Consider the following 57,671-nt stretch of genomic DNA (forward strand, 5'->3'; position numbering starts at 1 on the left):
TGCAATTCGCGGAAACTCAAGCAAACAAAGCAATAGGAGGTATCCCATGAATGAAAACAGCTCTATCCAAACCATACCCAAACAAAACACTTTGCAAGACATCCTCATAAATGATGTCCGTAGGAAAATATCCGAAGCAGCCATTGATGCAGAAAATGTATCTAAAGAAAAATATGCGGCAAAAGCAAAAATGATTGAAGCCGCCACTGATATGTCCACAAAAGAAAAACTGGATGCAATGGACAAAAACTATGATCGTAGAAATCAAGAGCGTTGGCAGAATGTACTCTACTTCGCTGTAGTATCTCTTAGCGCAGTCGGGCTTACTGTCGGAAGTCCTGTAGCTGTAAAGAATATCCGCAAGCACCTTACAGCTGCATAACCTAAGATAAAAACGGCCTCACCACTGGATAATTGACTCCGGTAGCGAGGCTGTTTTTAGTTTGTTTTACTCATTAAGGCAATGTAAAACTTTTTCTGTAAATATGCTATCAAAGGATCTTTGGGATACTCCCGAATCTTATTTACAGACTTTTCTTCTCCGTCTTTCCTTATCAATCCTGAGATTAAAAATTTCAAAGTCTTTCCATGCACTATTTACTTATAGACATTAATATATATTCAACCTTATCCAAAAGATAATCAGAAGGTTCTTCTCCCTTTTCTTTCATTGATAACATTGTAATTAAATCATTATCATTCAAACTGATAATTAATTTCCCACTTTCACGCAAACAGCCTAATGCTGCCTTTTTAGCATTTTGATCAAACCCTTTCCGAGATATAATAAACGCAACATTCTGTAATGCTACAGGAAATAAATACTTTTCTGTATTATAAATCAAATTTTGCGAAATATAATCAGAATAATTTTTGTATTCGAACACCACAAATTTTGTATGATAAAAGGACATAAGGAATTTCCAAAATGCCGTCGTTCCTTTTAGTGAACATAATAAATCTATTTGAAACATCTCATCATTTGTTCTGTGTTGTTCCAATACTCTATAAAATTCTGTTTCAAAAAGAATTTTTACTATTTCTGTGCAAATATGCTCAAATTTTTTATCCGCTTTTCCTAATTTCCCCGGCTTACAACTTTCTAGTATCTCCATATATTTTTTTACCAAGGAGGTCTCTTTCTCGTCTGAAACAATTTCTTTCTGCTCAATTTCTACATTTATTGGTCTCTTTGGATTCAATGCCAGAGATGAATATGGAAGGCAACCTGTTAATAAACTTATAAGTTTCTTATTTTCCTCACACAAATATATCAAATTGTTTATATCCCATACTACTATATGGTATCGTTTATAAATTTCATTTTTGGAATCTTCATCAATTCCACATAGCAAAACAATAATAAAAGAATATTTCTTATCAGGATTTTTCTGTGTCAGAGAGTCCTTATATAACAAAATTTGTTTTATTGCATTGTCAAAATTAAATTTAGAATTGTATAAACTCCGATAAGAGTTAACTTCCATCACTACTGTTTTATTATCCTTTTGCGCTACAATATCTGCTCGCAAATTTTTATCGTCTAATATTTTTTTCTCCTTTTTTATATCTTGATATCCATGTTTTTTTAATAGTGGGATCAAAAATATTTCAACCAGTTGTCGTTCATTAGGATAAATATCATATCCATCATTTATAGCTTCGCGAATAGAATATACGAACAAGCATGCTGCATCACCAAACCAACCTTCTAATGATTCTGTGTTTTGTAATACCCCTAAAAATTTTACATGGCTATCAAGTAAAAAACCAAAACACTCTCCACGCTTTACAAATTGTGCCTCATCACAAATAATTAAATCGAATTGTTGTAATCTGGATTGGTTTCGCATTACATCCTGATACGTCGTAACCAATAATTTTTCTGTTGTCATTTCGCATACATTTGATGCAACATCTAAATTACAATTTTCTCGCAAAAACACAGTTCTAATCTGGTCGCAAATAATGCGCCCTGATGTTAAAATAGCCACTGAAAGATTATCCCCATATTCTTGCTGTAACGCCTGGACTGACGACACAATTATAGTAGTTTTTCCAAGCCCTGGCGATAAACATATTTTAGCTTTGGTCACACTTGAACGAAAAAACTTACATACTTTATTTACTGCATCTTTCTGATAAGATCTCAAATATTCCAATTGTAAGGTAACTCCTCTTCTAGTACCAGGACATACTTGTCGTGGGCACCCATTTATAACATATTAATTGACAGCTTAGTAATATCTAGTACATTCTCAAAAATAAACTCTCGAGTATTCGTTGAAACACCCTATTCCCCCTGGTATTCTTCGAACAAATCCATGTCTAATGTCTTGACTGAAAAAGTCTTCTTTGTACTTACTCCAAAATCATGCTCTATCATGTTATATGCAAGTTTTTCGCCATCCATCAAAATAATATGCTGCCCCTTAGCATATTCAATTGCCTGTTTCGTAAATTTAGACGTTGTAACAAATAAACCTTTTCCTCCTTTTCCGGCAATAGCTCCAACAAATGCCTGCACTTCTGGTCGCCCTACAGAATGATCAAGCCCCCAATGCTTGATCTGCACATAAATCAAACCAAATCCCAATTTATCTTCCATGATAATACCATCAATACCTTCATCATTGGTTCTTGGTGTTGTGCTATATGCATTTTCAAATGTCCCATATCCCATTTTTGCCATAAGATCAAGTACCATTTTTTCAAATACAGTCGGAGATAATTTCATGACTTCAGTTAAAACATCATCCGCCAAACTTTGATTAATTTTTTTGAAAGCAGCTTCAAAAACATCATCCGGGGTATCTGTTTCCTGCACTTCCGTATCTTTTTGATCGCTTTGTTTATTTTCTTCCGTTTTTCCTATAAATTCTCTAAAAGAATCATAGCGAAGCAAATACTTCAAATCAATTACATCTGGAGCATCACGCACAACCTTCATCCCTTCCTCTGTAATCCGAAACACAGCTCTAGCAGGACTATCAATCAAGCCTGCCTTTTTCAAATATGTTCTTGCCCATCCGATGCGATTTGATAAATAAGTCTGCGTTCCACTTGGCACTAATGCGGAAACTTCTTCTTCAGTCAACTGAAAATAATTTATTATGTATACTTTTAGCTCTTTCATTGTATGCGTTTGTCCATCTGAAAGACATTCCAAAATTGGTTTATGCATTTTATAATATTGCGGTACTGTCATATTTTTTCTCCTCTATATTCCATAATCATAATGTAAATAAGTCCTAATTTATTCACCCACTAAAATGTTTGATACCACTCATCAATTTGCATTAATTATACTATTTTAACAGAACATTTACTACACTATTTCTACAAAAAGGCACATTTTGACACTCTCAGGCAAGAAGATAAACCACAAATCTTTACAAAACAAAGCTCTAAAAGTTCAAATAATACATTCCCCCACATACACTAAGCATCGTCCCCGATTCCGCACCCTCTTCCCCCCCACATCCCCACTAGCCTTTTCCCCCGTTATGCGCTATGATGATATCAGCTAAATCTTCCAGGAAAGGACTGAATACTATGAGCAAAAAAGTTGTCGTTATCGGCCTCGGCCATCTGGGCGCTCACGTCTCTCAGATGCTGGCCCTTCGGGGAATCGCCGACGAGATTGTCGGCATCGACTATAACAAGAGAAAGGAATGGGGCGAGATCCAAGACCTCTCGGATATGCTTCCCTATCTGGGCACACAGACTAAGATCCGAAGCGGTAACTATGAGGATCTTGCAGACGCAGACATCGCGGTTCTGACCGCCTGTGGAAAGATCTGCGATGAAGACCGGCTCCAGGAGCTCTCCGGATCCATCGCAGTGATCGACCAGATCCTGCCCGAGGTGCAGAAAAATCATTTCCACGGGACGATGATCGTACTAACCAATCCCTGTGACCTGATCGCATATTATGTCAACCAGAAGATCAATGCGGACGTGATCGGTACAGGAACCGCCCTCGACTCCGCAAGACTCCGGAGCCGCGTGGCCGCCGCGCTGAATCTTGCACCCTCTGATATCCAGGGATACTGTATCGGCGAACACGGCGACAGCCAGACCATCCTCTGGTCGCAGACCCGGGCAGGCGGCGTCCTTGCGGACAATCTTTTAACCCCAGAGCAGATGCGCCAGATCGAACAGGACACCATCTCCGCAGGATGTGAGATCGCCCTTCACAAGGGAAGTACAGAATTTGGGATCGGCATGGCTGCCTGCGAGATCATCCAGGCCATCTTAGGCGACGAGCACCGGATCCTTCCCTGCTCGGTGGATCCCAAAGGCGCCTACGGACAGAGCGGCCTGTTTACCAGTGTTCCCTGCATCATCTCCAGAGAAGGCGCCGTTCCGCTGAAGGAATTGGATCTGACTTCCGATGAGATGGCAAAGTTTACGGCAAGCTGCGACATGTTAAAAGACATGATCCAAAAGATGTCTTAATCCAGGGGCAGCCGATAGGTGACAAAAGTCTCCATCGGCTGTCCTCCGTTATTTTGGTAAAATTTCATAGAAGGCGTGTTCCAGTCCAGGCACAGCCATTCCATCCTGCCTCCGCCCATTCGTCTGGTTTCTTTTTTCAGTTCTTCAAACAAGGCCTTCCCATATCCTTTTCCTCTGTATTCTTCCAGCACGATCAGTGCGTCGATAAAGATACCGGAACGCCCCAGATATCCCGAAAAATTCCGGAAGAACAAGGCGCAGCCCACTTCCCGGCCTTCTGCTATGACAAACAGCGCCCGCGCTCCGTTCTCCCTTCCAAGCTCTTCTGCCAGCATCGAGGCCGTCGAGACCAGATGCTCTTCCGCCTTCTCATATTCCGACAGTCTCTTTAAAAATTCCAGCACCAGGCCGGCATCTTTTTCTTCTGCATAACGAAACGTCATTTTCTTTTCCTCCTGTTTTTGATATCTCCACATTAACAAATTTCATCTATATTGGCAATTAATTATCTGAATTCTCTTTATTATCGTTAAATATTTAATATATTTGTTATTTTTTATTCTGTTGTATTTACTATTTTGTTATGATAAAATAAGTAAAAAATATATTTTGATTATCATTTTCAAAGAAGGGAGAGATGCTAATGAAAGGTTACGCAATGTTAAAGATCGGTGAATCTGGCTGGATTGAAAAGCCAAAACCGGAATTCGGTCCTCTGGACGCCATCTGTAAACCACTGGCTGTCGCAATCTGTACCTCCGACGTCCATACCCTGTGGGAGGGAGCCATCGGCGAGCGCCACAACATGATCCTGGGACACGAGTGCTGTGCCGAGGTTGTGGAAGTTGGTTCTCTGGTCAAAGACTTTAAGCCGGGAGACCGTGTACTGGTACCGGCTATCACACCAGACTGGAACTCCCTGGAAGCACAGGCCGGATATTCCATGCACTCCGGCGGCATGCTGGCAGGCTGGAAATTCTCCAACTTTAAGGACGGCGTATTCTCCGAATATTTCCATGTCAACGACGCAGACGGAAACCTGGCGCTGCTCCCCGAAAATATTACTCCTGTGGACGCATGCATGCTTTCCGACATGGTTCCTACGGGATTTCACGGCGTAGAGCTTGCTGACGTACAGTTCGGCGACACTGTGCTGGTGATCGGAATCGGCCCGGTTGGCCTGATGGCTGTAGCCGGAGCAAACTTACGCGGAGCCTCCAGGATCATCGCAGTGGGCACCCGTCCGGCCTGCGTAGAGGCAGCGAAGGGATATGGAGCCGTAGACTTCATCAGCTATAAATATGGAACCATCGAGGACCAGGTTCTTGCTATGACCGATGGAAAAGGCGTGGATAAGGTAGTGGTAGCCGGAGGCGGCTGCGAGACCTTTGAATCCGCTGTCAAAGCGCTGAAGCCCGGCGGCAAGATCGGCAATGTCAACTACCTGGGAAGCGGAACCTACGTCAACATCCCGCGGGCAGAATGGGGCGTTGGCATGGGCCACAAACAGATCAGCGGCGGCCTGATGCCCGGCGGACGTCTGCGCATGGAAAAGCTTGGTTCCCTGGTATCCGCAGGCAGGTTAGACGTTCATCCTCTGGTGTCCCACGTGTTTAACGGCTGGGATCACCTGGAAGAAGCTTTATTTATGATGAGAGACAAACCAAAGGATCTGATCAAACCAGTGGTAAATCTGGAATAACAGGTAAAGAGAGGGCTCCCGATGAAAATATTGATTATCTCCGGTTTCCTGGGTGCAGGAAAAACCACTTTTATTAAAGAAATGTCCCGGAAAATGCAGCGGGATTTTGTGGTCATGGAAAATGAATACGGTGAGACCAACATGGACAGCGCCTTCCTGAAAGGGCAGGAAAACTTAAATATCTGGGAATTGACAGAAGGTTGTATCTGCTGTTCCACAAAGTCGGACTTCGCCTCTTCCATCCTGACCATAGCTAACACCCTGGACCCGGAATATCTGATCGTGGAGCCCACCGGCGTAGGCGTTCTTAGCAACGTCATCCGCAATATTCAGCAGATTGAATATGAACGGATCACATTATTGAGTCCGATCACTATTGTGGATGCAGACTGCTTCCACCGCTGCATGAACGACTACCCGGATATCTATATGGACCAGCTGCGGTCCGCAGGCACCATCGTCATCTCGAAACGCAGCTTTATTTCCAGGGAAGAAGAAAACCAGTTTGTAAGCCAGCTGAAAGATCTGGCTCCCGGCGTGAAAGTTCAGGCAGAGCATTATTCACATCAGGACATATCCTGGTGGAAGGGCCTCCTGGAAAGGGATCTGAAAGGAAATGTACTGGAAGCCGCAGATCAGACCGCGCCGGATCTGGAAACCTTCGCACTAAAGGATACCTCCTTCTCCGGCGGCACAGATCTTCTGTGCTTTCTGGAGGATCTGGTCCGCGGAGAATTTGGCAGTATCTGCCGCGCAAAAGGAATCGTAAATTCCGACTGTCTTGCAGTCCGCTTTGACGTAGTCGATACCGCCTACAGCATCACAGGTTTTGACGGCGAGGACACTTCTCAAGGCGTGTTTATCGGCAGAAATATAAAAAGGAATACACTGCGGAAGCGTCTGCTCCCACAGTATATTCCCGGTTCTTCCTTACGTCTTCCCAAACGCGGCACAGACAGGCTCTCTACTGCCCGGCCAGCGAATACACCCACATAGCTTTGATCTGGCCCTGGATCTCGGCGTAGCTCCAGGTACGCGCGCTGTTTTCTTCACTAAACGGATCATTGATCCTGATCTGGCCGTTTTCATAGCCGGTCATGACAATAAAGTGACCGTTCTGGGTAAAATATCCCGGCCCCATGCTGCAGATCACCGGATGTCCGGCCGAAAGCTCTGCCGCCAACTGCTGCTCTGTCAGGAAACCACTGTAACAGGACAGCCCCCAATTGGCTCCGGCCTCCTGCATGAACGCCCAATAGGTATTGTTCTCTTCATCCACATAGCTGTTTTCTGTCCCGTAAGCCGCCACCTTGGCCGGTGTGATCGTCGGATCATGGTTAAGCCCGGCGGCCACCATGGCCATACATGTGGGCCCGCAGCCACTGACTGCCACCACGCTGGTTCCATATGGCGCATAGCCCCAGCGTTCATCCCACTGGATCAGCAGCGGGATCTGTCCTTCTACATAATCATCTCCGATATCTTCTGCATAGATCTGTCCCTGCTTTTCTCCATAGGCCTCCACATAATCCACCGTGGCCGGATTCTTGTCCAGAAGCTCTATAACGCCCTTGGGATATCCCTGAACAGTCGCCTGGATCCTCACCTGCTCCAGATGCTCCTCCGGGGTCTCCACCGAAAGCCCCGCCTCCTGCCTTGCCTGATCCCACAGTTCTTTCTGCTGTTTCGTTTGTGTGATGGCCACTGCTTCTTTTTCCTGATTCCCGCCGAGAAAATGATAGCCCAGAATTCCGATGCACAAAACCAACGCCAGTCCGATCATGGCCCAATATCGCCGCACTTGCTGTTTTCTTTTGGATGGATTCTTCTGTCCTGTCAATGTCATCTGCCGCTCACCCTTCCCTTTTCTGGCGTATTTCTATAGTATCATTGTATAACCGTGCACGTTTCAACACGTTCTTCGATGTCCAAACTCAATTTACTTCTATTTTTCTTTTTCTATTTTAGGCAAATTATTTAAACTCACATTTTCCAATGTCTGTAGCTGCTGTACCGCCAATTGTCGAAGCAATTTCATCCTCTCTTTCTGATTCTTACACTGATTTATTAAAACGGCATTATAGCTTTCTAAATTTGCCAGTACCAGTAACTGATTCAATGTTGCTAAGTCCCGCATATTCCTTTTAACAGTCGGATTTTCATCTTTCCATTGCCTAGCCGTCTTTCCAAACAAAACAACATTCAGCATATCTGCTTCATTCGCATAGGTATATGCCACCTGTGCAGGCGTCAATTCTGTTGGAATTAGATTCTCTTTAATTGCATCTGTATGTATCCTGTAATTCAATTTGGAAATCTCTCTATTCAAATTCCAATTCAAAGACAATCGACTGTTTTCATCTGTCTTCAACCGCCTATAGTCTTTCATAATATACAACTGGAACTCTGGAGAAATCCATGTCGCAAAAGACATGGCAATATCGCTATGAGCGTATGTTCCTCCATAGCGTCCTGCTTTTGAAACAATACCAATAGCATCTGTCGCTTCAATCCATTTCTTAGGTGACATTGTAAAAGCATTCGCGCCAGCCTGTTTTCTAAACCCCTCGAATTCGAGGGGTTTAAAATCTGGATTATGCAGCCTTTCCCAGAGACCTAAAAATTCTATCACATCCCGATTCCTCATCCAGTTTTGAATAACTGCTGCCGGATCATCGCTCTTATATCGGGCAATATCCGTCAAGGAAATAAATTCATTTTCAAAATCCTGCGTATAAATTCCAATATCAACTCCGGCCGCATGAATTGTATCTTTAATTATTCTCCCCATTGTACCTCCCATAAGCATACCATATCCCGTATGCGGTCAAACAGCTCTTTCCAGTAGTTACCGCCGCCCAGATTTTTCAGCCGCTCATCATCCAGCGTAAAACCTTTTATCATGTACTCTTTCAATCGTTCGGTAGCCCACCGGCGGAAATTTGTAGCAATTTTTGATTTTACTCTATACCCAAGAGAAATAATCATATCAAGATTATAATGTGTTATATTATATTTTTTCCCGTCAGCAGCAGTTGTTCGGAATTTCCGAACAACTGAATTTTCTTCCAGTTCGCCCTCTTCAAAAATGTGTTTGATATGTTCACTGATATTAGATTTACTCGTTTGATATATGATAATTTCGCTTTCAACGTTTTTAGAAATATCTCTTTTATTCTCCACCTTTTCCCCCTCCTAGTAACCTGCTTGACCTTTTATTGTTGACGCATGTTTCTATCTTTTGTAGTGTTCATTATACAACACTGCCCTTCCAGGACACAACTTAAAGAAATCTTAAATTTCCTCTTGCATTTTCCAAAAAAAGATGATATGATATAATACGTTCACGGGAAATTTCATAACAAATCATCATGCGGGTGTAGTTCAATGGTAGAACACCAGCCTTCCAAGCTGGATACGTGGGTTCGATTCCCATCACCCGCTCTTTTTATATCCAAATTTCTATTTTCAATTACATTAAGACAAGGAGGCTTACTATGAAGATCGTATTTCTGGACGCCAAGACCATCGGAGACGACATTGACCTTTCCGCATACGACACTCTGGGCGAAGTGGTAAAATATTCTTTTTCCCAGCCGGAAGAAGTACCAGAACGCGCAGCGGATGCCGATGTACTCATTGTCAATAAGATCCGGATCGACGAGGCCGCTGTCGGACGTGCCGACCATCTGAAACTGGTCTGTGTCACGGCCACCGGCACCAACAATCTGGATAAGGATTACCTGGAACGCCGGGGCATCGCCTGGCGGAACGTTGCAGACTACTCCACGCAATCCGTGGCCCAGCACACCTTTGCCATGCTGTTTTTCCTGCTGGAAAAGCTGCGCTATTATGATGACTATGTAAAAGAAGGCCGCTATATCAATGATACGGTCTTTACACATTTTGCCGAACACTTTTATGAACTGAAAGGGAAAACCTGGGGAATCATCGGTCTTGGAAATATCGGCAGAAGGGTAGCCGCCATCGCAGAAGCCTTTGGCGCAGAAGTGATCTATACTTCCCCCTCCGGGAGCGCGCCCCAGGAAGGGTATCACCAGGTAGATCTGGACACTCTCCTGGCGGAATCAGACATCATTTCCGTTCATGCACCGCTGAATCAGTATACAGAAAACCTGATCAGCAAAAATGCTTTAAAGAAAATGAAAAAAACCTGCATCTTTCTGAATCTGGGCCGGGGTCCCATCGTAAACGAACAGGATCTGGCCGATGCACTGATGCAGGGTGAAATTGCGGCAGCCGGACTGGACGTACTCTGCCAGGAGCCCATGAGCAGCGACAATCCGCTTATGGCCATAAAGGACAGCCGAAAGCTTTTTATCACACCGCACATCGGCTGGGCCAGCGTAGAATCCAGAACCCGGCTGATGGATATTATTTTTCATCAGATCAAAGAATTTTTCGCACTGCCATAAGAAGCGACCCGGCCGCCAGATACAGGTCGGCCAGGTTTGCAGTCAGCTTGGAAAAGAAGGAAGACCTGGTCCGAAAACCAATATAGTCTACCACTTTTCCGCGAAGCAGCCGGTCCAGCAGGTTCCCGGCTGCTCCTGCGGCTGCAAGGGTACTTCCTGTCTTTTCGATCCAGTGTCCCTTCCTCCATATCAGGCTGAGCCACCATGCAAAAACGGGAACCGCAGCAGCCACAGATACATTTCGCACGATTTTGGGCTGATCCTCTAAGGTCCCAAGCGCAAATCCGGGATTGTGGATCCGCCTCAGAAGAAGTTTTCCTCCGGCGATCCTACGCTCTTCCCCCGGCTCCATATAGTCTTCCACATACTGCTTCATCACTTCGTCCGCCCCCAGGAGTACGGCGAACATTCCCGGCATCCATCTGCGCATTTACATTCCCTCTTTGATCCGGACGATCTCTTCTTCCTGTCTCTCGATGGTCTCTTCCCGTTTCTCAATGGCTTCACAGAATGTGATATAGTCCGTATCACGGATCTCTCCATGCTGAAACTTCTCATATACCATCCGTCCGATATCGATCAGATCTCTTTCGTTCGCTCTTTTCAGAGACCGGATATCACTTTTGATTTTCTGGATTTCCAGCGTGTCTCCAGTCTTTTTCCCAAGTTCCTCAACTACTTCTGAAATTTTCTGCTCTACGTCCTTGAAAAAATCTGCCATCTCTTTCCTCTCCTTTTATCTTTCGCCTGGACCTTCACAGCTGCCGGAGCCGGTCCAGAGACTGGTACACATTCAGCGTCCCGTATCCCCACTCCCGGTTAGGATATTCCATAAAGTCCCGCTTCCCCGCCCCCAAAATGATCGTATTGCGGATCTGTATAGAATTAACGCCCCCGACGCCCGGCTGCTCTTTCAGCCATTCCATCAGCAGGGCCGATGCTCCTGCGGCAATGCCTGCTGCCGCACTGGAACTGGTCCGTGAGACAAACTCTCCTCCAATCCCCGCACCTGTCACCTCTGTTCCCGGCGCTGCATAATCCGGCTTAATGATTTCATTTCTAGTATACCCTCTCCCGGAATGAATATCAACTCCATTGTCCCTTCCGTTGTAATACGCCACCGTCATGGCTGCCCGGGAGCTGCCTGGTTCCGTCACTGTAGTATCCGCATCTGCCTCCAGGAAAAACACCTCGCCTGACAGAAATTCCTGCACCGGCAGCCAGATATGTACATCACCCACCGCCCGCTGCACCGACAGAAGCTCCAGCTTCCACACCCCTTCTGCCGGCTCTGTAAACCTGAGGAAGATCAGCTGGGAATCATTATTCTCCAGCAGCAGACGATACTCCAGCGTCACCTCCGTGCCATCAAAGGTAAAAAACAGATTGTATTTCTGCCCCTGCCTGAGAGAGATCGGACTGGTACGCTCTCCGGAGGGCGAGATCAGAGCCACGGTTACCACATCCGGAAGCCTGGCCCAGATCTCCGCTGAAAATCCGGCCACTCCTTCTCCCACCCGTATCTCCGCCGTCACGCTTTCCTGATTTTCTAAAAAGCGATGGTGAAAATGATGACGGTTCGCCGCCTCATTGCCGCCGCCGATGACTACCACCCGATCCATTGTATAAGCATACGTATCTAAAAGTGCGGAAAGAAGTGTCGATCCGTTATGGCCTCCGAAATTTGTCCCCATGGCAAGGCAGATCACCAGAGGCATCTGTTCCTGTTCCGCCAGCCTGTTTAAATAAGCGAGTCCCAGGATGATATCATTTTCCTGATAGCAAAGCGCATCCGGCCGGATCGCATAAAAAGCTTTCAGATAGTCCTTAGCCGGCTTCAGTTTTACCACCGCGATCTTTGACTCCGGCGCCGCACCGACGAAGCGGTGTACCGGATCGGCGCTTCCGCAGGCTACGCTGGCAAGAAATGTTCCGTGCCCTTCCAAGTCCGTGCTCGGTACCAGTTCCAGCGGATCCTCCTCCCGAAGGGCCTCATTGATCTGTTCCTCGGAAAAGGCGCTTCCGTAATCAAATCCCCGCGGCGGCGTTCCATTCCCCAGTGTCTGATCCCAGATACCTGCTATCCGGGTTCTGCCGTCCAGAGTTCGGAACACCGGATTTGTATAGTCAATGCCCGTATCTACAAATCCGATCATAATCCCCTCTCCCATGGTCATCAGCGTCGGGAAATTCTGCACCGCACTGATCCCTGCCGTATTGACCGCATCCATGTCCAGAGGCGCATAACAGTTTGGAATGGAATGATACCCATATTCATAAAAGGATAACGATCCCCTTCCTTCCGCTTTTAAATACAGCACCCGGTATCCATGATCTCCTTCCTGAAAGCAGTATTCCCCTGCCTCCAATCCTCCGATCTGATTCTCCCTGTAATTGGGAATCAGAAAATCCCAGTATTCCTGAGACATGATCTTCTCCCTGCAAGACTGATCCGCCATAAAAAAACACCTCATATATTTAAGCCGGGAAATCTTTCCCTACGCTCAAATATATGAGGCATCCTGTTCTGTCATGACTACGAAAGCCTTGGCACCTCCTGGCCCCGAAGCTGGATGATCGGGCCGCCTGTTCCTTCTATGTATTCTCTGGTGATGGTCACCTGGCCGATGCTGTCATCTTTTGGAATCTCATACATGATATCCAGCATAAATTCCTCGATGATCGCCCGGAGGGCCCTGGCACCGGTATCTTTTTTCATTGCTTTCTCGGCAATGGCTGTCAGCGCGCCGTCATCGAAGTCCAGCTTGACCTCGTCAAGCGCCAGCAGCTTCTGGTACTGCTTCAGGATCGCATTTTTTGGTTCCTTTAAAATCTTCACCAGCATATCTTCATTCATTCCATCCAGAGTGAATACGATTGGGAGCCTTCCAAGGAACTCCGGGATCATCCCGAAATTCCGCAGATCCTCTGTCGTCACCTTGGAGAGAATCGTCTTGTCATGGTTATATTTATCCTTAAGATCCGCACCGAATCCGATGGAGGACTGTTTTGTCAGCCGTTCCTTTATGATCCCTTCCAGATCCGGGAAGGCTCCTCCGCAGATAAACAGAATATTTTTCGTATTAACTGTGGTCAGCGGCACCATGGCATTTTTGCTGTTGGCGCCCACCGGCACCTCCACGTCGCTTCCCTCCAGGAGCTTTAACATGCCCTGCTGCACGGACTCGCCACTCACATCCCGCTGGCTGGTATTTTTCTTTTTGGCGATCTTATCAATCTCATCAATGAATATGATTCCCTGCTCTGCCTTCTCCACATCGTTATCAGCAGCTGCCAGAAGCTTGGAAACCACGCTCTCGATATCGTCTCCGATATATCCTGCCTCTGTGAGCGAGGTGGCATCTGTGATGGCAAGAGGCACATCCAGGATCCTTGCCAGAGTCTTGACCAGATACGTCTTTCCGGAACCGGTAGGTCCGATCATCAGCATATTGGATTTCTCGATCTCGATATCATCCATGGTATCTGTAGCGACTCTTTTATAATGATTATATACCGCCACAGACATGGCCTTCTTGGCGTATTCCTGTCCTACCACGTATTCATCCAGGCTGGCCTTGATCCTATGGGGCGCCGGGATGTTGCGGATGTCAATCAAAGGCTTTCTTTCTTCGCCCTCTTTTTTCTTTTTCACCTTCTGCTGCTTTGGGATACTCTGCTCCAGATCTGACATATTCATAAAATGCACGCCCGGCATATTCAAAAGCTGGCTGTAGTCGATCTGACCGCCCTTCATGGCGTCAAAGCTCTTCTGCATACAGTCGCCGCACACGCAGATATTATTGGGAAGATCGATCATCTTTCCGGCAATACTTTCCGGTCTGTGGCAGATAAAGCAGATCTTTTCATATTCGTCTTCTTTATGTTCTTTTGAATCTTTGCTTTCGGTGGCGGTGGTCTCTACGGTTTCAATCTCTGTGTTTTCATTTCTGTCTTGTTCCGACATCGTCCATCCCTCTTTCTAAACCTTTTGTTCTCCCCGGACCATTTCAAGGAAGGTTTCCTCGGAAATGATGGGGATCCCAAGTTCATTTGCTTTTTTGTTTTTCGATGATGTGGACGCCACATCATTATTGATCAGATAATTCGTCTTTGATGTAACAGATCCTGTCACTTTTCCTCCCAGACTTTCGATCAGCGTTTTTACTTCATTCCGGTTGGCAAAATGTTCCACGCTTCCCGTGATCACAAAGTTGACCCCCGCGAAGATCTGCTCCTTCTCTTCTCCCTCTTCCTCCGGGAGCACCAGCTCCTTCAGAAGATTCCGGAAGCTCTCTAAATGCTTCTCCTGCCGGAAGTAAGTGACAAATGCCCCGGCGATGACGCCGCCCACACCAGAGATAGCGCTTAGGTCTTCCTCTGACGCCTGCAGCATTGCCTCTACATCATTCCTGAATTCTTTGCAGATCATCTTGGCGTTGGCAAGCCCGATATTTGCGATCCCCAGTCCGTAAATAACTCTTGGAAGGGTGGTCGTCCTGGCCTTCTCAATACTTTCAGCCAGGTTCTGGTAGGATTTTTCTCCAAAGCCTTCCATCCTGCAGATTTCCTCCCGGTAACGCTCCAGATGGAAGATATCTGCATACTCTTTAATATACCCCATCGCAATGAATTTTTCCAGTGTTGCTTCTGATAATCCTTCAATATTTAATGCGTCCCGGCTGACAAACAAGGCAAAGGATTTCAAGTGCTTGGCCTGACAGTCCGGATTGGTGCAGTAAAGGGTCTTTGCATTGCCATCCTTTCGGATTTCCGTCTTTCCTCCGCAGACCGGACAGGCATCCGGAATATCCTTCACCCCGCTCCTTGTCAGATTCTCCGCGATCTGAGGGATGATCATATTGGCCTTATAGACCTCAATGGTGTCTCCCACACCCAGCTCCAGCTCTTCCATGATGCTTAGATTGTGGACACTGGCACGGCTTACCGTGGTTCCTTCCAGCTCTACCGGTTCAAAAATGGCAACCGGATTGATTAGCCCGGTCCTGGACGGGCTCCACTCGATTTCTGTAAGCCTGGTTTCCCGCACCTCGTCCGCCCACTTAAAGGCATAGGAATCCCGCGGAAATTTGGAGGTTCTTCCCAGTGATTGCCCATAGGCGATATCGTCATAGGTCAGCACAAGGCCGTCGGATGGGAAATCATTGTCTTTGATCTTCCGGGCAAACTCCTCCACCGTGCTCCGCACTGTGTCTCTTGTTACCATGCGGTACTCCACGACCTCAAATCCCTGAGACGCAAGCCACTCCATCTGCTCTTTTCTGGAATTGTGAAAATCAACACCTCCGGCCTGCACCAGTGTAAATGCATAGAATCTCACGTTCCGCTTCGCTGTGATCTCATTATTTAACTGACGGACCGATCCGCTGCACAGATTTCTTGGATTCTTATACCGGGCGTCTGCATCTGCGATCTCCTCATTGATCTTTTCAAAATCCTTGTAGCCGATGACCGCTTCTCCCCGCAGGATCAATTCCCCTTTATAACTGATCTTTAGCGGAACGTTCCGGAACACCCTGGCGTTGGCTGTCACAACCTCCCCCACTTCTCCGTTCCCTCTGGTGACCGCTTTATAAAGCTCTCCGTCCCGGTAGGTCAGAACAATGGTCAGTCCGTCCATCTTCCAGGACATCAGCGTCTCGTGTTCTCCTACAAACTCCTCAAGCTCCCCGATCTCTTTTGTCTTATCCAGAGAAAGCATCGGCCGTTCGTGCCGTTCTTTGGGAAGCTCGCTTAAGACCTCATACCCCACATTGACAGTCGGGCTGTTGGAAAGGGTAATCCCCAGCTCCTTTTCCAGCTTCAGAAGTTCATCATAGAGCTTATCATACTCATAGTTGCTCATGATCTCTTCTGCGTCCTGATAATAGGCTTTTGCCGCTTTATTTAGTCGTTCTACCAGTTCCTGCATCCTGGCCTGCTTTGATCTGTCCATATAATTCTTCTAACTCCTGCTCTTTTAATTCTCTTACCTCTCCCGGCTTCATACCGTCCAGATGGATGTTCATGATCCGGATACGGATAAGCCGCTCCACCTTATACCCTAAAGCCTCGCACATCCTGCGGATCTGACGGTTCAGCCCCTGGGTCAGTGTGATGGAAAATGTATATTTCCCGACCGCCTCCGCCTGACAGGGTCTGGTGACTGCATCCAGTCCCTTTTCCTCGTCCCGGATCCTGACCCCTTCCGACATGGCCTTTAAAAATTCATCTGTCACCGGCCGGTCCACGGTCACCTTGTATTCCTTTTCATGACCGAACCTGGCCCGCATCATCCCATTGATCAGATCCCCGTCATTGGTCATGATCAGTAAGCCTTCGGAATCCTTGTCGAGTCTCCCTGCGTAGGTGATGCGTATCGGATAATTCAGATAACGGATGATATTTCTTTTTTCCTTCGGAGATTCGGTGCAGACGATCCCCGCCGGCTTATACACGGCCAGTACCACCTTGCGGTTTTTATCCCGTATTTCCTTTTTCCCTACTTTTACGATCTGGCCCGGCTCCACCTGCATCCCGGGAGTGGCTCTTTTTCCGTCCACCGTGACCCGTCCTTCCTTGATCAGACGGTCCGCCTCCCGGCGGGAGCACACCCCCGCCTCGCTTAAATATTTATTCAGTCTCGTCATTATTCAATACTCCGCTGATACTATTATCCTCTACAAAAGTGTTTCCGTTATATAAAAACAGCACGCTGCTGATCTTATTGTCTCTCATGATCTCTGTAATATCCCCATAATAATACCGGGGATCCACAATCAGGATCTCTCTGAAATAAGGCGTTAAGAAAGGCACCAGACAGTTGGCGTAGGAATCCTTGAAAAGAAGAAGCCTCTCCGTACTGTCCGCCGTCGTCCGGATATTGATAAGCCCGCTGTTGCCCCCCAGGAACATCCCATACTGATCTTTTTCCTTTAATTTTGAAGTATCATAAAGTGTGGCCGTCTTTTTCTGCTCGTCCACATAATTGACTACTACCTCCGGCGCTGCTTCCTCTTCTTCCGGAAGATATACATAGATCGGTTCTTCATATCCCGTTTCATAGCCGCTGGTGGAAGAAAGCGTGCCGTTAAAGGAATTGCTCACCGCATAGGGTGTAAGCTCCGGCGCCTTCCCTGTATCGAGTCCCATGGTTTCCTCCAGCTCCTGATAAGCGTAATAAGCCCCCAGCGTGGTCCAGTGATGATCCGTGTGATAGTAAATGTTTTCAGATTTATGATCTTCCATAGCCTGCGAAGCATCCACCCAGGCAAGCTTCTCATCCAGTGCCTCCCGGATCCTCTGGAAGTCTGCATCCTGATCCCTGGTCACTGCAAAGGCCGGCAGCTTATCCGAAAGTACATTGGCTGCATTTGGTACCAGCATCATATACATGGGGATGTCCGGATAAGACTCCTGAAACTTCCGGATAGCTGAAAGATTATTCTCCATCTGCTCCTCGTCAGGCGTCTTGATATCTTCCAGAAGATATCCGTCCTTTCCTTTAAACACACCGCCGGACTCCCTCTTTCCCATCAGAAGATCCGCATGCGTCTTTAACTGCACCCAGAGATCCCGTCCGGCAATCTGATCTGCCTGATAGGTTTCATACTGCTCCATATACCGGCCGCTTTCCACCCCGGAAAGACTAAGCTCCGGCCTCTGCTCCAGCATACGGTTCTCGCTTTCCGAGAACTCCCGGTCCGGCCAAACAAGGTTCAGGGCGCAGACAACCAGAAGGATGCCAAGGAACATTTTTGCCATCTGTATTTTTCGATTTCGTCTTTTTCTTCGATTTTGTCTTTTTCTTCGATTTTGCCTTTTTTCTTCCATTATTGCTCCTAAAACCGAAAATATAAGAAAGGATTATAGGTTTCTGTCACCAGATATGCGATACTCAAAAGGAACAGCCCTGCATAGATCAGAATATCTGCTACTGCTTTCTTTCGCGCCAGGTATTTCTCATATCCGTAATAGACCACCGGGGTAGACGCCAGGATCAATACGACCCAAAGGCCCAGGTTGGAAACGACCAGATACAAAGCCTGGCTGTCCAGGAACCCATGGCCGCCCACACCGAACATCAGCTTCAGATACTCCCACGCCCCGCCAAGGGAAGGGCTGAAGAACAGCACCCACCCGATCATGACAAGAACCAGGCTGTAAATGTGTCCAAAAACAGCTGGCAGCCGCTCCAGTTTTTTCTGCAGGAAATACTTCTCAATGATCAGAATGATCCCATAATACAAGCCCCATGCCACAAAATTCCAGGCCGCTCCATGCCACAGACCCGTGAGCAGCCATACGACCAGCAGGTTGCGGATATGCTTTTTCACCGGCACCCGGTTCCCTCCAAGAGGAATATAAAGATATTCCCTGAACCAGCTGCTAAGAGATATATGCCATCTCCGCCAGAACTCGGTAATGCTTTTTGACACATAGGGATAGTAAAAGTTTCTCGGGAATTCAAATCCGAACATTTTCCCAAGCCCTACCGCCATATCCGAATATCCGCTGAAATCAAAATAAATCTGGAAGGTATAGGCCAGGCATCCAAGCCATGCTGTCACAACAGACACGTCCTCCGGCGCCATAGCCGCCACATCTGTATAGACCATACCTATGGTATTTGCCAGCAATACCTTCTTTGCGAGCCCCCGGATAAAAAACATAGCGCCGTCTCCGAATTTCCCGATGCTCTCTGTCCGCACATGGAGCTGTTCATCAATTTCCGCATATTTGACGATAGGTCCTGCGATCAGCTGCGGAAACATGGTCACATACAGGGCAAAATCCAGCAGGTTCTTCTGCACCTTGACATTTCCCCGGTACACATCGATGATGTAGGAAAGGATCTGGAAAGTATAAAAAGAAATCCCTACCGGCAGCGCCACCTCCCGGAACGGAATGTCCACCGGCAGCGCCATATTCAGACTGTTCAGCACAAATCCTTCATATTTAAAAAAGCCAAGCACGGCCAGGTTTACCGCTACATTAAACACCAGACTTTTCCGCGCTGCTTTCTTATCGCCCAGATTTCTGGAAATATCCAGTCCGCAGATGTAGTTAAAGATGATGGAAAAAATCATCAGAAACAGATAGATCGGCTCACCCCAGGCATAAAATATCAGGCTTCCCAGCAGAAGCACCGGATTCTTCATTCCTTTTGGCAGAACATAATATAAAATTAATATGATTGGTAAAAATGTAAATAAAAATACGATACTGCTGAATAACATACCGTTCCTTTTCCCCTACAAACTTTTCTGAAATGCGCCGGCCATCTCGTCCGCATTTTCGGAAACGGCCAGCAGGACATACTCTCCCTTTGTATCCAATACAGCGCTTTCCAGGAGCTTGGTCTGCTTGGCGCCATATCCTTCAAAGCTGGTTTTCTGGGTCTTCAGCCGTTCTTTTGCCGCTGCTTCCACCTGTTCAGCCTGGGATTCGTCCTTTAATTTTATGATCAAAAGTTCATTCACACTCATGACATCGTTTGGAATATACAGCGCCACGCCGTCATAATCCTGTGCGTTCAGCCCGTAATACCTCTTAAGATCCTGCGTTGTGCCTTTTGTCATGCCTTCTTCTGTGCCTGCTTTTATGACATTCTCCTGCAGTGTCTTTACCGGCACATCGTCCGCACTCTCCCTGGACACAAGAAATACAATATATGCCAGAAATACCAGGACCATCAGATATTTCAGTACATTCAGCAGATCTATGCTTTGTCTCTTTTGTGTTTTCATTATAATCCTGCAACCTCCGCCATGCGGTTTACCCATTCTGTATAATAAGCCGGCGCCATATGGATGCCATCGTCCGCATAATACTCTTCCTTCACCAGGTCTGCATTATCGATGAACGTAACTTTCAGCTCTTCGCAAAGACTCTTTAATCCCTCATTGTACTGGGAAATATTGGCATATGCCGGTTCTGCCTCCGCTGTCTGCTGCCGCACCGGAAGAATACAGTTTACATAAATATCCGTATCCGGCAGAGACTGTTTCAGATCCTCCAGGATTCCCCGGTATGCCGCCAGGAAGGACTCCTGATCCGTCACCTTCATATCATTCATACCGTACGCTAAAAACAGAGTCTGAGGAACCAGCGATTTTGCCTGGGCGATCTGACTCGCCGCCATTTTCCCCTCGCCATTGACTACGCCCGCTCCGCGTTCTGCCAGCACGTGCGTCTGATCCAGCACGTTGTACTCATACAGTCCCTGGGCGATCGAATCGCCAAGCACCAGCGCATTTGCAAACTTTTCATTCGCTGTCTGTGAAAACCCCTGGGGATCCGCCGCCCGCTCCGCTGCCTCCAGTTCCTGGATCTTCTGCTCTACTGACGCCACGTCCGTCTTTTCCAGCGCCGCGAGCCTTTCAAGGCCCTTACCCGTATCCACCTTCGTATCCGCCAGCCGGAATATCAAAAGAATGATCCCGGCTGCCGCCAGGACCACTGCCACAAGGATCACGGTACGCAGGACAGTTTTTCTTCTTTTGTCTATTTCCATGATCAGTCACATTTTCTCCTATCTGTACACATAAAAATATTGTACTGTTTTTCCCCACAAAAGTCAAACTTGTGATATACTATGAACACTTAATAAGTGCGAGTGAAACGAAGCACGCATTTAGTGTGAATGTACACCTGGACACTTAGCGAGGTCTTTTCGAGCTTAGTGACCATGGTGTTTCCTATTGTGACTCGTTACCTCACACCGTTTCCGAAACGAAGCACGCATTTAGTGAGAACGTACACCTGGACACTTAGCGAGGTCCTTTCGAGCTTAGTGGCCATGGTGTTTCCTATTGTAACTCGTCACCTCACACCGTTTCCGAAACGAAGCACGCATTTAGTGTGAATGTACACCTGGACACTTAGCGAGGTCCTTTCGAGCTTAGTGGCCACGGTGTTTCCTATTGTATTATAATCCTCAACCCACAAGGAGTTTTCTTCATGAATGTTTTTACTTTATCTTCAAAGATCTGTATGTCTCATCTGTTATTGAAAGAGACTTTTGACCGCTTCCTCTTTATCGAAGGCAAGATCACCACATTCAACACATTTCAGATTGACGGCTATCTGCAGAAAGATTTCTTTGACACTGCTCCTGAGCATAACTACTCCCACTGGCGGGATGTGCGCGCCTTCTGTCTGCAGCTGATCAAAGGCAAACGTACTCCCTTAAACTTTAAGATCGTTTTATCACTGGAGCCGGAGGCTTTTGCTTCTTTTCTTTCAGACCACCAGCTTTCCTCTTACCGCCCGGAAGAGATTCAGGGAATGTATCTGAACTTTCATTTTGACGGAAATACTTTACAGTGCGTAACCGGTGTCTCTCTTCATGGTTTCCGTATGGACAAAGCTCTTGAGCGGGAGTGGGATACATACGCCGGAAGGATGCTGCAAGAAATGATGCCCGGCGTTTCGCTGGAGTGATTACAGAATTCCGCCTAAAATAATGGCTCCCGGTTTGCTGCTGGAAGTCACTAATATTATTTGGTATATCCTTTAGTCAAGCTGAATATCTTTTGCATAAGCATAGGAGATTATTTCGCCTTGTTTTGTAGCATTGTATCCTTTTTCCTTATGGGAATAATCTGAAATATCAGCCGATCCAAAATTTTTAAATTTTTCATATATACGTTCAAGCACTTTAAGTTCCGCATCGGAAAGAATTCCTTCCGGAGCATCACACTCCGGTATCACCTGATGTTTCTCATAGCCATTATCATAACACACTTCGATATGTGCAATATGATCCGCAGCCATTCTTCCAAAAAGCATATCAAAGTTATCTGGTACCGGTCCATAAGGAAAGTGTACGTATTTTAATCCCGATATCGAAATACCATTCTCTTTATAGAAAACCATATCAGAATAGTTAAGTAGTTTCATCAGCTTTGTTTTAAGCAATTCTGTACTCTTATGGGCAAAAAACAAAACCATTGCACAGAATTTTTCGTAATCAAATCCTTTAAATCCATTTTCCTCACATGGCGTTCCCGAAAAGAAAGCCCCAAAAAATCTTATGCCAAGTTGATATTCTGAATCTTTCCCTAACTTTTCAACTATATTCATTAACTTCTTTTTTTGCTTTTCATCAAGCAGAATCTCATTTTCTGCGAGATAGGTTTTCATATTCTCCGGCCTGCGCAAAAACAACAGAAGACTATTGTGCGCTTTATCCTGAATAGATCCATTTTCATACCGGCATATTGTCTTATCTCCCCAATTCAAAAGCTTTGCAAAACTTCTCTGGCTAAGTCCATACTGCTCTCTAATTTTTTTGATCTCTTCCGGGAAAAGAAGCTTATGCTTTCTGCGATATTCATTATAAGCCTGAATCAGAGTAGCATTATCAAATTCTTCATAATAGAACTCTTCCCCACATTCTTCGCAGATCAACACCTGGGCATCTACTTCTATTGCTTCACCACAAACATCGTATGTTTCCTTCTTTGTAACAACTTTCGTCTCTACTTCTTTTTTACATTCTTCACAATACTTTCTCACCGACGCCACCTCCTTTTCTAAGAAAAATCATCCTCGTGGAAGCCAAGACATTTGAGAATATCCTCACCATTTTCTCGTACAATTTTAACTTTCACATAAAATTGCATCCCATCAATATTTTTCTTAAATTCCCAAATATCTCCTGGATGATTAGGATCAAAATCCTGTTTAGGGCCTTTGTAATAATCATCGGAAACAAGCTCTAAAATCTCACTTTTTGCATCCATAATCGTAAGACCATGCCGCGCCAATGCCTGCATATTTTTTCTTCTTGGAACAAAATCATATTTCCCTTCCGACAGCAATTTTTTTACTCTGACAAGATATTCTGTTATATCCGAGATGCTTGTTCGATTACTCACTCAGCCACCTCCGTATATTTTATATTATATCCAAAGTTCCTTAAAAGTCAACTTTTTGCGGTCATATGACCTCAATTTTATCTTGCCGTACTTTATTTCCGATTTACATCAAAGCTGTTACATTCCAACTATCTTCCTCACCGTATTCGCCGTTCTTATCATTATACCATACTTTTGATTGCGAGATAAAAAACTCTCCGGAGACGGTGTCCTGCACACCCGTCCCCGGAGATTTTTCTTATCCTCAGTTTAATTATCTTTTATTTTGTCAGAAGCATCATGATCTCGTTGCTTCTCTGTACAAACGCAGTCATCTCCTCTGGATTCAGCGGCTTATGTGCCAGCATTGCCAAATCATAAAGCTGTTTACAGATCATACCTGTATTTTCGCTGTCCTTATGCTCTGCCACATACTGTACCAATGGATGGTTTGCATTCAGGATCAGGGTGGTCTCTCCGCCCATACCCATGCCCATATCGGCCATGCCGTACATCTTCATCATTTCCTGCATCCGGCGGCTCTGCTCAGATAAGGTGATCATAGAAGCGACTTTATCATCTTTTAACTTCTCGGTCTTAACCTCCAGCTTATCATTGCCCAGCTCTTTACGGAAGATCTCGGTTAATTCGTCTGCTTTCTTCTGGAAAGCTTCCTTCTCTTCCTCGCCCACCTCTTCTTTGGACTGTTCACTCAGGTCTGCGTCAATGCGCTGGAACTGAACTGTCGGATAACGCTGCTCTAACTGTGTGATGAACGGAGAATCAATGTTGTGTCCCAGGATCACAGCATCCTGTCCCTGGCTCTTAAAGAGGTTGATATACTGGCTCTGCTGGATCTCATCGGTTACATAGTAGATGGTAGTCTTTTTCTCTTCTGCCTGTTCACCTGCGTTTTCTCCGTCTTTCTTTTCTTCCTTCTGATCCTCTGGCTTCTCTAAGGTACCGCCGTTCGCCTCGACACAGTCCTTCAGTGTCAGGTATTTGTGATCCAGGTTTTTGAACAGGATCGCATCCTTCATCTTATCACAGAACTTCTCATCCTTCAGGCAGCCAAACTTAATGAATGGGCTGATGCTGTCCCAGTATTTCTCGTAGTCTTCTCTCTTGGTCTTGCACATACCGGCCAGCTTGTCTGCAACCTTCTTGGAAATATAATCTGCAATCTTATTCACGAATCCATCATTCTGCAGCGCACTTCTGGATACGTTCAGCGGCAGATCCGGGCAGTCGATAACACCCTTTAATACCATCAGAAATTCCGGAATCACTTCTTTAATATTATCTGCAATAAATACCTGGTTATTGTAAAGCTTGATGGTTCCTTCGATGGAATCGTATTCGGTATTGATCCTCGGGAAGTATAGGATTCCTTTCAGGTTAAACGGATAATCCATATTCAGATGGATCCAGAACAATGGCTCCTTATAATCCAGGAAAACCTTGCGGTAAAATTCCTGATAATCCTCATCACTGCACTCATTCGGATGTTTTGTCCACAGTGGATGGATATCGCTGATGGATACCGGACGCTTCTGGATCTTTACCTTCTCCTTGGCCGGTTCTACTTCTACCATCTCTTTTTCGCCGTTTTCATTTTCTTTTTCTTCCATTTTAGCGTCTTCATGAATATGCTCGATCACTACATCGTCATCCTTCAGATCCGCTTCGTCGATGGTCTCATACTCTGGTTCCGCATTTTCTTTGGACAGGAAAATCTCTACCGGCATAAAGGAGCAGTATTTCTCCAGTACTTCTCTGACACGGTACTCATTGGCAAACTCCAGGCTGTCATCATTCAGATACAGGGTCATCGTGGATCCCACTTCTGCCTTGGTTCCTTCGTCCATCTCATAGTCTGTACCGCCCTGGCTTACCCAGTGTACCGGTTTTGCACCCTCCTTATAAGAAAGGGTATCGATATGCACTTCATCAGCAACCATGAATGCGGAATAGAATCCCAGTCCAAAGTGGCCGATCATATCATCTTCAGTAGTTTTGTCTTTATATTTCTCCAGAAATTCGGTGGCTCCGGAAAATGCGATCTGTGTAATGTATTCCTCCACCTCTTCTGCTGTCATACCGATACCGTTATCGGTAAATTTCAGTGTCTTCTCTTCTGGATTTACTTCCACCTTAATGGATGGCTTATACCCGTCCGGAAGCTGGTACTCCCCCATCACATCCAGTTTTTTCAGCTTCGTGATGGCGTCACATCCATTGGATACCATTTCACGCACGAAAATATCATGGTCTGAATAGACCCATTTTTTTATAATCGGAAATATGTTTTCACTGCTTATGGATAAGCTACCTTTTTTTGCTGCCATTTATATCACTCCTATTATTTTTGCGGAACAATCCGCTTTTTTCATCTATCAGATATGATAATACCAGCAAAAACAAATGTCAATAGAAAATTAGCACTCTTTAAAAAAGAGTGCTAACAATCCATCCGCTCTATTCAATACTCTTCAGTGATTCTACCATATCGATCTTCCTGAGTTTAAAGAACATCACGCCATTGACGATCAGGGAAAACGCCACGGTAAACGCCAGACTGTATATGTAGCTTGGCAGGTTGATGATCCTTCCGAACATGGCTGCGTCCACCTCTACCGTCTCAATAATAAACAGGTGAAGTACCTTTCCAAGTCCCACGCCCACCAGCGCTCCGATCAGAGTCAGCAGAATGTTCTCTCGATAAACATATTCCGCCACCTCCCGGTCGTAGAATCCCAGCACCTTTAAGGTTGCCAGCTCTCTCTGACGTTCCGTGATATTAATGGTGTTCAGGTTATATAATACCACAAAGGCCAGCATTCCTGCCGATACGATCAGCACCACAATAACCAGATTCAGGCTTCCAAGCATATCATCCAGCTGTTTCTCAATATCGTGCATGTAGGATACGCTTAAGACTTCATCTCTTGCCACGATCTTTTCACCGGCTTCCTCCATTTCCTCCTTTGAAAATGATTCATCCGTCTGGAATAAAATACAATTGTATTCCGGTTCGGCACCAGTCACTTCCTCATAGTAAGAAGGCGTCATATAAATATAATGTCCCATGTAATTTTCGCAGATGTGTTCAATCGTCAGTTCATGGCTTCCGTTTTCCTCGTCCTTAAGCCGAATCGTATCTCCCACTTCTGCATTTAACAGCTTGGCCGTCTTTTCGCTGATAATCGCACCGTGATCGGAAAGGCGGTACTCTTCCTTGCTGATCCTGTCATGAAAGCTGAAATATTCTTCGCTTTTATCCGGATCTGCCAGTATAGTAAGGTAAGCGTCATGCTCATCACTGCCGTGCTCTAAAGTCACATTCATCATGTAAGCATCCATATACCGCTCGATATCAGAATCTTCCTTCATAAATGTGTCGAGATTTTCCCGGTCCTCTTCTGTAACATTTTCCTGGAGATACGCACTGCCGTCATAGGTTTGAATCTCTTCGTACTGGATGTCCGCAATCTCATAAATGGAATCCCGAAGGCCAAATCCCACCACCATAAGAGCCATACAGCCGCCAATTCCAAATATGGTCATGAAAAACCTCTTTTTGTAACGCATTAGATTGCGCACTGTGGATTTCCATGTAAAACTCAGACGTTTCCATATAAATGTCACATGCTCCAGGAATACTCTCTTTCCAATCTTAGGTGCAGGCGGACGCATCAAAGATGCCGGCTGCTCACCCAGTTCCTTATAGCAGGCAAACAAGGTTGCCAGCATTGTACATGCCAGGGCCGCCGCCGATGCCTGTATCGCATAAGACCATGCATAAGGCACCAGGATCTCCGAAATGTGCTGATATAAAATGCCATATGCATAGATAATAATAAATGGCAGTATTTTTTCTCCGATCAGCACACCGACAATGCTTCCTCCCACTGTTGCAAGGAGTGCGTATCCCAGGTACTTGGCCGCGATAGCAAAGCGGTCATATCCCAGGGCTTTCATCGTGCCGATCTCAATCCTCTGTTCTTCCACCATACGGGTCATGCTGGTCAGGCTGATCAGCGCCGCCACCAAGAAAAACAGCACAGGAAAGACTCTTCCGATCGCACGCATACGGTCTGCGTTCTCTCCGTATCCATCGTACTCTACAAGATTGCTTCTGTCATAAATATACCACTCCGGATCTTCCACATCCGCAAGCTGTTCTTCGGCGTCTAAAAGTTCCTGTTCGCCATCTGCCAGCTCCTGCTCTGCTTCTGCCTTTCCCGATTCATATTCCTTCCTCGCATCCGCAAGCTTTGCTTCGTTTTCCGCTATCTGTGCCTCTCCGCTTTCCAGGTTTTTCTCCTGGGCATTGATCTCGGCCCAGCCGTCGTCAATTTGCTTCTGCCCCGACTGAATCTGATTCCATGCACTGTCAAGCTGGGCCCTCGTAGCATCCAGCGTGGATTTCGCCGCTTCAAGCTGTGCGGCCCCATCGGACAGCTGCTTTTTGGCTGCCTCCAGCTCTTGAACGCCTGCCCGGTAAGCCGTCTCTCCCGCATTTAACCCTTCGAGCATCCCTTCCGCCTGACTTTTTGCCGTATCTCTTGTGCCCTGAAGCTCTGCAAGTTTTGTCTTTGCTTTTTCCAGCTTAGCGGCACACTCTTTATAGGCCTCAGAATCTTCCTCGTACCTTGACAGCTCCGCTGTCAACTCCTGTACCTTCTGCTCTGCATCCGATACAGTTGTATCCATCTGGGCAATGTAGTCCAAAAAGCTCTGATATTCCTCCCAGTTTTTATCAAGCTCCTGCCTGGAAGCCTGCAATTTTCCTTCTCCCTGCCGGATTTCTTCTTCCGCTGCAGGCTTGCTGGCATTATATTCCGCAAGGCCGCTTTCATACTCTGCCTGCCCGGCCTTCCATTGAGAAAGGCCGCTTTCATACTGGCTCTTTGCGCTGTCGATCTCATTCTGGCTGGAAATAAGTTTTTCCTTTCCGGCTTCCAGCTGCTGCCTGCCGCTTTCCAGCTGCGCCTTCGCATCTGCAAGCTGATTTTCTCCGTCCGTAATCTGCGCCAGTGCGTCCGCAAGCTCCTGGTCCGCTTCTGCCCGGCCTTCCTCCAGCTCTTTTCTTCCCTCGTCTATTTCCTCCTGGGCGTCTTCCAGAATCTCATTTTTGCGGATTTCTCCCCGCTCACCGGTTATTTCCTCGATCCTGGCCATTACCCCGGAAACCAGGCTGTCATACTCATCCGTATAGGCTGTCAGATCACTGGCCCCTTCTACCTTTACATATGCTTCCGTATAGACATCCAGTGCAAACGTCTCCTCCGGAACCATCATAAAAGCGCTCACGCTTCCGCTTCCGATAGTTGTACTTCCCCTCTCAATAGACACATAGCAGGGACTGCTTCCAAGCCCCACCACGGTATATGTATCTGTTTTCAATGTATCTTCCAGAGGATCCTCGGTTCCTGACGTCAGAACAATCTTGTCACCCACCTCATATCCCATGTCAGCATCCATGAGACATTCCCCTGTTTTTTCCGGCAGCCGCCCTTCAGACACACTCACCTCATTTACCTCATCCGTAAGTGACATGACGTGGAAAACATACTGCTTATCTTCCGTATTACATAAAAAATCAGAGCTATAAGATCCTTCTGCCAGCTCTACGCCGTCAACCTTTTCTATCGCATCAATATCATCTTCGGTAATTCCCAGGGTACTCATAACCTGAATATCCATCAGATTTGCCCCGTCAAAATACGCATCTCCCGTGATCCGCATAGATGGCTCCGAAGACCGGATCCCCGAAAAAAACGCCACTCCAAGCGCTACAATGAAAAAAATGGACAGAAAACGTCCCGGGCTTTTTCGTATTTCCATATAAAAATTTTTACGAGATGCCTTTGTACCCATTTCTTATGCTCCTGATATTCTATAACTCCGGCTATTCCCGGAGTCTGTATAGACTTCTTTACCATTCGATCGTTTCTACCGGCACCGGGTGTTCGTTTTCAATGATCTTTTCCACTTTGCCATTTTTAATATGTATCACTCTGTCCGCCATCGGCGCAATTGCCGAATTATGTGTGATCAGGATCACCGTCATGCCCTTTTCCCGGCAGGTGTCCTGCAAAAGCTTCAAGATAGATTTACCCGTATTATAATCCAGCGCTCCGGTAGGCTCGTCACACAGGAGAAGCTTTGGATTCTTCGCAAGCGCCCTGGCAATCGAAACCCGCTGCTGCTCTCCGCCGGATAACTGGGCCGGGAAGTTGGCCACCCTGTCTCCCAGTCCCACTTCTTCCATTACTGTCTGGGCGTCCATAGGATCTTTGCAGATCTGGAGCGCCAGCTCTACATTTTCCAGCGCAGTCAGATTCGGAACCAGGTTATAAAATTGAAACACGAATCCTATATCATCTCTGCGGTATGCCGTCAGTTGCTTTTGCGAGAACTTTGCAATATCTTCTCCGTCTACCAGCACTTCTCCTTCCGTAGCCGTGTCCATGCCGCCCAGAATATTCAGAACTGTTGTCTTTCCTGCACCGCTGGGACCTACTACCACCGCAAATTCACCGCGCTGGATCTCAAAGTCGATTCCTGCCGCGGCCATGATCTGAACTTCACCCATCTGATATATTTTCTTCACATTTCTTAATGTGACAAATCCATCCATAAAAAGCCTCCGCAAAAAATATCATTGTTTAATTTTATTATATCATTTATAATTTCACTTGGAAATCTTGATTTTCTAAACTATTGTGAAAGATTTATGAATTTAAAGCGAGGCGACGATTATGAATCAGCAGACATCTTTTATCCCTGCCGCATGTGATGAAGACCTTAAGCGTATTGCAGGACTGGCAGAGGAAATCTGGCATCAGCATTTTACTCCCATCATCGGGGAAGATCAGGTCAATTATATGGTGGAAAAATTTCAATCCTACCCTGCGCTGAAGGAGCAGACTGAAAATGACGGCTACGAATATTACCAGATCTTCTGCGGCCAGGACCTGGCCGGCTATACCGGCATACACCCTGAGACGGATGCACTATTCCTGAGCAAGCTCTACATCCACAAAGATTTCCGGGGCCGGCATCTGGCTACTGAGGCCTTCCATTTCCTGACCGGTCTTTGCCGGGAACGGGGATTAAAGAAAATATGGCTGACCTGCAATAAACACAATGAAAATACACTCCAGATCTACCGCCACTTAGGCTTTGAGGTGACAGACACCCAGGAGGCCGATATCGGCGGCGGGTTTATCATGGATGATTACATTATGACTTACATGATTTCATAAGAGATACGAACAAGAAAAAGACATCCTCCGGGATTCCCGGTACAGGATGTCTTTTTTTTATTCTCTATTCTTTTCCGTCAAAGCAGTAGGTACATACCTTGCATGGCTCAATTCCAATAGATGCCAGCAGGTCGTCCAGACGGTGATAGCGCAGGGTTGTGAAATTCTGCTGCTTGCGGATATCCTCGATCATCTGAGCATATTTGCAGCTGCATGGATTTGCATATTCCTCCAGCACTTCTTTCGGACAGTTCTCTCCTTCTCTCTTCCGGATCATCTGCCTTGCGATCAGTTCCATTTCTGATTTGGATCTGGAAAAGTTCAGATATTTACAGCCATACATGATCGGCGGGCAGGCCGGGCGCACATGTACCTCTTTTGCCCCGCTCTGATATAAGAACTCTGTGGTTTCCCGAAGCTGGGTTCCTCTCACGATGGAGTCGTCGATCAGCAGAAGCTTTTTATTTTCGATCAGTGCATGCACCGGGATCAGCTTCATGCGGGCGATCAGGTTTCTCTGGCTCTGGTTTGTCGGCATAAAAGATCTTGGCCATGTCGGTGTATATTTAATAAACGGTCTCGCATAAGGGATGCCTGATTCATTGGCGTAACCGATAGCGTGAGCCACTCCGGAATCCGGAACTCCGGCTACTACATCCGGGTGCACGGAATCTCCGTCACGCTTTGCCAGCATGCTTCCGCATTTATACCGCATCTCTTCTACGTTCACGCCTTCATAGGACGAGGTTGGATACCCATAATATACCCACAGGAAGGAACAGATCTTCATCTCTTCTCCCGGAGCTCCCACTGTCTCCACACCTTCCGGTGTGATGTAGGCAATCTCTGCCGGCCCTAATTCCTTATAATCTGTATAGCCAAGGTTGATATAGGCAAAGCTTTCGAAGGATACACAGTATCCGTCTTCCTTGCGTCCAATGACCAGCGGGGTTCTTCCATAACGGTCTCTGGCCGCATAGATTCCATCCTTTGTCATCAGCAGCATGGTCATAGAGCCGTCTACCAGCTCCTGTACATAGCGGATTCCTTCCACGATCGTCGACTTCCGGCAGATCAGAGCCGCGATCAGCTCTGTCACATTGACCTGGCCGCTGGTCATCTCCTGGAAATGCGCATGTCCGCCCTCATACATCTGCTGCAGCAATTCTTCATAATTATTAACCTTACCTACTGTGGTAATGGCAAAGCTCCCCAGGTGAGACTGGATCAAAAGCGGCTGAGGTTCATAATCGGAAATACACCCGATTCCTAAATTCCCCTTCATCTCTGCCACATCTGCGTCAAACTTGGTCCGGAACGGAGAATTTTCAATGTTGTGGATTGCCCGGTTAAAGCCTCCTTCTCCGTGTGTAGCCATACCGCCGCGTCTGGTGCCAAGATGGGAATGATAGTCCACCCCGTAAAACAGCTCCAGTACACAGTCCCGTTTCGATGCTACGCCAAAAAAACCTCCCATTTTACTGATCTCTCCTTTTGATTCTATTGATTTTTAAAAGAAAACTCTTTTTCCATGATACCCATGCATTGTAACACAAAATTTTGTCTTCTGTCTATAGCCTCTCTTGCCTCTTTTCTCTCCCTTATTCCGGGATTATTTCAGCATTTCTTCCAATTTCCGGCTTATGGCGGATGGATCCGCTTTCCCCTTCATAGCCTTCATCGTCTGGCCTACAAGAGATCCGATCGCTTTTTTCTTTCCTCCTTTATAGTCCGCCACCGCCTGGGGATTCTCCGCGATCACCTGTTCAAGGACCTCTGTAAGAGCCCCCTCGTCGCGGACCATTCTAAGTCCCTGTTCTTCCACATAGATCTCTGGATCTATATCCTCTTCAAACATCTTTCGGAACACTTTTTTAGCAACCGAGTTATTGATGGCCCCGTCTTCTGCAAGCAGGATCAGCTTTGACAGATGCTCCGGTGAAAAACGGATATCCTCCGGGGACTCCCCATGGTCTTTTAGAAGCCGCAGGGTCTCCACCATCAGCCAGTTGGAAACCTTCTTCGGTTTTCCGCAAAGCTTCGTTGTCTTTTCAAAAAGATCCGCCATCTGTTTCGTCTCTGTCAGGATCTCCGCATCATACTGAGGAATCCCGAATTCTTCCTGATATCTTTTGATCTTTTCCTCCCGGAATTCCGGCTGCCTTTCCCGCACGCTCTCGATCCAGGCGTCGTCAATAAAGACCGGCGGCAGATCTGGTTCCGGAAAATACCGGTAATCCTTTGCATCCTCTTTGGAGCGCATGGCATGGGATGCTTCTTTATTATCATCCCATCTTCTGGTTTCCTGGACAACCTCTTTCCCTGCCTCCAGGAGTTCGATCTGACGCTCGCGTTCTCCTTCGATGGCTCTTGCGATAGCCTTAAAGGAGTTTAAGTTCTTCATCTCTGTCCGGGTACCGAAACCTTCTTTCCCGACCTCCCGCACAGACAGATTCACATCCGCGCGCATGGAGCCTTCCTGAAGCTTACAGTCAGACGCACCCAGATACTGGATCAGAAGACGCAGCTTTTCCAGATAGGCGATCACTTCCTCCGGGGAACGCATATCCGGTTCGGAAACAATCTCCACCAACGGCACACCGCTCCGGTTATAGTCCACCAGCGAGGTGTCATCCCACTCATCATGGATCAGCTTGCCGGCATCTTCTTCCATATGCATCTCGTGAATCCGCACCTTTTTCTTCGTATCGCCAACCTGGATCTCCACATACCCGTTCCTGGCAATCGGAAGATACAGCTGGGAGATCTGATAGTTCTGCGGATTGTCCGGATAAAAATAATTTTTCCTGTCAAATTTACAATATCTTGTAATCTCACAGTTTGCTGCCAGCCCGATGGCCAGCGCATAATCTACCACCTGACGGTTCAGCACCGGAAGGGATCCCGGCATCCCGGTACACACCGGACAGGTATGGGTATTGGGTGCTCCGCCAAATTCGGTGCTGCAGGCGCAGAAGATCTTTGTCTTTGTCGCCAGTTCCACATGGACCTCCAGCCCAATGACGGTTTCATACTGTCTTGCCATTTATCTCCCCTCCTTTACCAGCGCTGGTCTCTCATAGGCGTGTATCTGCTCGCAGGCATAGGCTGCCCGCAGGATCTTCGCCTCATCGAAGCAGTCTCCGATCAGCTGCATCCCTATCGGGAGTCCCTTCGTATCTGTCCCCACCGGAACCGTGATGCCCGGAAGACCTGCCAGATTTACCGAAATCGTGTAAATATCTCCCAGATACATTTTCAGCGGGTCACTTAAACTTTCTCCAAGCCTTGGCGCCGTGGACGGGGCTGCCGGAGCAGCGATCATATCAAAGGAGTCAAACGCCCGGTCAAATTCTCTCTTGATCAGCGCCTTTGTCTTAAGAGCCTTCAGGTAATACGCATCATAGTACCCGGAGCTTAAGACAAAGGATCCCAGCATGATCCTTCGCTTCACCTCTGCTCCAAAGCCCTCAGAACGGCTCTTTTTATACATATTGTGAAGCCCGTCATATTCCTCCGCACGATACCCGTATTTCACTCCGTCAAAGCGGGCCAGATTGGAGCTTGCTTCTGCAGAAGCGATCACATAATACGCCGGGATAGCATACTGGATCAGATCAAGATCAAACTCTTCCACCACTGCTCCCTGTTTTTCCAGCATGCGGACTGTATCCAGGATCTTCTGCCCTACTTCCGCATCCAGCCCTTCTCCAAAATAACCCCGGGGAATCCCGATCCGCATCCCCTTTACTCCATCTGCAAGTCCTCCTGTAAAATCATAGCTTTTCCTTGCGATGGAGGTACTGTCCTTGGGATCATGCCCCGCGATCGCTTCCAGTGCCAAAGCGCAGTCCGTCACGTCTCTTGCGACGGGGCCGATCTGATCCAGCGATGAGCCATAGGCAATCAGCCCATACCGGGATACCGTGCCATAGGTCGGCTTAATTCCCACTACGCCGCAGAACGAACTGGGCTGCCTTATGGACCCCCCGGTATCCGACCCCAGAGCCAGCGGGCACTCTTCTGCCGCGACCGCCGCACAGGAGCCTCCGGAAGATCCCCCCGGCACCCGGGAAAGATCCCAGGGATTCTTTGTCGGGCCAAAATACGAAGTCTCTGTTGTGCTTCCCATGGCAAACTCATCCATATTGGTTTTTCCTAAGATCACCATCCCGGCCTCCTGAAGCTTCCGGACAGCTTCTGCCGTATAAGCCGGTACAAATCCTTCTAATATTTTAGAGCCGCAGGTGGTTTCAAGCCCTTCCGTGCAGATATTATCTTTTACCGCCACCGGCACTCCCGCAAGGGGTCCTGTAAGTTCTCCTGCATCCATCTTCTTCTGGACCGCCTCTGCCTGCTTTCTGGCGCCTTCTCTATCTACCCGCACAAAGCCGTTCACCTGTTTCTCCATCTTTTCTATCTGTTCCAGGCAGGCGTCTGCAGCCTCAACGGCCGACAGCTCCCGGCTCCTGATTCTTTTTCCAAGTTCTGCTGCTGTCATACTCTGAATGTCCATGTTGTCCCTCCTGTCTGCTATTTTGATCCGCCGCCTTAGATAATCGTCTTCGGCACTTTAAAACAGTTATCTTTGGAAAGCGGCGCATTGGAAAGTGTCCCCCTGCTGCCGTCGCCATTCTCCACCACATCATCCCGAAACACATTCTGTACCGGGAACACATGAGACATAGGCTGGATCCCTTCGGTATCCAGTTCATTCAGTGTATCTATATAATTCAGCATTTTCTCCATATCGGCTCTGGCTTCCTCCTTCTCCCTTCCGGAAAGCTCCAGCTTGGCAAGGATGCCTACATACTCTATCATTTCATCTGAAATCTTTTCTGCCACGTTTCATTCCTCCTAGTAATATGACTCATAGAATGAAAAATAATCCTGAGACTGAATCCTTTCACTTGGCGTAAGCAAAATCTCTATTCCGCTGTCCTCACAATAGATGACCGCCTTTTCCGGCAGCACAAAATTGCGGTAAATCTTTCCTGTAGAGGTGTCTTCACCCAGATACAGGCTGACCTCTCGGTAGATCTCTCCCTGATATTCCCCGTCCGGATACATGATCTGGACACGGATCTCTCCGGTTCCCTGTGTGATTTCAAAATCATAGACACCCGGTTCAAAATTTGTTCCTGCCGTTTGCTCACCCGTTACGATAACCTCTTCCGTCAGCGGATTATCTTCCCCTTTCATAGTGTTTGTCTGTGCATTGTCTGTGGAAAGAGTGACCGGAGACTCTGTATCGATCTCTACTTCCGCCCCCTGATACAGGCGGAGATCATCCAGATAATTGCCGCCCTCTTTTCCTTTATATTCATACAGATAAATATCCTCATCATAATCGTGGACGCTGACTACATCAAAGTCATCAGCCGTCTCCGCCTGATATAGTCCCTCGGGAATGTGTACGCCCACAATATATGTTCCGGAGTCCAGCTCATACTGCGCTTCTTCTCCCTCCGCCGGAATCTCTCTTGTCACATTGGCATAGGGATCCTCCTCGTTCAGATAGCTTCCGGACAGATTCTCGTCCCCGTTTTCCAGCCTGTCAAAGATTCCCGGGATCACTTCTCCCAATGTATTCAACAGTGCGATCCCAAGCACGATAACGATGATGACGATCATGCAGCCCCGCTTTCTCCTCACTCTTTCGGCCCTTGTCCGCCTCGTGGCCTTTTGGGGCTGCCTCGCCCCGGGCGCAGGTCCCTGCGCCGGAGTCTGCTGTGCCGGACGTGCTGGCTGCGTCCGCCGCACTGGTTCTGTACGGTGCTTTTCCTCGTGCACATGGGTCAGCGGCTGACTGTCGCAGCTGCTCTGGTTCACCCGGTAATTCTTGTCATTCTTATTGTTGTCCAGCCCGCACTCCTTACATACTCCATGACTGTCAAGTTTCCCCCCGCAAAGCGTACATCTTTTTCCAAACATAACTCAACCTCTCATTCCCTGGTATGCCTATGGCTCCAGTCTGCTCAAATCTCTTGGGAACAACGTCGTCTCACGAACGTTTTCTTCTCCTGCAAGCATCATAGTCAGACGCTCCAGGCCGATCCCCAGACCTCCGTGCGGCGGCATCCCGTGCAAAAAGGCCATCAGGTATGCTTCCATCCCTTCTGTGGTCATTCCCCTGGATTCTATCTTTTCCAGGAGCTTCTGATATTCATGGATCCGCTGCCCGCCGGTGGTGATCTCCATTCCATTATACAACAGATCAAAGCTCAGTGTATACCTCGGATCTTCCGGATCGTCCATAGCATAAAAAGGTCTTTTTTTCGATGGGTAGTGGGTCACAAATACAAAATCACTGTCCCATTCCTCCTTTGCATACCGGCCGATCAGGACCTCTTCTTCCGGTTCCAGATCAAAGGGGTTGCGGATCCTGTGCCCGTATTTTTCGGCTGCCAGCTCTTTGATCCTGTCAAACCTGACGGCTGGGATCTTATCCGTCTTCGGCAGCGTCACGCCCAGGATCTTAAGCTCCCTTTGATACTCCTTCTCGAGAAGTGCGAAAGCATACTGAAGATATCCGGTCTCAAGAGCCATAAGATCCTCAAATCCCTCAATATATCCCATCTCCAGATCCAGACTGGTATATTCGTTGAGATGGCGCTTGGTATTATGTTTCTCCGCCCGGAATACCGGAGCCGTCTCAAAGACTCTGTCAAAGACCCCCACCATCATCTGCTTATAGAACTGGGGGCTTTGCTGCAGCACGGCCGGACGGTGAAAATATTCCAATTTAAACAGGTTGGCGCCTCCTTCTGCACTCTTCGCGCCGATTTTCGGCGTATGGATTTCCGTAAACCCCTGTCCGTAGAGGAAATCCCGAAATGCCCGGCAAAGTCCTTCCTGCAGCCGGAACTTTGCTCTCTCCCGTATATTCCGGAGTGCGACCGGCCGGTAATTAAGCTTTGCCTCCAGAGATGTATTCAGCTTCCATTTTGCAATCGGAAGCGGCATCTGGCCGCCGGCCGGCTCACTTAAGATCTTTACCTCTTTCATTCGGATCTCAATGCCGTTCGGCGCCTTCTCATTTTTTTCCAGGATGCCTGTCACCTCCACGGCTGCTGCTTCCTTGAGGATTTTTCTCGGGAAATCCGCCGTGCCCTCTTCATAGACACACTGCAGAAGTCCTTCCCGCTTCCTTAAGATCACAAAGGACACGTTACCCATATCCCGGATCGTGTGGACAGCGCCGTTTACAATGACCTGCCCGCCTTCCCGGCTATCCGCCAGAAGCTCGCTGATCTCCAATGCCGCCGTTTGTTTCACACCTGTCAAATACTCTGTCATGTTTTGTACCTCCTTTTCTCTCCTGCGGGACGAACAGCTTTCCAGAAAAACAAAACCGCCCCGGAACGTGATCTTACGTTCCAGGACGGATATCATCTTCGCTATCCGCGGTACCACCCGCATTGAACCCCGCGCGTCTTCGCTGCAGGATTCCGCTCTTGCACGTAACGAGTGCCCACGTACCGGCCTACTTCCATGTTCAGACGGTCTGCTCCAGAGTGTTCCCTATTGTCCTTATTCCTCAAGGGGCGCTCTCAGTCGGTGGCGCCTCATTCCTGTCAAGTTCAAAAGGACAGAGTCTCTTTCATCGCTTTACTACATTAAAATTTGGTTCTTATGTTAACACAACTTTTTTCAGATTGCAAGAATTTTTTTCAGCCATTTTATCCTGTCGGCCGCTCCCGGCACAGCTTCTCCATATAATCGTGGATCCGGGGCTGATCCGCTTCGCTAATCATAGATACTACCACGTCTCCCACCTGAAGCCTTGTCTTCCCTCTGGGGATGATCTCCTCCGCCCCCCGTTTTACCGTCACCAGCAGACAGTTTTCCGGCCAGTCTGCTTCTTTGATCTCTATTCCGTCCAGAAGGGAAGCCTTTTCCACCACATATTCCGTCAGTATCTTCCTGCCGCAGACAGAATCCCCTTTCTGTCCCTGCCTTTTCAGAAGCCTGTCCAGCAGGCTCTCATAAATCGGCTTGGAGCGCAGGAAGGTTGCCGCTACATAAGCTGTAACAGACACGATAGCAAGAGACAGCATCTGGCTTAAAGATCCGGTCATCTCGAATATCAAAATGATACCGGTCAGCGGCGCCCGTACAATAGCGGCAAAATATCCGGCCATGGCAAGCAGCACAAAGTTGTTGATGTAGACAGGATCCATCCCCAGGAACTGAACCGCCGCCCCGGCATACGCACCTCCCGTCAGGCCCCCGATGACCAGAAGCGGGAAAAAGATACCGCCGGGCGCCCCCGAGCCAAAGCTGACAGCGGAGAACAGGAAACGCCCCACAAGAAGAAAGAGGATCGTTCCCAGGGCCATCTGTCCATGGGTCAGTTCCTCGATCAGCCCATGTCCGGTACCAAGAAGCTCCGGCGCTGTAAATCCCAGAATACCGGCAAGAAGAAAGGGGATCAGAAGCTTCTGCCACTGAGACAGTCCGGACGCTTTCTGAAAAAGTTCCTGGGCCTTCAGCGTAAACCAGTTATAGAATGCTCCGAAGACGCCAAGTATTACTCCCAGCCCAAGTATCAGCCCATAGTGTTCCGGCGGCAGCACATGCAGGATATCAAACTGAAAAACCGTTTCTCTTCCCGTTACTACCGAACACAGAAAATCTGCCGTCAGCGCAGAAGTCATAGCCGACACCAGTACTGAAGCCGAAAAGCTTTTATGCACTTCTTCCAGAGAAAACATTACCCCTGCCAAAGGTGCGTGAAAGGCTGCCGCAAGCCCTGCACTGGCCCCGCAGGTCAGCAGGTATTTTTCTTCTGTCCTGCCCCGGAAAAGTCCTCTGGACACCGCCTGCCCCACCATGGCTCCAAGCTGGATGGACGGGCCTTCTCTTCCGAGGGCCAGTCCTCCGAAAATGCATAAAAAGCCACCCAGAAATTTTGCCGGCAGCACCCGCCACCACTTCTCAGTCAGCTTTCCGACCATCTCTCCCTCCAGCTGCGGGATCCCGCTGCCGGAAATCATCGGCTCAAAGGTCACCAGCTTTCCGACCACCCTCGAAAGGATTACAAGCACAGCAAACCATCCCGCCATTCGGGCGGGATGGCCCTTCGCAAAGTCTAAAATGTATGTAAGTCCGCTGCCTGCATATTCCAGCGCCATCCGGTAAAGTAATACGACAAATCCGGCGATCCCGCCTATCAGCAGGCCTTCTCCGATCAGCACCACCTGGAACCGGTCAGCACGCCGGAGCAGTCTGGAAGTATCCGTCTCCATATCCTCTTGCTCCTTGAATGAAATACTGGCACCATTATATACCTTTCTGCAAGAGCTTTTCAACGGTAATCATCCGGATTTCTACTCTTCCTCTGCCGTCTCTTCCACCTTGATCATGTTGTCCGCCACGTCGCTGCTGATGGTATAGACCAGTATAGACCCATCTACCATAATATAACGGTTGCCGTCTTCATCCGTACTTCCCAGATAAACGGTAAAGGTCTTATCCTCCTCTGTATCCACGTCTTCATATTCTGCCGTGGCTGTGACCCTGGACGCTTCATCCAGCCCGTAATCCGCAAGGGTCTCATCTGTCACATGGTAATCCGCAAGGCTGGTCAGTGTAAGAGTCCCAAAACCGCCTGCCAGTTCTCCCAGCGCATCTTCGTCCTCATAAGTAGTCGTGGTCCCGTTTTCCGTGACCTCCACCTTTTTCAGATTGCCGCTGCTGATAGATGGCACGGTATCTGTCTGAATATACCCGGACAGGTCGAAATCCATACTGTAAGGAAGGTCGTCAGGGATCGTGTAGACTTTATCCGATCCCTCTACCATGGCGTAATAATCCTCCCCTGTCATATTCCCGATATAAATGGTCCCGTCCTCTCCATCCTCTGTCGTATAATTGATGGTATAAGAAGGCGAATCCAGCCCGTAGTCCGAGATGTCATCCGGGTTTTCCAGTTCCCGGGTGGCGTTAAGCGACGCTACAGTATCTGCAAAGCCGCCGACCACGTCCTGATTCATCGGGATTTCCTGATCCTCCGTATAGCGCCATGTGTCTTCCTCCAGTGTAAATCCCAGCGTACTCTCTCCGTCCGTGTAAGAAACCGCTGTCAATCCTTCCGCATCCACCAGTCTGATCTTCGCCGCTTCCTCGTCCGCCTCAGCCTGCTCCTGCTGGTGGTCATTCCATGCCTTAAGTCCCACATAGCAGCCGATCAGCACGACCAGCACGCCGCCAAGCATCAGCATCATCCTTTTTTGCTTCATATCCTGCCTCCTTTATACCTTTCTCCGTTTCCACCAGCGTACGAAGCCAAACACCAGGATCACTACCGGTATACCAAAGATTACCAGCAGGCTGATCACTCCGGCGTGCTGCATGGTATTGTAGGTCACCTCCAAGCTCTTAGCCTCGATCGCTACGTTTTCCACATCGTCAAAATTCGCCGAAATGGTATTCATAAACAGATCCAGGTTTTCCAACGTCGTAAATGAATCCGTGACCTGGGAATTGATCAGGCTGTCTGCCGCCAGGACTGTCAGCCGCCCTTCTTCCAGCTCTTCTTCGCTGTCCTCTGTGTCCTCTGACGCATCTGTCTCCTCTGAGCTGTCCTTTTCCTCTTCCTCCGAAGTGTCCGCTGCCGACAGCGTCTGCGTCGCAACAGCGCCCAGGCTGTAGGTGCCCTCTGTCTGGCTCTCTTCCGTCACCGCATAGCCCTGGTCTGAGGTATCCATAAAGGAAGATACGGTAATCGTATCCGCTTCCGGATCCGTAATCGTCATTCCCCTCGCATTGATGAGAAGCACCATGTTGGAGGCAAGCCCTTCCGCCATTTCATCATAGGCGCTGATTTCCGGGAAGATATAGTAATAATTGCCCTGATAGTTCCGTGACATATCTGCGATATATCCATCTGCCGGGGTCATGCCGTAAGCGCTCAGAAGCGCGTCCAGATTTGGCGTATCCTCTGTGCTCTCCGAGGACAGAGTGATATAAACCTTTCCGCCGCCTGCAATATAGTCTTTCAGAAGCGTCTGCTCATCCTCTGTAATATCCGTGGCAGGAGAGTACATAAACAAAAGGTCGCAGTCCTCCGGGATCTCCCCTGTCATAAGCAGGTTTAATTCCTCCTGTGTCATGTTATTTTTCTCCAGAAGATCCGTTACCGAAGACGAGAAAGTGGCTTCTCCGTGGCCCGTGGTGTAATAGATCTTCTTCTGAGAATCCGAGGTCACATAATTGACCGCGCTGGTAAACTGTCCCTCTCCGTCAAACTCCGTGGCCGATGAAGAGCCGGTCGTATAATAGGAATACTCATCGGTTACCAGAATGTCTGAAAATGCCACCGTTGTAGACTTTTCGGTATCCTCGCAGGAAATCAGGATCGTATCTTCGCTGACATCATTTTCCGTAAGCTCCGAGGGATGGAGTACCGGATCCACCCATTCTACGGTAATCTTATCTGACAAAGCCGTATATTTATCCAGGAATGTCTTGATCATATCATCCGTAGAACTCTTTTCGGCATATACCGTAAAGGTGACCTCCTGATCCAGATCCTTTAAGATCTCCCTGCTGGTGTCAGAAATCTCATAGATCCGGTTATCGCTGATATCTATGTTCCTGATGTTTTCCGGAAGCTGCCCCGCTATCATATTGATGATAACCGCGATCGCTATGACCAGAACGATCAGACCCACACTATAGCTTCCGTTTCTCCAGGTCATACTTGTGCTGCTGAATATATTTTTAATCTTTTCCTTCATAATGCCCTCCTAACTCCAACGCCTTTTCTGTATCATCTGAATCGTCAGAAACAGGAAGACCGCGATCATGGACAGATACAGGATGATCCCGCTGATATCCAGGTAACTGCTGTCTGTAATAACTGTCATGGGATCTGTCAGCTCCAGCTTTGCCAGGATATTCGGCAGCAGATTCTCAAACAGCTCTGACTTTGCCACATATGCAATGACCGTGCCTGCGATCACCACCAGCTCCACTGCCCCGCTTATGATCCAGTTCTTCGTCATCTGCCAGACAAGAAATGCCAGCAAGGACAGGATGACTGCCACTCCGATGGCGTTGGTTCCTGCTCCGGAAGGGATAAAATCCAGGATTCCGTTCCACAGATACAGCGCCATCAGGACTCCCATGGTACCGATGGCTGCAATGATCGTACTTTCTGTCAGCGATGAGATAAACATCCCGATGGAAATATATACGCAGCCCATCAGGAAAAACATCAGGATTGACAGATAATCCGTCAGAATATAAGCCGTTCCCTGGCTTTTGATGATCAGCGGAAAAATCAGATAAATAACGCATGGCACCAAAAGGATCGTCACCATTGCCAGATATTTTCCCAGCACTACCTTAGGAAGGCTGACCGGAGAGGTAAGGAGCAGCTGATCCGTTTTGTTTTTCCGGTCCTCCGCAAAGCTTCTCATGGTCAGCACAGGCACCGCTATCAAAAGAACAAACAGAATCCCCGTCAGCACATATGAGAAATAGGGATATCCATAGTTTAGGTTATATGCCATAAAATACACTCCTGCATACGCCACCAGAAATGCAATGAACACATATCCGATCATCGTATGGAAATAGGAATTTAATTCTCGTTTATAGATTGCTTTCACGTTTGTCTAACCTCCCCTTCTTTTATTTCTGCGTCAGTTCCAGGAATATTTCTTCCAGGGTTGACTTGTTAAGTTTCAATGTCAGAAGGGGCATCTTCTGGTCCGCAAACGCATGGAAGATCCGTTCCCGGATATCTCCCGAACCCTTTGCCTCTATCTGGGCACGCACCGTGCCATCCTCCAGCAATGTATATTCCACACGTTTGACCTGGTCGATCCGGTCCAGAACCCTTTCCACTTCCTTTTGCTCACGGCGGACTTCTATTTCAATATGACCGGTCCCGCTCATGGAATTTTCCAGGTTCTCCGGCGTATCACTGGCTACCAGCTTTCCTCTGGCAATGATCAGGATATAGTCGCATACCTCCCGGATCTCCGCCAGGATATGGGAGCTTAAAATGACCGTATGCTCTTTTGCCAGCTTACGGATCAGTTCCCTGATTTCGATGATCTGCTTGGGATCCAGACCCACGGTGGGCTCATCCAGGATGATGATCTCCGGAAATCCAAGGATTGCCTGCGCAAGCCCGACCCTCTGCTTATACCCCTTGGACAGGTTGCTGATCAGCCGGCCCCGGACATCTGAAAGTCTGGTCAGCCTCATAGCTTTTTCAATCTGGATCTCCATATCTTCTTTCGGTATCTTTTTCAGCTCTGCCGCAAATCTCAGATATTCCATGACTGTCATTTCCAGATAGAGAGGCGGCTGCTCCGGCAGATAGCCGATACACCGCTTTGCCTCCTCTGGTTCCTTCAGAATATCGTGCCCGTCTATCAGCACCTCCCCCTTTGTGGCGCCCAGATACCCGGTCATGATATTCATGGTCGTGGATTTTCCGGCACCATTAGGCCCAAGGAAGCCGTATATCTGCCCTTTTTCTACTGTAAAGCTTAAGTTGTCTACGGCCAGATGCTTCCCGTAACATTTGGTAAGATTCTTCACTTCTATCAATGCCATTCCTCCCGCTTTATTATTTTGTTGAGCGTCACAGCACTATGACGCACCGATGCTAACAATATAAGCGGTAAGTTTGAAATATATGTGGTAAAAGTATGTTCATTTTGTGAAATGGGAGATTCCTCCTGCTAACATCAGCATAATCCCGGGCACCACATATTTTCGCGGATGGTGCCACAGGTCACTTTCAATCTTCCACCCACGGACGGGGAAGAACCATTCCAGCATCACGGACAGGACTGCGCCAAGGCCGGAAAAGACTGCCGCCATTCCCGCCATCCTGGCGGTAATTCCGCCGGACCGGATCTGCCAGCTGCAAAGAAAAATCACATCCGCCGCAAAGTTACAGAAAAACAGGAACAGACCATAAGGGATGCAGAACCCTTTTCCCTGCCCGGGCAGGAACCGAACAGCCCGTTCCAGAGCCGGATCCCCGGACAGCAGGATACAGACAGGCGTATTGAAGGTAAGGATGGCAAAACCCATGGGAAGAGCGAATGTGTCTGCCGTCTTCTCGAAAAATACAGGCAGAACCAATGCAAGGCCCCACAGAATCCCTGTATTAGCCAGGTAATTTTTATGTCCCCGCAAATAACGGACAAAATAGGCAAACATCAGGACGTGCCGGCGGCTTTTTACCGTGCGGCTGCGTTTCCCATCCACAAAATAGAAGGAATAGGCATCCGCCCTCCACAAAACCAGCAGCAAAAACAGGTAATGGATTGCGAGAATCAAAAAAACGGCCATGTTCTCTCCCCACAGCAGAACCATCACAACCACCACCGCCCACAGGCTCCCTGCCCACGGATGATTTCTAAACGAAAAGAGAACTGCCGCAAACAGGGCCGCATGAACCGCACACAGAAAGCTTCCCAGAACTTCGGTCCAGGTCCATGCGTAGACCGCAAAGGCCACCGAAAGAAGCGCCGCCGTTTTCGTCAGGAGCGTATAGCTTCCAAGGGCAGATACATAAGAAAGTACCAATTTCCGGTTTTCAAAGGGCAGCATATACAGATTCTGCAGATACGAAGCCTGGTCCTTGGAGGACAATGCCTGCCACATGATGCCTGCCGTAAACATACTTACCATCAGATACAGGATTCTGACGGAGATCTCTATCTGCATCCCTGCCGTGCGCAGTCCGAAAAAGACAGCCCCCAGGACCAGCAAAGTCCGTATCAGGCGTTCATAGTTTTTCCCAAATAATTTTTTTGCAAAAGCCTTATATATCATCTTCATACCGAAGCGCCTCCCGCATATCCGAAGCGCAGATCCGGCCGCCTTCAAAGCTTCGCCGGATCTGCCCGTTTTCCAGTACCAGCACCCGGTCTGCAGTCAGTGCAATACTTTCCAGCACATGGGAGGAAAACAGCACTGTCCCATATTCTCGATACCCGGAAATCTGCCGGTACAGGTACTCTGTACTCTGAAAATCCAGCCCATTCACCGGTTCATCCAGTAAAAGCAGCCTCGGCTTCAGTGCAAATGCAGTGATGAGGAAACACTTTTTCCGGTTCCCGGTGGACAGCTCCTTCAGCAGGACATCCTCGTATCTCTCAAACCCAAAGCCTTTTACCAGTTCCCTGACGTCAGACAGCTTCTTCCCATAAGCGTGCGAGACATAGGTCAGATATTCCCGGGATGTAAAATACTGAAAGGAATGATCCTCGTCAAATACGGTGTAGCGGCAAAGTTTAAAACTTTGCTCTCGCATTCTTATCGGGCGGCCCTGGAACCAGACCTCTTCTGCATCAAAACCGGAAAGCAGGCCTGACAGCACTTTTAAAAATGTGGTCTTTCCGGCTCCGTTCAGGCCGATCAGCCCCACCACCTCATGCTCCAAAAGCTCCAGCGAAAAATCCGACAATACTTTCCTTTCCCTGTCATACCAGGCGCTTAAGTTTTTGACAGTTAACAGCGAATCATCCATACTACTTCCCTCCCTGATCATCCTGCTGCTTTTTCCATGTCGTAAAAGCCGAAACCAAAAACAGGATTGATAGAATAATACAAAGAGGTCCTCCTCCCACGATCGCTGCCCCTGCTAAGATCACTCCAATGATACTTCTGATATAAACGTGACGCATATTCCTTACCTCCTAAAATGTTTTCTCTTGATATCTCTATCATAGACAAAAAAAGAGGCCGAAACAGAAATGTCCGTAATCGGCAGGTTTTTGACCGCAAATGGGGACGGGGGATTTTCAGAAATCCCCCGTCCCCATTTGCGTTTTATTCTCCTGCTCTATCATAGGACAGCGTCGCCACTGTCCGGAATACCCCGTCCGCATAAGAAGTCTTCAGCGTCCCATCGTACTTTTCTGTCGCGGCACGGGCGCTTTTTAAGCCCCATCCGTGCAGCCCTTCTTCTGTTTTTGTCGTCTTCAGTTCCTTGTCCTTTAAAACCACAGATCCCGCAAAGCTATTCTCTATCTTGATGACCAGCATGTGCTGGATCCGGCGAATCGTAAGGTTTACAAACCGCTCTTTTTCCTCCGGTACTCTTGCCGCAGCTTCCAGTGCATTATCCAGCAGGTTCCCTAAGATGGCGCAAAGATCTGCCCCCGCTATATTCATATGCCGGGGAAATTCCACCTGTACCCGGTATGCGATTCCCTTGTCTTCTGCCTCGGCTGCTTTGCTGTTGATCAGGTAATCTACGGTTTCATCCCCTGTCCACACTGTATCCGCCAGCTCTGTCACCGGCGCTTTCAGTTCATCCAGATACCCGAGCGCTTCTTCTGTCTTCCCGTGGGTGAGAAGCTGGCGCAGGACTCCGATATGATTATGGAAGTCGTGAAACAGCTTTGCATTGACGGCATAAGCCTGATTCAGAGTATGATATTCCCGCTCCAGAAGTTCGGCCTGCTCTGTTTTCAGACGTGAAAGCTCTCTTTCTATCTGATTCTGCCGGTTCATATGGAACACCAGGACAGCCGTCAGGAGAATGACCGACAGAAAGGTCCACATGTCCAGTGTAGCGTCCGGTATCTCAAGCACCGTTTGCTCTGACAGAGTAATGATAGCAAGAAACCCTGCAAGGACGATCCCTCCCGCCATACGAAGCCCTTCTTTTTCTTTCGGATCCCCATACCTTCTGGAGCAAAGACACAGAACGATCAAAAGCCCGTTCAGAATCCAGACTGCCGCCTGTCCGGTCCCCGTCCCCACATCCAGAAATGCCGGCGAGCCAAACCAGATTCCAAGCCCGGCTCCCAAAAGGAACTGCCAGAATGAAACTCCGATCTCATAAAAGATTCCGATAAACAGCCCCATTCTCACATCCAGGCAGCCAAAGCGGACTCCGCAGAACACGATCCAGGCTGTCTCCAGCGCCAGACGATAAACTCCGGGCAATCCCGGGAGCGCTGTCAGCACGGAAAGGACTGCCGTTCCCACAATAACCGCCGCAAAGATCCATGCCGCTGTCCTTTCCTGCTTTTTACCGGCCGCCGCTCTGTGCATAATCAGAAAGCACACCAGTACCCGGACGGCTGCAGACGCCGTATCCGAACACAGTATCAGCCATTCCATCATATATGCCTCCCCCAGTAATCATTGATCTCTTCTTTTACTTCCTGCAGATGAGAACGGCTGACCGGAAGACTTTCTCCATTTTTCAGGACAGCCATCCCGTGCCGGATCTGCATAATGTGTATCATGTTGACAATGCAGCCCCGGTCGATATAGATAAATTCTTCCGCATTCAGCTCCTCATAAACCTTCTGCAGGCTTTTGCGGACTTTCGATACGCCTCTTGCCGTGGTCATACTTGCATTTTTCCCATCCCGCTCAATATAGTAGATCTCTTTATACGGAATCTTTTCCAGACGGCTGCTGGTCCTTATCGTATAGGTCTTTCCCTCTTCCAGCATGATAAGCTTCACCGCGTCCCGGACGGCTGCCGCAAGCCGCTTCTCTATCTCCGCTTTGGGAACATACCGGAAGACAGACAGCTCAAATGCATCTATGGCATACTCGATATGGGATGTAATAAAAATGATCTTCACATCCGGAAGACAGGGCCGGATCTTCTCAGCCAGCTCCATGCCGCTGCTTCCCGGCATCTCGATATCCAGCAGGATCAAGTCAAAGAAAAAATGATCCTCTGTGATGTCATAGAGCAGATTTTCGCTGGCGGTGTAAGACAGCGTCTCTCCGGCACATCCGCACTCTCTTAAGCACTGCTCGGCTATACTTTTGTGCCTGACTACCGCCTCTTTATCATCGTCACAGACTGCAATGCGCAGCATCCTTTCACCTCCGCTCCTGCATGTAAAAGCTATTCTTTTTCTATCATACCACCATCCGATGCAAATGAACAAATGATTTTCCTCTGCTGATCCGCCAGGATTGCTAAGTCTCCGAAAATCAGATAAAATAGAACTTATCAAATATTCGATCCTTCACGATCCTAGCATTTTAAGACAGTACAAAGGAGGAACTTATGAAAATCACAGACGTAAAAATGGAAAAATTTTCGATCGAACTGTCAGAACCATTCAATGTGGCCTTCGCCCAGATTACGCACACCGTCAGCATCATCGTCAAGATCGAGACAGATGAAGGCTATGTGGGCTATGGAGAAGCGGCGCCCTTCGCACCTGTAACCGGTGAGACGGTAGACGGCTGCCTGGAGATCCTCTCCCTTTTCCGCCAGGGACTGATCGGCATGAATCCTCTGGATATCGAAAAAGCTCATGCGATGATGGACGGCCTGGCCCATGGAAACGGCTCCGCAAAATGCGCCGTTGATATCGCTCTTTACGATCTAAAGGGCAAGGTGATGGGACAGCCCTTATACCGGGTACTGGGCGGATACGACAATGTTGTCCAGAATGATATCACGGTTGTCATCAACCCTCCGGAGAAAATGGCAGAGCAAGCTGTCCACTTTGTTAAAGATTTAGGCTACCACATCCTGAAGATTAAGACCGGGATCTGTCCGGAAGAGGATCTGCGGGCCATATCTCTGATCCGTGAAGCCGTCGGCCCGGATATCCGCCTGAGAGTGGATGCCAATCAGGGATACAATTACAGCCAGGCCATTGCCATGCTGACCGAGATGAAAAAGTACGGCGTCGAAGCCATCGAACAATGCCTGCCCGACTGGGATCTGGATGGAGCCGCAAGGCTTCGCAGACAGGGCAGCGGGATCCAGCTCATGCTGGACGAGTCCGTACATACCATCCGGGACGCCGCCAAGATCTGTAAAGCAGAGGCCGCAGACATTATGAACCTGAAGCTGATGAAATGCGGCGGCCTGTACAGAGGCGCCCAGATCAATGCCATCGGAGAAAGCTTTGGTGTCCCCTGTATGGTAGGCTGCATGATCGAAACAAAGATTTCCATCACCGCCGGATTAAGCCTGGTAGCCGCAAAGAAGAACATCACCGAGGCAGACTGTGACACCTTCCTGTTCTACAAGGACGGAGATACAGGCATGCCAGGCGGATTTGAAATCGAAGGCGACCAGTTCCGGCTGCTGGATAAGCCGGGCCTGGGACTCGATATCTCCTTCTGATCGTGACAAAAAAAGGAAGAACGGACATCCCCGCGCCGGATGATCCAGTTCTTCCTTTCTTTTAAGCATGATATTTTATTTCGCCATCACTTCCCAATCTGTTTTACAAAAAATACGTTTTCTTTTCTTTCCTGAAACCCGTTTTTCCTGTAAAACTGATAGGCCGGCACCTGTTTCTCTGTAAGAAGCGTGATGTATACGGCTCCCTTTTCCGCCGCTTTCTCTTCGATGGATTTCATAAATCCAGACCCGATTCCTGCCTGCTGCATCTTAGGAAGGATTCCAAACTCGTCGATCCAGTATTCCGTCCCCTCATACCAGCTTTTCAGCCTGCCAAGCGCTATGCCGATCAGTACTTCGTCCTGATAAACGCCGAAGGATAAGGAATTTTCGTTTCCCATCAGTTCCCGGATGTACGTATGAAGCTTGTCATCCGTCCACACATCATTCCATGGCTCTACTGAAAAAATATCGATCATCAGCCTCTTGACTGATTCAATATCCGACATATTCAACTCTCTGATCTCCATGGCCTTCTTCCCTTCTTTTTTCTTCTTCCTTTATAATAAAACATCAGGATAGATTTGTATACCCCATCAGAGATTCGTCCACCGCCTTTGCGACCTCTCTTCCCTCATGGATGGCCCACACCACCAGAGACTGTCCTCTTCGCATGTCTCCCGCAGTAAATACCTTTTGCACAGAAGTCTCATATTCTTTATCTGCCACGGTTCCGCGAGGCGTCTTTTCTACGCCAAAAGCGTCCATAACGTAATCCTGGGCTCCGGTAAAGCCTGCCGCAATCAGCACGAGATCCGCCGGAATGATCTTTTCACTGCCAGGCACCTGACTCATGTCCATGCGTCCGGTCTTTTCATTTTTCTGAAATTCCAGTCCCACCGTTTTGATCTTGCAAATCTCTCCCTTGCTGCCTGGAATGAATTCCTCCACGGTAGTCTGGTAAATTCTTGGATCCTTCCCAAAGACTTCTATGGATTCCTCCTGACCATAGTCTGTCTTCAGGACTCTTGGCCACTCCGGCCATGGATTGGACGCGGTACGTTCTTCTGCCGGTTTTGGCATCATCTCCAGCTGTGTGACAGACTTTGCACCCAGACGGATCACGGTGCCCACGCAGTCGTTTCCCGTATCTCCGCCGCCGATGACCACTACGTCTTTTCCCTTTGCCAGGGAATATGGTATCTCTTTAAAATCAGAGTCCAGAAGCCTTTTTGTCACTTCCGACAGGAAGTCTACCGCAAAGCGGATTCCCTTTGCTTCTCTTCCCGGCGCCTTGATATCTCTTGCCTGTGACGCTCCGCAGGCAAGAACCACCCGGTCATATTCCTTCAGGATCTGGGCGGCTTTCTTATCCTTTCCCACGTCCACTCCCGTGACAAAGGTAATCCCCTCCTCCTCCATCAGCTTCCTTCTTCTTTCAATCACTGATTTATCCAGCTTCATGTTGGGAATCCCGTACATGAGAAGACCTCCGATCCGGTCTTTCCGCTCGAATACCGTCACCTCATGCCCCCGGCGGTTGAGCTGGAGGGCTGCCGCCAGTCCTGACGGTCCGCTCCCTACGACCGCCACCCGATAACCGGTACGGACTTTTGGCGGTCCTACCCGCACCAGATCGTGTGCAAAGGCATACTCAATGATCGTTCTCTCATTTTCTTTTGTAGAAACCGGCTCTGTATTGACATTGCAGGTACAGGCAGCTTCACAGAGTGCCGGGCATACCCTGGAGGTAAATTCCGGGAAGCAGTTTGTCTGCTGCAGACGCTGATACGCACCTTCCAGATTCTCCCGATAAACCAGATCATTAAACTCCGGCACCAGATTGTGTAAGGGGCAGCCGGAGGCCATGCCGCCAAGCATGGCTCCGAACTGACAAAACGGAATACCGCACTCCATACACCTTGCACCCTGAAGCTTCTGCTCCCCGAGCGGAAGAAGCTCATGAAATTCTTTAAAATCGCCGATCCGCTCTTTCGGTGGTCTGCACGGCCCCGTTTTTCGCATATATTCTAAAAATCCTGTCGCTTTTCCCATATTTTTATATCCCTCCTGTCCGTTTCTGTCCCGTACTTTCATAGAAAGCTTCTACCTGTGCCTCTTCAGGCTTCATCCCCAGCTCCTCATAATGCAGGCTTAAACTCAGGATCTTCTTATAATCGTTCGGGATGATTTTCTTAAACTTTGGAAGGTATTCTTCAAATGCCTCCAGAATCTTTTTCCCTTTCTGTGAACCTGTCTTTTCTACATGCTCGCTGATCAGGCGCTTCAGTTCTTCTTTATCTGCTTTTTGGTTTACATCCTCCATGGAAATCATCTCTTTATTGATGTTGCGGTACAGTGCATTTTCTTCATCCAGCACATAGGCAAAGCCACCACTCATACCGGCCGCAAAGTTCTTTCCGGTCCGCCCAAGGATCACGGCTTTGCCTCCTGTCATATATTCACACCCATGATCTCCTACTCCCTCCACGACTACCGTCGCGCCGGAGTTACGGACACAGAACCGTTCGCCTGCCACACCGTTTACAAAAGCACGGCCGGAGGTAGCTCCGTAAAACGCCACATTCCCAATGATCATATTTTCCTCCGCCGGATAGGTACTCTCTTTTGGCGGAGCAATGATCAGCTGGCCGCCGGACAGACCTTTGCCGAAATAGTCATTGCTGTCTCCCCGAAGCTCGATGGTCAGTCCTTTGGGGATAAACGCCCCGAAGCTCTGCCCTCCTGTTCCGGTACAGTGAATCTGATAAGTGTCATCCTCCATGCCTTCCGGGCAGCGTCTGGTAATCTCAGACCCAAACATGGTCCCGAAGGTCCGGTTAGTATTTTTGACATGTACATTTACTTCTCCTGGCATCCCTTTTTTCAGTTTCTCGCCCAGCTCCTGCAAAAGAACTGTCTCATCCAGAGTCTTCTCCAGTTCAAAGTCATAAGTTCCCGGCACGTTATTTTCAGCAGAATAAGGATGATTCAGCACCGCGCTTAAATCAATCCGGGAAGCCCGCGGATTTGCCGTTACTTCTTTTTTCTTTAAAAATTCGCTTCTTCCCACCAGTTCATCGACCGTGCGCACACCTAAGCGGGCCATGTATTCCCGAAGCTCCTGAGCGATAAATTTCATAAAATTGATCACATACTCTGGCTTCCCTTTGAAACATTTCCGAAGTTTCGGGTTCTGGGTCGCCACTCCCATAGGGCAGGTATCCTTGTTGCAGACCCGCATCATCACGCATCCAAGCGCAACCAGGGGTGCCGTGGCAAACCCAAACTCTTCTGCTCCCAGCATGGCCGCAATGGCCACATCCCGTCCGCTCATCAGCTTGCCGTCTGTCTCCACCTTGATCCTGCCGCGAAGCCCGTTCCGAAGAAGCGTCTGGTGCGTCTCTGCAAGTCCCAGCTCCCAGGGCAGGCCCGCATTGTGGATGGAGCTTCCGGGCGCTGCGCCGGTTCCGCCGTCATAACCGGATATCAGTACTACCTGTGCTCCGGCCTTTGCCACGCCGGAGGCGATGGTGCCGACTCCTGCCTCGGATACCAGCTTCACCGAGATTCTGGCATATTTGTTGGCATTCTTCAGATCATAGATCAGCTGTGCCAGATCCTCAATGGAGTAGATATCATGGTGAGGCGGCGGTGAGATCAGGCTGACGCCTGGTGTAGAATACCGGGTCTTTGCGATCCAGGGATATACCTTCTTCCCGGGCAGGTGTCCGCCTTCTCCCGGCTTTGCTCCCTGAGCCATCTTGATCTGAATCTCATCCGCGCTGACCAGATATCTGCTGGTCACGCCAAAGCGCCCGCTTGCCACCTGCTTGATGGCCGAGCAGCGGTTTTCTTTTGTTCCCTTTGACTCCAGACGCTCCGGAGACTCGCCTCCCTCTCCGCTGTTGGACTTTCCATGGATGGCGTTCATAGCTAGAGCCAGCGTCTCATGGGCCTCCTGGGAAATGGAGCCGTAGGACATCGCACCCGTCTTAAATCTCTGTACAATGTTCTCCACACTTTCTACCTGATCGATGGGGATACCCTGTTCCGGATAATCGAACTCCAGAAGACTCCTTAAATATCCGGTATCCTCCTGATCTACCAGCTCCGTATACTTTTTAAAGATCTCATAGTCCCCGTTCCATACCGCCTGCTGCAAAAGATGAATGGTCTGGGGGTTATACCGGTGGTGTTCTCCCTGGCTTCGGAAGCTGTGGCGGCCAAGACTCTTTAAGGTCAGATCTGTGCCAAGCCCCAGAGGGTCAAAGGCCGCACGGTGGAGCTTTTCCACATCTGCCTGGATATCCTCCATGGTCACGCCCCCCACACGGCTGACTGTGTTGGTAAAATACCGGTCGATGACTTCCTTTGAAATACCGATCGCCTCAAAGATCTGCGCCCCCTGGTAGGACTGGATCGTAGAAATACCCATCTTGGACGCAATCTTTACAATCCCGCTTAAGACAGCATGATCATAGTCCTGCACCGCCGCATAATAATCCTTTTTCAGAAGTCCCGTCTCGATCATCTCCCGGATCGTCTCATGCGCCAGATACGGATTCACCGCACAGGCCCCATATCCCAGAAGCGTTGCAAAGTGATGCACCTCTCTTGGCTCCCCGGATTCCAGGATCAGAGATAAAGACGTACTCTTCCTGGTCCGCACCAGGTAATGGTGTACCGCTGATACAGCCAGAAGGGACGGCAAAGCTACATGCGTCTCATCTACGCCCCGGTCTGTCAGGATCACAATCGTAGCTCCGTCTTTATATGCCTTATCTACGTCTAAGAACAGGCGTTCCAGCGCTTTGTCAAACGGAGTGTTTTTGTAACAGATGATCGGCACCTCTTTCACGGAAAATCCCGGAACCTTCATGTTTTTAATCTTCAGAAGATCGGTATCTGATAAAATAGGATTTTTGACCTTGAGCACCTGACAGTTTTCTGGATATTCCTTCAAAAGATTGCCTTCTTTTCCGATGTAGACGCTGGTATTGGTAACGATCTCTTCTCTGGCAGCATCGATCGGCGGATTGGTAACCTGTGCAAACCGCTGCTTAAAATAATAAAACAGAGGCTGAAATTCTTTTGAAAGTGCAGCCAATGGGATGTCGATTCCCATGGATGTGATACCCTCCGAGCCATTCAGCGCCATGTTCAGGATCGTATCGTGATATTCCTCATAAGCATATCCAAAAGCTTTCCGAAGCCTTGCGCAGGTCTCTTCCGTATACTGCTCCACCATCTGATTCGGGATTTTCAGATCACGAAGTTCGATCATATGCTGATCAAGCCACTCGCCGTAGGGCTTCTTTTTTGCATAGTATTCTTTTAGTTCTTCGTCTGTCTTAAGCCTGTGTCCAATCGTATCCGCCACCAGCAGCTTTCCCGGGTGGATCCTTCCTTTTTCTTTGATATCCTCTTCCCGGATCTCTTCTAATACTCCTGTCTCTGATGACAGATAAAGACAATTGTCTCTGGTCAGATAATATCTGGACGGCCGAAGCCCGTTCCGGTCCAGTACTGCGCCCATCATGTCTCCGTCGGAGAACAGGATAGAGGCCGGACCGTCCCATGGTTCCATCATCGTCGCATAATACTGATGGAAATCCTTCTCATCCTGGGAAATGGTATCATTATTCGCCCAGGGCTCCGGAATGGTCACCATCACAGCAAGCGGAAGATCCATGCCGTTCATCATCATAAATTCCAGTGCATTATCCAGCATGGCAGAATCAGACCCGCTCCTTTCCACTACAGGAAGGATCTTGGAAAGCTTCCCTTCAAAATACCGGGACGCCATGTTTTCTTCCCTTGCCAGCATCCGGTCCACGTTTCCCTGGATGGTATTGATCTCACCATTGTGAACAATGAGGCGGTTCGGATGTGCGCGCTCCCAGCTTGGCTCTGTGTTGGTGCTGAATCTGGAATGGACCATGGCGATGGCTGACTGATAATCTTTATTCTGCAGGTCTTTATAAAATGTCCGAAGCTGTCCCACCAGGAACATCCCTTTGTATACGATCGTCCTGCTTGACAGAGACACCACATAGGTATCAGTGCTGCTCTGCTCAAATTCCCGGCGGACAATATAAAGCCTTCGGTCAAACGCAAGGCCGGTTTCTACTTCCTGCGGCTTTTCAATAAATGCCTGCCAGATATCAGGCATACATGCCTTGGCTTTGTTTCCCAGGACTTCCGGAACAGTCGGCACCTTTCTCCAGCCCAGAAATGTAAGGCCTTCTCCTTTTACAATGGTTTCAAACATTTTTTTCGCTTCATTTTTCTTCAGCTCGCTCTGTGGGAAAAAGAACATTCCAACGCCATATTCCCGTTCCCCTCCGATCTCAATGCCGGCTTTTTTGCATGCTTTCTGAAAAAAAGAATGGGAAATCTGTAGCAGAATCCCCACACCGTCTCCTGTCTTTCCTTCCGCGTCCTTTCCTGCCCGGTGTTCCAGATTTTCCACAATCTGCAGCGCCTGGCTTACAACCTTGTGGCTTTTCTTCCCGTCAATATTAACTACCGCTCCGATTCCACAGTTATCATGCTCAAACACCGGATCGTACAGTCCTTCTCTGCTGCCCATATGTGTTCACCCCTTTTTTCGGATTTTTTCTAAAAATAAAAAAGATGGCAAAGAAAGCCCACGCCATTTCTGACGTATTCCGGGTGACTTCTTTGTCATCTTAGGTACATTTATACTCCATTTTTGAAAATTTGTAAATACTTTTTTACTTTTTGTCCGTTTACAGATCTTCTTCTATTTGTGAAAATTTTTTCAAATTTTTGATTGACATTTTCAAAATTTCGTGTATACTTCAATGCATGAAGCAAGGGCGCTTTGGTGAATTCCAAAGTGCCTTTTTTCATGCCCTGAATATCCGGAGCTGCTTTTTGCGGATATCTATTACCGGATTTTTGAAAAAGAAAGGAGCTGCTTTTATGAATGATACGAAACTGATACCGGAACTTTACGGAAGCCTTGTGTTTAATGACAAGGTCATGCGGGAGCGCCTGCCAAAGGACATCTACAAAGCTCTGCACAAAACGATCCAGAACGGTACCCATCTGGAGCTGGACGTGGCAAATGTTGTGGCAGCGGCCATGAAAGAGTGGGCGGTCGAGCATGGAGCTACTCATTTTACACACTGGTTCCAGCCCATGACCGGATTTACCGCCGAAAAGCATGACAGCTTTATCTCTCCTACCGGAGACGGACAGGTCATCATGGAATTTTCCGGCAAAGAGCTGATCAAGGGTGAGCCTGATGCTTCAAGCTTCCCTTCCGGCGGACTCCGCGCCACCTTTGAGGCCAGAGGATATACGGCCTGGGATCCCACCTCCCCGGCATTCATCAAAGACGGCTCTTTGTATATCCCTACTGCATTCTGCTCCTACAACGGTGAAGCACTGGACAAAAAGACGCCTTTGCTGCGCTCCATGGAAGCTTTAAATACTTCTGCGGTAAAGCTTTTGCATCTCCTGGGCCGTGAGGATGTGCGGAAGGTGGACACGACCATTGGTTCGGAGCAGGAGTATTTTCTGATCGACAAGGACCTGTATAAAAAGCGAAAGGATCTTCTGTTCTGCGGACGCACGCTGATCGGTGCACCGGCGCCGAAGGGACAGGAAATGGAGGATCACTATTTTGGTGTCCTGAAGCCAAAGGTATCTGCCTACATGCATGATCTGGATGAAGAGCTGTGGAAGCTTGGCGTACCTGCCAAGACCAAGCACAATGAGGTTGCTCCTTCCCAGCATGAGCTGGCTCCGGTCTTTTCCACCGCCAACGTAGCGGCAGACCACAACCAGCTGACTATGGAA

48 protein-coding genes, 1 tRNA gene and 1 pseudogene (1 of these 50 running past the window's edge) are annotated in these 57,671 nt (G+C 48.2%); 10 read left to right on the forward strand and 40 right to left on the reverse strand.

The genetic code is table 11. The features are described 5' to 3' along the window. Positions 1 to 46 precede the first annotated feature (46 nt). Complete coding sequence (locus tag BKD12_RS01615; protein WP_070087592.1) at positions 47 to 382, forward strand: hypothetical protein; 336 nt, start codon at positions 47 to 49, stop codon at positions 380 to 382. A gap of 211 nt (positions 383 to 593) precedes the next feature. Here the strand turns inward: BKD12_RS01615 and BKD12_RS01620 are convergent, their stop codons facing one another. Beyond that, a complete protein-coding gene (locus BKD12_RS01620; protein WP_070087593.1) occupies positions 594 to 2,162 on the reverse strand; it encodes a DEAD/DEAH box helicase family protein in 1,569 nt (522 codons plus the stop codon). 131 nt (positions 2,163 to 2,293) lie between these two features. Beyond that, the gene (locus BKD12_RS01625) at positions 2,294 to 3,208 is read right to left on the reverse strand and encodes a restriction endonuclease (RefSeq protein ID WP_070087594.1); all 915 of its coding nucleotides are present in this window, start codon (positions 3,206 to 3,208) and stop codon (positions 2,294 to 2,296) included. 347 nt (positions 3,209 to 3,555) lie between these two features. Between BKD12_RS01625 and BKD12_RS01630 the strand changes: the two genes are divergently transcribed. Then, complete coding sequence (locus BKD12_RS01630; protein WP_070087595.1) at positions 3,556 to 4,461, forward strand: lactate/malate family dehydrogenase; 906 nt, start codon at positions 3,556 to 3,558, stop codon at positions 4,459 to 4,461. On the opposite strand, the gene BKD12_RS01635 is transcribed toward BKD12_RS01630, so the two are convergent. After that, positions 4,458 to 4,904 carry a GNAT family N-acetyltransferase gene (locus BKD12_RS01635; protein WP_083262789.1) on the reverse strand — a complete coding sequence of 149 codons (447 nt, stop codon included), beginning with the start codon at positions 4,902 to 4,904 and terminating at the stop codon, positions 4,458 to 4,460. The two genes, BKD12_RS01630 and BKD12_RS01635, sit on opposite strands and share 4 nt — an antisense overlap. Positions 4,905 to 5,104: 200 nt before the next feature. On the opposite strand from BKD12_RS01635, the gene BKD12_RS01640 reads away from it, so the two are divergent. Further along, the gene (locus BKD12_RS01640; RefSeq protein ID WP_070087597.1) at positions 5,105 to 6,163 is read left to right on the forward strand and encodes an NAD(P)-dependent alcohol dehydrogenase; all 1,059 of its coding nucleotides are present in this window, start codon (positions 5,105 to 5,107) and stop codon (positions 6,161 to 6,163) included. A gap of 21 nt (positions 6,164 to 6,184) precedes the next feature. Then, positions 6,185 to 7,159 carry a CobW family GTP-binding protein gene (locus BKD12_RS01645; RefSeq protein WP_070087598.1) on the forward strand — a complete coding sequence of 325 codons (975 nt, stop codon included), beginning with the start codon at positions 6,185 to 6,187 and terminating at the stop codon, positions 7,157 to 7,159. On the opposite strand, the gene BKD12_RS01650 is transcribed toward BKD12_RS01645, so the two are convergent. The 3 genes and pseudogenes from BKD12_RS01650 to BKD12_RS01660 all read right to left on the reverse strand — a co-directional run. Then, positions 7,128 to 8,009 (reverse strand): C39 family peptidase, encoded by an 882-nt coding sequence (locus BKD12_RS01650; RefSeq protein ID WP_070087599.1) that lies wholly within the window; start codon positions 8,007 to 8,009, stop codon positions 7,128 to 7,130. The two genes, BKD12_RS01645 and BKD12_RS01650, sit on opposite strands and share 32 nt — an antisense overlap. A 99-nt stretch (positions 8,010 to 8,108) precedes the next feature. Beyond that, a complete protein-coding gene (locus tag BKD12_RS01655) occupies positions 8,109 to 8,972 on the reverse strand; it encodes a KilA-N domain-containing protein (RefSeq protein ID WP_456297514.1) in 864 nt (287 codons plus the stop codon). A gap of 2 nt (positions 8,973 to 8,974) precedes the next feature. After that, a pseudogene (locus BKD12_RS01660) lies at positions 8,975 to 9,346 on the reverse strand (virulence RhuM family protein); the annotation flags it as partial. Positions 9,347 to 9,536: 190 nt separating this feature from the next. Here BKD12_RS01660 and BKD12_RS01665 point away from each other — a divergent pair. Then, a tRNA-Gly gene (locus BKD12_RS01665) sits at positions 9,537 to 9,607 on the forward strand. Positions 9,608 to 9,660: 53 nt separating this feature from the next. After that, a complete protein-coding gene (locus BKD12_RS01670; protein ID WP_070087601.1) occupies positions 9,661 to 10,599 on the forward strand; it encodes a D-2-hydroxyacid dehydrogenase in 939 nt (312 codons plus the stop codon). Here BKD12_RS01670 and BKD12_RS01675 read toward each other — a convergent pair. From BKD12_RS01675 to BKD12_RS01720, 10 genes are all read right to left on the reverse strand, one after another. Then, a complete protein-coding gene (locus tag BKD12_RS01675; protein WP_070087602.1) occupies positions 10,574 to 11,029 on the reverse strand; it encodes a signal peptidase II in 456 nt (151 codons plus the stop codon). The genes BKD12_RS01670 and BKD12_RS01675 overlap by 26 nt on opposite strands. Continuing rightward, positions 11,030 to 11,320: a hypothetical protein gene (locus tag BKD12_RS01680; protein ID WP_070087603.1), complete on the reverse strand. Its 291-nt coding sequence runs from the start codon at positions 11,318 to 11,320 to the stop codon at positions 11,030 to 11,032. It abuts the gene before it with no gap. A gap of 34 nt (positions 11,321 to 11,354) precedes the next feature. After that, positions 11,355 to 13,058 (reverse strand): S8 family peptidase, encoded by a 1,704-nt coding sequence (locus BKD12_RS01685; protein ID WP_070087604.1) that lies wholly within the window; start codon positions 13,056 to 13,058, stop codon positions 11,355 to 11,357. A gap of 77 nt (positions 13,059 to 13,135) precedes the next feature. Next, complete coding sequence (gene clpX / locus BKD12_RS16630; RefSeq protein WP_070087605.1) at positions 13,136 to 14,566, reverse strand: ATP-dependent Clp protease ATP-binding subunit ClpX; 1,431 nt, start codon at positions 14,564 to 14,566, stop codon at positions 13,136 to 13,138. A 15-nt stretch (positions 14,567 to 14,581) separates the two neighbouring features. Next, on the reverse strand, positions 14,582 to 16,555 hold the full coding sequence (ligA, locus tag BKD12_RS16635) for an NAD-dependent DNA ligase LigA (protein ID WP_070087606.1): 1,974 nt from the start codon (positions 16,553 to 16,555) through the stop codon (positions 14,582 to 14,584). Continuing rightward, entirely contained in the window at positions 16,503 to 17,249 is a 747-nt protein-coding gene (locus tag BKD12_RS01700; protein ID WP_070087607.1) for a pseudouridine synthase, read from the reverse strand. Before BKD12_RS01700 ends, ligA begins: the two co-directional genes overlap by 53 nt. After that, a complete protein-coding gene (locus tag BKD12_RS01705) occupies positions 17,233 to 18,363 on the reverse strand; it encodes a DHHW family protein (RefSeq protein WP_070087654.1) in 1,131 nt (376 codons plus the stop codon). The genes BKD12_RS01700 and BKD12_RS01705 overlap by 17 nt, the downstream gene beginning before the upstream one ends. Positions 18,364 to 18,440: 77 nt before the next feature. After that, positions 18,441 to 19,838 (reverse strand): MBOAT family O-acyltransferase, encoded by a 1,398-nt coding sequence (locus BKD12_RS01710; RefSeq protein ID WP_070087608.1) that lies wholly within the window; start codon positions 19,836 to 19,838, stop codon positions 18,441 to 18,443. Between the two features lie 15 nt (positions 19,839 to 19,853). Further along, entirely contained in the window at positions 19,854 to 20,348 is a 495-nt protein-coding gene (locus tag BKD12_RS01715; RefSeq protein WP_070087609.1) for a DUF4358 domain-containing protein, read from the reverse strand. Next, on the reverse strand, positions 20,348 to 21,115 hold the full coding sequence (locus BKD12_RS01720) for a GDSL-type esterase/lipase family protein (protein WP_070087610.1): 768 nt from the start codon (positions 21,113 to 21,115) through the stop codon (positions 20,348 to 20,350). The genes BKD12_RS01715 and BKD12_RS01720 overlap by 1 nt, the downstream gene beginning before the upstream one ends. A gap of 446 nt (positions 21,116 to 21,561) precedes the next feature. Here BKD12_RS01720 and BKD12_RS01725 point away from each other — a divergent pair, with 446 nt between their 5' ends. Continuing rightward, entirely contained in the window at positions 21,562 to 22,044 is a 483-nt protein-coding gene (locus BKD12_RS01725; protein ID WP_070087611.1) for a DUF5721 family protein, read from the forward strand. A gap of 72 nt (positions 22,045 to 22,116) precedes the next feature. Here BKD12_RS01725 and BKD12_RS01730 read toward each other — a convergent pair whose 3' ends face one another. From BKD12_RS01730 to BKD12_RS01750, 5 genes are all read right to left on the reverse strand, one after another. Then, entirely contained in the window at positions 22,117 to 23,121 is a 1,005-nt protein-coding gene (locus tag BKD12_RS01730) for a type II TA system antitoxin MqsA family protein (RefSeq protein ID WP_070087612.1), read from the reverse strand. Positions 23,122 to 23,138: 17 nt separating this feature from the next. Further along, positions 23,139 to 23,483: a type II toxin-antitoxin system MqsR family toxin gene (locus BKD12_RS01735; RefSeq protein ID WP_070087613.1), complete on the reverse strand. Its 345-nt coding sequence runs from the start codon at positions 23,481 to 23,483 to the stop codon at positions 23,139 to 23,141. Between the two features lie 260 nt (positions 23,484 to 23,743). Then, the gene (htpG, locus tag BKD12_RS01740; RefSeq protein WP_070087614.1) at positions 23,744 to 25,810 is read right to left on the reverse strand and encodes a molecular chaperone HtpG; all 2,067 of its coding nucleotides are present in this window, start codon (positions 25,808 to 25,810) and stop codon (positions 23,744 to 23,746) included. Between the two features lie 130 nt (positions 25,811 to 25,940). Next, entirely contained in the window at positions 25,941 to 29,345 is a 3,405-nt protein-coding gene (locus tag BKD12_RS01745) for an FtsX-like permease family protein (RefSeq protein WP_070087615.1), read from the reverse strand. A gap of 58 nt (positions 29,346 to 29,403) precedes the next feature. Then, entirely contained in the window at positions 29,404 to 30,108 is a 705-nt protein-coding gene (locus BKD12_RS01750; protein ID WP_070087616.1) for an ABC transporter ATP-binding protein, read from the reverse strand. A gap of 121 nt (positions 30,109 to 30,229) precedes the next feature. On the opposite strand from BKD12_RS01750, the gene BKD12_RS01755 reads away from it, so the two are divergent. After that, a complete protein-coding gene (locus tag BKD12_RS01755; RefSeq protein WP_070087617.1) occupies positions 30,230 to 30,736 on the forward strand; it encodes a GNAT family N-acetyltransferase in 507 nt (168 codons plus the stop codon). A gap of 64 nt (positions 30,737 to 30,800) precedes the next feature. On the opposite strand, the gene BKD12_RS01760 is transcribed toward BKD12_RS01755, so the two are convergent. The 16 genes from BKD12_RS01760 to BKD12_RS01830 all read right to left on the reverse strand — a co-directional run bounded on the left by BKD12_RS01760 (position 30,801) and on the right by BKD12_RS01830 (position 48,567). Continuing rightward, positions 30,801 to 32,213: an amidophosphoribosyltransferase gene (locus tag BKD12_RS01760; protein WP_070087618.1), complete on the reverse strand. Its 1,413-nt coding sequence runs from the start codon at positions 32,211 to 32,213 to the stop codon at positions 30,801 to 30,803. A 135-nt stretch (positions 32,214 to 32,348) separates the two neighbouring features. After that, positions 32,349 to 33,782: an Asp-tRNA(Asn)/Glu-tRNA(Gln) amidotransferase subunit GatB gene (gene gatB / locus BKD12_RS01765; RefSeq protein ID WP_070087619.1), complete on the reverse strand. Its 1,434-nt coding sequence runs from the start codon at positions 33,780 to 33,782 to the stop codon at positions 32,349 to 32,351. Next, positions 33,783 to 35,252, reverse strand: coding sequence for an Asp-tRNA(Asn)/Glu-tRNA(Gln) amidotransferase subunit GatA (gatA, locus tag BKD12_RS01770; protein ID WP_070087620.1), 1,470 nt, complete (start codon positions 35,250 to 35,252; stop codon positions 33,783 to 33,785). A 35-nt stretch (positions 35,253 to 35,287) separates the two neighbouring features. Then, entirely contained in the window at positions 35,288 to 35,581 is a 294-nt protein-coding gene (gatC, locus tag BKD12_RS01775; protein ID WP_070087621.1) for an Asp-tRNA(Asn)/Glu-tRNA(Gln) amidotransferase subunit GatC, read from the reverse strand. Positions 35,582 to 35,593: 12 nt separating this feature from the next. Further along, positions 35,594 to 36,670: a hypothetical protein gene (locus BKD12_RS01780; protein ID WP_070087622.1), complete on the reverse strand. Its 1,077-nt coding sequence runs from the start codon at positions 36,668 to 36,670 to the stop codon at positions 35,594 to 35,596. A 27-nt stretch (positions 36,671 to 36,697) separates the two neighbouring features. After that, on the reverse strand, positions 36,698 to 38,035 hold the full coding sequence (gene aspS / locus BKD12_RS01785) for an aspartate--tRNA(Asn) ligase (RefSeq protein WP_070087655.1): 1,338 nt from the start codon (positions 38,033 to 38,035) through the stop codon (positions 36,698 to 36,700). A 383-nt stretch (positions 38,036 to 38,418) separates the two neighbouring features. Further along, positions 38,419 to 39,987 carry a ClC family H(+)/Cl(-) exchange transporter gene (locus BKD12_RS01790; protein WP_070087623.1) on the reverse strand — a complete coding sequence of 523 codons (1,569 nt, stop codon included), beginning with the start codon at positions 39,985 to 39,987 and terminating at the stop codon, positions 38,419 to 38,421. 81 nt (positions 39,988 to 40,068) lie between these two features. Next, positions 40,069 to 40,980, reverse strand: a complete 912-nt coding sequence (locus tag BKD12_RS01795; protein ID WP_070087624.1) for a DUF4340 domain-containing protein — start codon at positions 40,978 to 40,980, stop codon at positions 40,069 to 40,071. A 12-nt stretch (positions 40,981 to 40,992) separates the two neighbouring features. After that, positions 40,993 to 42,480, reverse strand: a complete 1,488-nt coding sequence (locus BKD12_RS01800) for a GldG family protein (RefSeq protein ID WP_070087625.1) — start codon at positions 42,478 to 42,480, stop codon at positions 40,993 to 40,995. A 9-nt stretch (positions 42,481 to 42,489) separates the two neighbouring features. Continuing rightward, positions 42,490 to 43,356 carry an ABC transporter permease subunit gene (locus BKD12_RS01805; protein WP_070087626.1) on the reverse strand — a complete coding sequence of 289 codons (867 nt, stop codon included), beginning with the start codon at positions 43,354 to 43,356 and terminating at the stop codon, positions 42,490 to 42,492. Between the two features lie 22 nt (positions 43,357 to 43,378). Further along, positions 43,379 to 44,308: an ABC transporter ATP-binding protein gene (locus BKD12_RS01810; protein WP_070087627.1), complete on the reverse strand. Its 930-nt coding sequence runs from the start codon at positions 44,306 to 44,308 to the stop codon at positions 43,379 to 43,381. A gap of 105 nt (positions 44,309 to 44,413) precedes the next feature. After that, complete coding sequence (locus BKD12_RS01815; RefSeq protein WP_070087628.1) at positions 44,414 to 45,553, reverse strand: hypothetical protein; 1,140 nt, start codon at positions 45,551 to 45,553, stop codon at positions 44,414 to 44,416. Continuing rightward, on the reverse strand, positions 45,537 to 46,244 hold the full coding sequence (locus BKD12_RS01820) for an ATP-binding cassette domain-containing protein (protein ID WP_070087629.1): 708 nt from the start codon (positions 46,242 to 46,244) through the stop codon (positions 45,537 to 45,539). The genes BKD12_RS01815 and BKD12_RS01820 overlap by 17 nt, the downstream gene beginning before the upstream one ends. A 1-nt stretch (position 46,245) precedes the next feature. Beyond that, on the reverse strand, positions 46,246 to 46,401 hold the full coding sequence (locus BKD12_RS16805) for a hypothetical protein (RefSeq protein WP_176730902.1): 156 nt from the start codon (positions 46,399 to 46,401) through the stop codon (positions 46,246 to 46,248). 145 nt (positions 46,402 to 46,546) lie between these two features. Further along, positions 46,547 to 47,848 (reverse strand): sensor histidine kinase, encoded by a 1,302-nt coding sequence (locus tag BKD12_RS01825; RefSeq protein ID WP_176730903.1) that lies wholly within the window; start codon positions 47,846 to 47,848, stop codon positions 46,547 to 46,549. Further along, positions 47,848 to 48,567, reverse strand: a complete 720-nt coding sequence (locus BKD12_RS01830; protein WP_070087631.1) for a LytR/AlgR family response regulator transcription factor — start codon at positions 48,565 to 48,567, stop codon at positions 47,848 to 47,850. Before BKD12_RS01830 ends, BKD12_RS01825 begins: the two co-directional genes overlap by 1 nt. 194 nt (positions 48,568 to 48,761) lie before the next feature. On the opposite strand from BKD12_RS01830, the gene BKD12_RS01835 reads away from it, so the two are divergent. Further along, positions 48,762 to 49,838, forward strand: coding sequence for a mandelate racemase/muconate lactonizing enzyme family protein (locus BKD12_RS01835; protein ID WP_070087632.1), 1,077 nt, complete (start codon positions 48,762 to 48,764; stop codon positions 49,836 to 49,838). A gap of 86 nt (positions 49,839 to 49,924) precedes the next feature. Here BKD12_RS01835 and BKD12_RS01840 read toward each other — a convergent pair whose 3' ends face one another. From BKD12_RS01840 to gltB, 3 genes are read right to left on the reverse strand one after another with little or no spacing between them, the layout of a single operon-like run. Next, positions 49,925 to 50,368 carry a GNAT family N-acetyltransferase gene (locus BKD12_RS01840; protein WP_070087633.1) on the reverse strand — a complete coding sequence of 148 codons (444 nt, stop codon included), beginning with the start codon at positions 50,366 to 50,368 and terminating at the stop codon, positions 49,925 to 49,927. A gap of 43 nt (positions 50,369 to 50,411) precedes the next feature. After that, a complete protein-coding gene (locus BKD12_RS01845) occupies positions 50,412 to 51,893 on the reverse strand; it encodes a glutamate synthase subunit beta (protein ID WP_070087656.1) in 1,482 nt (493 codons plus the stop codon). 4 nt (positions 51,894 to 51,897) lie between these two features. Continuing rightward, a complete protein-coding gene (gene gltB / locus BKD12_RS01850; RefSeq protein ID WP_070087634.1) occupies positions 51,898 to 56,433 on the reverse strand; it encodes a glutamate synthase large subunit in 4,536 nt (1,511 codons plus the stop codon). A gap of 356 nt (positions 56,434 to 56,789) precedes the next feature. On the opposite strand from gltB, the gene BKD12_RS01855 reads away from it, so the two are divergent. Continuing rightward, a protein-coding gene (locus BKD12_RS01855; RefSeq protein WP_070087635.1) for a glutamine synthetase III family protein crosses the window boundary here: on the forward strand, positions 56,790 to 57,671 show its start. Its footprint extends 1,227 nt past the window's final position; only the first 882 of its 2,109 coding nucleotides appear in the window; the start codon lies at positions 56,790 to 56,792; the stop codon falls past the right edge of the window.

This window comes from Merdimonas faecis, from assembly GCF_001754075.1.
Classification (GTDB): domain Bacteria; phylum Bacillota; class Clostridia; order Lachnospirales; family Lachnospiraceae; genus Merdimonas; species Merdimonas faecis.

Coding starts and splice junctions, on each gene's coding strand:
- htpG (WP_070087614.1), bottom strand. CDS start 25,810: ATGGCAGCAAAAAAAGGTAGCTTATCCATAAGCAGTGAAAACATATTT.
- BKD12_RS01800 (WP_070087625.1), bottom strand. CDS start 42,480: ATGAAGGAAAAGATTAAAAATATATTCAGCAGCACAAGTATGACCTGG.
- BKD12_RS01625 (WP_070087594.1), bottom strand. CDS start 3,208: ATGACAGTACCGCAATATTATAAAATGCATAAACCAATTTTGGAATGT.
- BKD12_RS01795 (WP_070087624.1), bottom strand. CDS start 40,980: ATGAAGCAAAAAAGGATGATGCTGATGCTTGGCGGCGTGCTGGTCGTG.
- BKD12_RS01760 (WP_070087618.1), bottom strand. CDS start 32,213: ATGGGAGGTTTTTTTGGCGTAGCATCGAAACGGGACTGTGTACTGGAG.
- BKD12_RS01670 (WP_070087601.1), top strand. CDS start 9,661: ATGAAGATCGTATTTCTGGACGCCAAGACCATCGGAGACGACATTGAC.
- BKD12_RS01835 (WP_070087632.1), top strand. CDS start 48,762: ATGAAAATCACAGACGTAAAAATGGAAAAATTTTCGATCGAACTGTCA.
- BKD12_RS01630 (WP_070087595.1), top strand. CDS start 3,556: ATGAGCAAAAAAGTTGTCGTTATCGGCCTCGGCCATCTGGGCGCTCAC.
- BKD12_RS01750 (WP_070087616.1), bottom strand. CDS start 30,108: ATGGATGGATTTGTCACATTAAGAAATGTGAAGAAAATATATCAGATG.
- BKD12_RS01840 (WP_070087633.1), bottom strand. CDS start 50,368: ATGGAGATCAGAGAGTTGAATATGTCGGATATTGAATCAGTCAAGAGG.
- BKD12_RS01675 (WP_070087602.1), bottom strand. CDS start 11,029: ATGCGCAGATGGATGCCGGGAATGTTCGCCGTACTCCTGGGGGCGGAC.
- aspS (WP_070087655.1), bottom strand. CDS start 38,035: ATGACAGAGTATTTGACAGGTGTGAAACAAACGGCGGCATTGGAGATC.
- BKD12_RS01705 (WP_070087654.1), bottom strand. CDS start 18,363: ATGGCAAAAATGTTCCTTGGCATCCTTCTGGTTGTCTGCGCCCTGAAC.
- BKD12_RS01650 (WP_070087599.1), bottom strand. CDS start 8,009: ATGACATTGACAGGACAGAAGAATCCATCCAAAAGAAAACAGCAAGTG.
- ligA (WP_070087606.1), bottom strand. CDS start 16,555: ATGGACAGATCAAAGCAGGCCAGGATGCAGGAACTGGTAGAACGACTA.
- BKD12_RS01715 (WP_070087609.1), bottom strand. CDS start 20,348: ATGAAAACACAAAAGAGACAAAGCATAGATCTGCTGAATGTACTGAAA.
- gltB (WP_070087634.1), bottom strand. CDS start 56,433: ATGGGCAGCAGAGAAGGACTGTACGATCCGGTGTTTGAGCATGATAAC.
- BKD12_RS01635 (WP_083262789.1), bottom strand. CDS start 4,904: ATGACGTTTCGTTATGCAGAAGAAAAAGATGCCGGCCTGGTGCTGGAA.
- BKD12_RS01710 (WP_070087608.1), bottom strand. CDS start 19,838: ATGTTATTCAGCAGTATCGTATTTTTATTTACATTTTTACCAATCATA.
- BKD12_RS16805 (WP_176730902.1), bottom strand. CDS start 46,401: ATGCGTCACGTTTATATCAGAAGTATCATTGGAGTGATCTTAGCAGGG.
- BKD12_RS01845 (WP_070087656.1), bottom strand. CDS start 51,893: ATGGGAAAAGCGACAGGATTTTTAGAATATATGCGAAAAACGGGGCCG.
- BKD12_RS01790 (WP_070087623.1), bottom strand. CDS start 39,987: ATGGAGACGGATACTTCCAGACTGCTCCGGCGTGCTGACCGGTTCCAG.
- BKD12_RS01780 (WP_070087622.1), bottom strand. CDS start 36,670: ATGTTTGGAAAAAGATGTACGCTTTGCGGGGGGAAACTTGACAGTCAT.
- BKD12_RS01815 (WP_070087628.1), bottom strand. CDS start 45,553: ATGAAGATGATATATAAGGCTTTTGCAAAAAAATTATTTGGGAAAAAC.
- BKD12_RS01645 (WP_070087598.1), top strand. CDS start 6,185: ATGAAAATATTGATTATCTCCGGTTTCCTGGGTGCAGGAAAAACCACT.
- BKD12_RS01640 (WP_070087597.1), top strand. CDS start 5,105: ATGAAAGGTTACGCAATGTTAAAGATCGGTGAATCTGGCTGGATTGAA.
- gatB (WP_070087619.1), bottom strand. CDS start 33,782: ATGGCAAGACAGTATGAAACCGTCATTGGGCTGGAGGTCCATGTGGAA.
- BKD12_RS01825 (WP_176730903.1), bottom strand. CDS start 47,848: ATGGAATGGCTGATACTGTGTTCGGATACGGCGTCTGCAGCCGTCCGG.
- BKD12_RS01655 (WP_456297514.1), bottom strand. CDS start 8,972: ATGCTTATGGGAGGTACAATGGGGAGAATAATTAAAGATACAATTCAT.
- BKD12_RS01755 (WP_070087617.1), top strand. CDS start 30,230: ATGAATCAGCAGACATCTTTTATCCCTGCCGCATGTGATGAAGACCTT.
- BKD12_RS01680 (WP_070087603.1), bottom strand. CDS start 11,320: ATGGCAGATTTTTTCAAGGACGTAGAGCAGAAAATTTCAGAAGTAGTT.
- BKD12_RS01725 (WP_070087611.1), top strand. CDS start 21,562: ATGAATGTTTTTACTTTATCTTCAAAGATCTGTATGTCTCATCTGTTA.
- BKD12_RS01830 (WP_070087631.1), bottom strand. CDS start 48,567: ATGCTGCGCATTGCAGTCTGTGACGATGATAAAGAGGCGGTAGTCAGG.
- BKD12_RS01820 (WP_070087629.1), bottom strand. CDS start 46,244: ATGGATGATTCGCTGTTAACTGTCAAAAACTTAAGCGCCTGGTATGAC.
- gatA (WP_070087620.1), bottom strand. CDS start 35,252: ATGGACATTCAGAGTATGACAGCAGCAGAACTTGGAAAAAGAATCAGG.
- BKD12_RS01615 (WP_070087592.1), top strand. CDS start 47: ATGAATGAAAACAGCTCTATCCAAACCATACCCAAACAAAACACTTTG.
- BKD12_RS01745 (WP_070087615.1), bottom strand. CDS start 29,345: ATGGGTACAAAGGCATCTCGTAAAAATTTTTATATGGAAATACGAAAA.
- BKD12_RS01685 (WP_070087604.1), bottom strand. CDS start 13,058: ATGGCGGATCAGTCTTGCAGGGAGAAGATCATGTCTCAGGAATACTGG.
- BKD12_RS01700 (WP_070087607.1), bottom strand. CDS start 17,249: ATGACGAGACTGAATAAATATTTAAGCGAGGCGGGGGTGTGCTCCCGC.
- clpX (WP_070087605.1), bottom strand. CDS start 14,566: ATGTCGGAACAAGACAGAAATGAAAACACAGAGATTGAAACCGTAGAG.
- BKD12_RS01720 (WP_070087610.1), bottom strand. CDS start 21,115: ATGGAAATAGACAAAAGAAGAAAAACTGTCCTGCGTACCGTGATCCTT.